At 39.3% G+C, this 57,671-nt stretch carries 43 protein-coding genes (1 of these 43 running past the window's edge); 28 read left to right on the plus strand and 15 right to left on the minus strand.

Going from position 1 to position 57,671, the window contains the following annotated elements; genetic code table 11:
- The first annotated feature begins 80 nt into the window (after positions 1-80).
- Together ACCB35_RS03865 and ACCB35_RS03870 are read left to right on the plus strand one after the other, a co-directional pair.
- Positions 81-350 carry a DUF3949 domain-containing protein gene (locus ACCB35_RS03865; RefSeq protein ID WP_374055816.1) on the plus strand — a complete coding sequence of 90 codons (270 nt, stop codon included), beginning with the start codon at positions 81-83 and terminating at the stop codon, positions 348-350.
- 44 nt (positions 351-394) lie between these two features.
- Positions 395-667: a hypothetical protein gene (locus tag ACCB35_RS03870; protein ID WP_374055817.1), complete on the plus strand. Its 273-nt coding sequence runs from the start codon at positions 395-397 to the stop codon at positions 665-667.
- A 184-nt stretch (positions 668-851) separates the two neighbouring features.
- Here ACCB35_RS03870 and ACCB35_RS03875 read toward each other — a convergent pair whose 3' ends face one another.
- The 3 genes from ACCB35_RS03875 to ACCB35_RS03885 all read right to left on the minus strand — a co-directional run bounded on the left by ACCB35_RS03875 (position 852) and on the right by ACCB35_RS03885 (position 1,814).
- A complete protein-coding gene (locus tag ACCB35_RS03875; RefSeq protein WP_374055818.1) occupies positions 852-1,127 on the minus strand; it encodes an FxLYD domain-containing protein in 276 nt (91 codons plus the stop codon).
- Between the two features lie 190 nt (positions 1,128-1,317).
- Positions 1,318-1,497 (minus strand): hypothetical protein, encoded by a 180-nt coding sequence (locus ACCB35_RS03880; RefSeq protein WP_374055819.1) that lies wholly within the window; start codon positions 1,495-1,497, stop codon positions 1,318-1,320.
- Positions 1,498-1,550: 53 nt separating this feature from the next.
- Complete coding sequence (locus ACCB35_RS03885) at positions 1,551-1,814, minus strand: helix-turn-helix transcriptional regulator (RefSeq protein ID WP_374055820.1); 264 nt, start codon at positions 1,812-1,814, stop codon at positions 1,551-1,553.
- Positions 1,815-2,039: 225 nt separating this feature from the next.
- Here ACCB35_RS03885 and ACCB35_RS03890 point away from each other — a divergent pair, with 225 nt between their 5' ends.
- The 6 genes from ACCB35_RS03890 (at position 2,040) to ACCB35_RS03915 (ending at position 9,605) form a co-directional block, all read left to right on the plus strand.
- Positions 2,040-3,986, plus strand: a complete 1,947-nt coding sequence (locus ACCB35_RS03890; RefSeq protein WP_374055821.1) for a DNA/RNA helicase domain-containing protein — start codon at positions 2,040-2,042, stop codon at positions 3,984-3,986.
- Positions 3,987-4,164: 178 nt separating this feature from the next.
- Entirely contained in the window at positions 4,165-5,715 is a 1,551-nt protein-coding gene (locus ACCB35_RS03895) for a hypothetical protein (RefSeq protein WP_374055822.1), read from the plus strand.
- Positions 5,716-5,737: 22 nt separating this feature from the next.
- Positions 5,738-6,736: a hypothetical protein gene (locus ACCB35_RS03900; RefSeq protein WP_374055823.1), complete on the plus strand. Its 999-nt coding sequence runs from the start codon at positions 5,738-5,740 to the stop codon at positions 6,734-6,736.
- A gap of 95 nt (positions 6,737-6,831) precedes the next feature.
- The gene (locus tag ACCB35_RS03905) at positions 6,832-8,232 is read left to right on the plus strand and encodes a M20/M25/M40 family metallo-hydrolase (RefSeq protein WP_374055824.1); all 1,401 of its coding nucleotides are present in this window, start codon (positions 6,832-6,834) and stop codon (positions 8,230-8,232) included.
- A gap of 113 nt (positions 8,233-8,345) precedes the next feature.
- Positions 8,346-8,669 carry a phosphoribosyl-ATP pyrophosphohydrolase gene (locus tag ACCB35_RS03910; protein WP_374055825.1) on the plus strand — a complete coding sequence of 108 codons (324 nt, stop codon included), beginning with the start codon at positions 8,346-8,348 and terminating at the stop codon, positions 8,667-8,669.
- 66 nt (positions 8,670-8,735) lie between these two features.
- A complete protein-coding gene (locus ACCB35_RS03915) occupies positions 8,736-9,605 on the plus strand; it encodes a phosphorothioated DNA-binding restriction endonuclease (protein WP_374055826.1) in 870 nt (289 codons plus the stop codon).
- Positions 9,606-9,656: 51 nt separating this feature from the next.
- On the opposite strand, the gene ACCB35_RS03920 is transcribed toward ACCB35_RS03915, so the two are convergent.
- From ACCB35_RS03920 to ACCB35_RS03945, 6 genes are all read right to left on the minus strand, one after another.
- Complete coding sequence (locus ACCB35_RS03920; RefSeq protein WP_374055827.1) at positions 9,657-11,483, minus strand: AIPR family protein; 1,827 nt, start codon at positions 11,481-11,483, stop codon at positions 9,657-9,659.
- Positions 11,480-12,505: a PD-(D/E)XK motif protein gene (locus tag ACCB35_RS03925; RefSeq protein WP_374055828.1), complete on the minus strand. Its 1,026-nt coding sequence runs from the start codon at positions 12,503-12,505 to the stop codon at positions 11,480-11,482. The genes ACCB35_RS03920 and ACCB35_RS03925 overlap by 4 nt, the downstream gene beginning before the upstream one ends.
- Positions 12,502-15,150, minus strand: coding sequence for a Z1 domain-containing protein (locus ACCB35_RS03930; protein ID WP_374055829.1), 2,649 nt, complete (start codon positions 15,148-15,150; stop codon positions 12,502-12,504). Before ACCB35_RS03930 ends, ACCB35_RS03925 begins: the two co-directional genes overlap by 4 nt.
- Complete coding sequence (locus ACCB35_RS03935) at positions 15,134-16,606, minus strand: ATP-binding protein (protein ID WP_374055830.1); 1,473 nt, start codon at positions 16,604-16,606, stop codon at positions 15,134-15,136. Before ACCB35_RS03935 ends, ACCB35_RS03930 begins: the two co-directional genes overlap by 17 nt.
- A gap of 125 nt (positions 16,607-16,731) precedes the next feature.
- Positions 16,732-18,438 carry a DNA cytosine methyltransferase gene (locus tag ACCB35_RS03940; RefSeq protein WP_374055831.1) on the minus strand — a complete coding sequence of 569 codons (1,707 nt, stop codon included), beginning with the start codon at positions 18,436-18,438 and terminating at the stop codon, positions 16,732-16,734.
- 119 nt (positions 18,439-18,557) lie between these two features.
- Positions 18,558-18,980, minus strand: a complete 423-nt coding sequence (locus tag ACCB35_RS03945) for a very short patch repair endonuclease (RefSeq protein WP_374055832.1) — start codon at positions 18,978-18,980, stop codon at positions 18,558-18,560.
- 212 nt (positions 18,981-19,192) lie between these two features.
- Here ACCB35_RS03945 and ACCB35_RS03950 point away from each other — a divergent pair, with 212 nt between their 5' ends.
- The 7 genes from ACCB35_RS03950 to ACCB35_RS03980 all read left to right on the plus strand — a co-directional run bounded on the left by ACCB35_RS03950 (position 19,193) and on the right by ACCB35_RS03980 (position 32,984).
- On the plus strand, positions 19,193-20,170 hold the full coding sequence (locus ACCB35_RS03950; protein ID WP_374055833.1) for a hypothetical protein: 978 nt from the start codon (positions 19,193-19,195) through the stop codon (positions 20,168-20,170).
- Positions 20,171-20,176: 6 nt separating this feature from the next.
- Positions 20,177-21,691, plus strand: coding sequence for a hypothetical protein (locus tag ACCB35_RS03955; protein ID WP_374055834.1), 1,515 nt, complete (start codon positions 20,177-20,179; stop codon positions 21,689-21,691).
- Positions 21,692-21,714: 23 nt separating this feature from the next.
- The gene (locus ACCB35_RS03960) at positions 21,715-25,230 is read left to right on the plus strand and encodes a helicase-related protein (protein ID WP_374055835.1); all 3,516 of its coding nucleotides are present in this window, start codon (positions 21,715-21,717) and stop codon (positions 25,228-25,230) included.
- Entirely contained in the window at positions 25,227-27,122 is a 1,896-nt protein-coding gene (gene drmB, locus ACCB35_RS03965) for a DrmB family protein (protein ID WP_374055836.1), read from the plus strand. The genes ACCB35_RS03960 and drmB overlap by 4 nt, the downstream gene beginning before the upstream one ends.
- Before the next feature lie 91 nt (positions 27,123-27,213).
- Positions 27,214-28,674, plus strand: coding sequence for an AAA family ATPase (locus ACCB35_RS03970; RefSeq protein ID WP_374055837.1), 1,461 nt, complete (start codon positions 27,214-27,216; stop codon positions 28,672-28,674).
- Between the two features lie 2 nt (positions 28,675-28,676).
- Entirely contained in the window at positions 28,677-31,145 is a 2,469-nt protein-coding gene (locus tag ACCB35_RS03975) for a DUF2357 domain-containing protein (protein WP_374055838.1), read from the plus strand.
- Between the two features lie 39 nt (positions 31,146-31,184).
- Positions 31,185-32,984, plus strand: a complete 1,800-nt coding sequence (locus ACCB35_RS03980) for a DUF262 domain-containing protein (protein WP_374055839.1) — start codon at positions 31,185-31,187, stop codon at positions 32,982-32,984.
- Positions 32,985-33,091: 107 nt separating this feature from the next.
- On the opposite strand, the gene ACCB35_RS03985 is transcribed toward ACCB35_RS03980, so the two are convergent.
- Entirely contained in the window at positions 33,092-33,883 is a 792-nt protein-coding gene (locus ACCB35_RS03985; RefSeq protein WP_374055840.1) for an IclR family transcriptional regulator, read from the minus strand.
- 155 nt (positions 33,884-34,038) lie between these two features.
- Between ACCB35_RS03985 and ACCB35_RS03990 the strand changes: the two genes are divergently transcribed.
- The 5 genes from ACCB35_RS03990 (at position 34,039) to ACCB35_RS04010 (ending at position 40,583) form a co-directional block, all read left to right on the plus strand.
- Positions 34,039-35,388 (plus strand): lyase family protein, encoded by a 1,350-nt coding sequence (locus ACCB35_RS03990; RefSeq protein WP_374055841.1) that lies wholly within the window; start codon positions 34,039-34,041, stop codon positions 35,386-35,388.
- Positions 35,372-36,895 carry an aldehyde dehydrogenase gene (locus ACCB35_RS03995; RefSeq protein ID WP_374055842.1) on the plus strand — a complete coding sequence of 508 codons (1,524 nt, stop codon included), beginning with the start codon at positions 35,372-35,374 and terminating at the stop codon, positions 36,893-36,895. Before ACCB35_RS03990 ends, ACCB35_RS03995 begins: the two co-directional genes overlap by 17 nt.
- A gap of 31 nt (positions 36,896-36,926) precedes the next feature.
- Positions 36,927-38,081 (plus strand): Zn-dependent alcohol dehydrogenase, encoded by a 1,155-nt coding sequence (locus ACCB35_RS04000; protein ID WP_374056944.1) that lies wholly within the window; start codon positions 36,927-36,929, stop codon positions 38,079-38,081.
- Positions 38,082-38,241: 160 nt separating this feature from the next.
- Positions 38,242-39,789 (plus strand): BCCT family transporter, encoded by a 1,548-nt coding sequence (locus ACCB35_RS04005; protein WP_374055843.1) that lies wholly within the window; start codon positions 38,242-38,244, stop codon positions 39,787-39,789.
- 239 nt (positions 39,790-40,028) lie between these two features.
- Positions 40,029-40,583 (plus strand): hypothetical protein, encoded by a 555-nt coding sequence (locus ACCB35_RS04010; protein WP_374055844.1) that lies wholly within the window; start codon positions 40,029-40,031, stop codon positions 40,581-40,583.
- A 124-nt stretch (positions 40,584-40,707) separates the two neighbouring features.
- Here ACCB35_RS04010 and ACCB35_RS04015 read toward each other — a convergent pair whose 3' ends face one another.
- The gene (locus tag ACCB35_RS04015; RefSeq protein ID WP_374055845.1) at positions 40,708-41,466 is read right to left on the minus strand and encodes a uracil-DNA glycosylase family protein; all 759 of its coding nucleotides are present in this window, start codon (positions 41,464-41,466) and stop codon (positions 40,708-40,710) included.
- A 164-nt stretch (positions 41,467-41,630) separates the two neighbouring features.
- On the opposite strand from ACCB35_RS04015, the gene ACCB35_RS04020 reads away from it, so the two are divergent.
- From ACCB35_RS04020 to ACCB35_RS04045, 6 genes are all read left to right on the plus strand, one after another.
- Positions 41,631-42,857, plus strand: a complete 1,227-nt coding sequence (locus ACCB35_RS04020; protein WP_374055846.1) for a DUF819 domain-containing protein — start codon at positions 41,631-41,633, stop codon at positions 42,855-42,857.
- Positions 42,858-43,453: 596 nt separating this feature from the next.
- Positions 43,454-44,383 (plus strand): alpha/beta hydrolase, encoded by a 930-nt coding sequence (locus tag ACCB35_RS04025; protein WP_374055847.1) that lies wholly within the window; start codon positions 43,454-43,456, stop codon positions 44,381-44,383.
- 137 nt (positions 44,384-44,520) lie between these two features.
- Entirely contained in the window at positions 44,521-46,008 is a 1,488-nt protein-coding gene (locus ACCB35_RS04030) for a phytoene desaturase family protein (RefSeq protein WP_374055848.1), read from the plus strand.
- A gap of 15 nt (positions 46,009-46,023) precedes the next feature.
- Entirely contained in the window at positions 46,024-46,524 is a 501-nt protein-coding gene (locus tag ACCB35_RS04035; RefSeq protein ID WP_374055849.1) for a glycosyl-4,4'-diaponeurosporenoate acyltransferase, read from the plus strand.
- A gap of 40 nt (positions 46,525-46,564) precedes the next feature.
- Positions 46,565-47,671 (plus strand): glycosyltransferase family 2 protein, encoded by a 1,107-nt coding sequence (locus ACCB35_RS04040; protein ID WP_374055850.1) that lies wholly within the window; start codon positions 46,565-46,567, stop codon positions 47,669-47,671.
- Between the two features lie 286 nt (positions 47,672-47,957).
- Positions 47,958-48,689: an Ltp family lipoprotein gene (locus tag ACCB35_RS04045; RefSeq protein WP_374055851.1), complete on the plus strand. Its 732-nt coding sequence runs from the start codon at positions 47,958-47,960 to the stop codon at positions 48,687-48,689.
- A gap of 369 nt (positions 48,690-49,058) precedes the next feature.
- Here the strand turns inward: ACCB35_RS04045 and ACCB35_RS04050 are convergent, their stop codons facing one another.
- The 4 genes from ACCB35_RS04050 to ACCB35_RS04065 form a co-directional block, all read right to left on the minus strand.
- Entirely contained in the window at positions 49,059-49,187 is a 129-nt protein-coding gene (locus ACCB35_RS04050; RefSeq protein ID WP_286163102.1) for a hypothetical protein, read from the minus strand.
- Positions 49,188-49,305: 118 nt separating this feature from the next.
- Positions 49,306-49,491, minus strand: a complete 186-nt coding sequence (locus ACCB35_RS04055; protein ID WP_374055852.1) for a hypothetical protein — start codon at positions 49,489-49,491, stop codon at positions 49,306-49,308.
- 53 nt (positions 49,492-49,544) lie between these two features.
- Positions 49,545-50,345 carry a type II toxin-antitoxin system SpoIISA family toxin gene (locus tag ACCB35_RS04060; protein WP_374055853.1) on the minus strand — a complete coding sequence of 267 codons (801 nt, stop codon included), beginning with the start codon at positions 50,343-50,345 and terminating at the stop codon, positions 49,545-49,547.
- A gap of 481 nt (positions 50,346-50,826) precedes the next feature.
- On the minus strand, positions 50,827-52,371 hold the full coding sequence (locus ACCB35_RS04065) for a metal ABC transporter solute-binding protein, Zn/Mn family (RefSeq protein ID WP_374055854.1): 1,545 nt from the start codon (positions 52,369-52,371) through the stop codon (positions 50,827-50,829).
- Positions 52,372-53,170: 799 nt separating this feature from the next.
- Here ACCB35_RS04065 and ACCB35_RS04070 point away from each other — a divergent pair.
- Both ACCB35_RS04070 and ACCB35_RS04075 read left to right on the plus strand, forming a co-directional pair.
- Positions 53,171-57,232 carry a S8 family serine peptidase gene (locus tag ACCB35_RS04070; protein ID WP_374055855.1) on the plus strand — a complete coding sequence of 1,354 codons (4,062 nt, stop codon included), beginning with the start codon at positions 53,171-53,173 and terminating at the stop codon, positions 57,230-57,232.
- 302 nt (positions 57,233-57,534) lie between these two features.
- A protein-coding gene (locus ACCB35_RS04075; RefSeq protein ID WP_374055856.1) for a hypothetical protein crosses the window boundary here: on the plus strand, positions 57,535-57,671 show its 5' end (the start). 877 nt of this gene lie beyond the right edge of the window; only the first 137 of its 1,014 coding nucleotides appear in the window; it begins with the start codon at positions 57,535-57,537; its stop codon lies beyond the right edge, outside the window.

Below are 57,671 nucleotides of genomic sequence, written 5' to 3' on the forward strand. Positions count from 1 at the left end.
TTAACGAAACTTTCCAATTCAGTTAAACGTATACATATATAAGGAATAAAAACAGTGGTCCACTTGAGGAGGCAGTCAAAATGGAATTGTATATCTTTCTAGCTGTTTTCGGTTTATATGTGTTGATTTCCCTGTTGATCTTACCTATGCAATATCGCTTCTTGATCGCTTTAAAAGCTGAAGAGGAGAAGAACCGTTTAAAAGGGAAGAAACAGGGAGAGATGTATGATGGCATGAACGCAGGAGAGTTAAGCCTTCATGGTAATATGCAGGGGAATCCGTTATTTTTTCTGGCTAATGTTTTTGCTTCTATTTTGTATAGGGTGAGGCATGGTGGGGATTGGAAGTAGGCAAAGGGATTCTTTTTCCCTGGCTTTCTTAAGGAGGTATTTCAGTGAAAGGGAAAATGGGGAAAACAAGCATGGTAGAAAACCTAATAGGTAGTTTGTTATTTTTTTGGGCAGGGTTTCAAGCCTTTTACTTCATAAAATATGGACATGAGACTGAATTCGCCTATTATGTGAATATTGCAGGCCCTGCCCTTCTATGCCTGCTATTATTAACTTTAGCTATCAAAAAAATCACGGATAAAAAGATTATAATGTTTTCCTTATACATAAGCCTTTCTATCGTTGTCGCTTATGTATCTTCTGCCTATTTTTTATAAAAGAAGAAGATTATATATACTACTAGATTGAAAGCACGGAAACGATCCCCATGCTTCTTTTTCTGCAGATTTGGAAGCAGGAGAACCGTCCCTGTGCTTCCCCCATTAAATTGGAGTGGGGGTAGGGAAGTCGCCGCCTAAAGAAAAAAAGACATCCTCCCAAGGAGAATGCCTAATAAATGACTTACTCTGACTCTGCAATATAATAATCTGCTTCCCATTCCATTTTCTCGAAATCTTGAATATCTGTTTCAAATTCGAATAATACTTTTTGGCCGGATTTCCATGTATTTTCATGGTAAGCGAAAGCAGTACCGATTATCACTCCCTCTGCGTCAAAGAAGTTAATATCAATATTAAAGCTCTCTAAGTCAGCTCCAGAAGTATTCTCAAGAGTGGTCGTATAGGTGGTCCAATCATATTCTGTTTTTACTTTGGTGAAATTGATATTGCGGACCATTTCATCAATCTTTTCAGTTATTTTGTTTTCTTTTTTAACTAATTGGGTTAAACGGGGACGGTTCCCACTCTACTTTTGTAAAGAAATCGCATAGGATTTTTGGGCTGTAATGCAGGAGAAGAACTTGATCTGGATGTTAAAGGACTTTAAATAATAAAAGTCGCTAGAAATGAAAAAAGAAAGCTGCAACTTATCCCCGTAAGCCACAGCTTTCTTTTTTAGCCAGCCTAATAACTTCCTTCACATCAGACCCTCTAAATATAGAAGTCTTACAATCATTTTCCGTCAAATAGATTTCCCCATAGGCGTTCTTCTCATCAAACCCAACAATCATAAAATTATAAACCTGCTTATCTTTGAATAAAACCATTTCCATCTTTTTGATTTCAATCACCTCTGCTTAAATAGGAGTATTGAATTTACTTAAGTGGAAGAATCACTGTTTCTATGTTCCCTCACACTCTCCCAGACTTCTTCATTTAAACGATCTACGCTGATTCCCAAAGCCATCGCAATCTTTGATAGGGTATAGGATTCAGGAATTCGTTTACCGCGTTCAATCATACTTATCGTGGTCCGGGCAAGTCCTGCTTTCTCTTCTAGTTCTGCCTGAGTATAGCCCAATTCGTCTCTTCTTAATCGTAATAAAATAGCTAAATATTTGCCGTATAATTCCCGCTCTGTCAATGGTTTAACCCCTTTTACAACCATTATCAAATTGTGAAAAATGGTGTGGAACGGACAGGTCGTCAACTTATTACAATTAATGGATAATTTTTATGATTTATTTTTGCTGCATGTACAGCTTTTTGGAAGTTAAAAATAAAGGACGTAGAATCCCGACCTCCCCTTGCTAAATCCCAAATTTAACTAAATAATAGGAATATACTGTTAGACGAAAGGCTGACGATAATGATCGTATATGAAGCTACTAAACAAGAGTTTCTTGAAGACGTTTTTCATGATGAATTGGTTAATAATATATGCAGTAATTACACGTCGAAGATTGGCAAGATCAATGAGCGGGAGGTTCGCTCTTGGGATAATTCGATGCAGTACATGTTTCGTGTGCTTAGTGATCAAGAGATTCCTGGTGATGCTGGGGTGGCGATTGAGTTTAAGATTCCTCATACGTCGCGCCGGGTGGATTTTCTGATCTCTGGGAGAGATGGGGAGAAGAATTCCATTGTGATAGTGGAGCTGAAGCAGTGGGAGTCTGTTGAGGTGATCAGGGGGAAGGAAGCGATTGTAAAGACAGCGATGAATCGCGGTCTGGTGGAGACGACTCACCCATCCTATCAGGCTTGGTCGTATGCATCTCTCATCAAGGATTACAATGAGAATGCCCAAAACGCCCAGATGGAGCTGTATCCTTGTGCGTATTTACATAATTACTTAAATCAGGGGGAGGGGGATCCCCTGACAGACCCGGTCTATGATTATTATATAGAACAGGCGCCAGTCTTTGTGAAGGGTCAGGCTAAGAAGCTTCGGGGCTTTATTAAGCGTTATATTCAGGTTGGGGATAACAAGGAGAACCTCTATAAAATAGAGAATGGTCGCATCCGTCCATCGAAGTCACTTCAGGATTCGTTGAATCAAATGCTAAAGGGGAACGACGAGTTTGTCATGATTGATGATCAAAAAGTGGTGTATGAGGAAGTCATTCATTTGGCAAAAGAAGCTCTTCGCACAAATACAAAGCAGGTACTGGTCATCCAAGGTGGTCCCGGTACAGGTAAATCGGTTCTCGCAATCAACTTACTGGTCCACCTAACCAACCTAAGCATGGTCTGTCAGTATGTTACGAAGAACGCAGCACCTCGAAACATTTACTCTACCAAACTGAAAAAAGATTTCAAGAAGGGACATATTGATAATTTGTTTAAAGGATCCGGAAGCTACTTCGATGCTCCCAGGGATGAGTTTGATGCGCTAATCGTGGATGAAGCCCACCGACTGAATCTGAAGTCCGGGATGTTTCAACACCTAGGTAAAACTCAAACAAAGGAAATCATTGAAGCATCAAAGCTCTCCATCTTCTTCATTGATGAAAGACTGCGCGTCACGTTAAAGGATCATGGAAGTCTTAAAGAAATTGAACGATTTGCCAAAGAAAACAATGCACCGCTCACGATCATGAATCTCGAATCTCAATTTCGCTGCAGTGGCTCCGATGGTTACTTAGCGTGGCTAGATGATGTTCTACAGATTAGAACAACAGCAAATGCCAATTATATTGGCAGTCAGTATGATTTCAGGGTCTTCAACGATCCGAATGAACTGAGAAACGAAATTGAGAGAAAAAATGCCAACAACAAATCCCGAATGGTTGCAGGCTACTGTTGGAACTGGGACAAAGAGGGGAAGAGCAATACGGACTATCATGACATTGTTCTTGATGAATACGACTTCAAGATGAGCTGGAACCTCGATAATTCAGCCACCTGGGCCATTGATGTCGATTCTGTTAAAGAAGCCGGCTGCATCCATACATGTCAGGGGCTGGAGTTTGAATACGTAGGGGTGATCATAGGGGATGACATGAGATATGAAAATGGGCAGGTCATCACAGATCATACCGAAAGAGCCAAGACCGATTCTTCTCTGAAGGGCATTAAGAAAATGCTGAAGGAAGATCCGGATAGAGCCGAGAAGGCAGCGGATGAGATTATACGGAATACGTACCGGACGTTGATGACTCGTGGGCAGAAGGGGTGTTATGTGTATTGTACGGATCCTGAGCTTGGACAGTATTTTAGGGAGCGGTTTGAGGAGAGTAGTCGGGAGTATGGTGGGAATGAGTTTTTTAGAAGTGGAAGTATGGTTGCTGAGGGGAAAGCGGAATATAGGTACTAGGCTAGAAAAATAATAAGTTGTGGGACCCGTCCCTATAGTTATTCACACCCACTATTTTAAATCTTGGCGTAAGAGAACAAATACGACCCTTCCTCAAGTATTCAAACAAACCAGTGACAATGGTGTCATTGAGAGTTGTTTATACTAATATTATTAATCTATAAGGGGATGGCGCTGTATGTTACAGACAATTATTAAAGAAGTAATGAGAAAAGGAAACATAAGAAATATTGATTCATTAGAAAGGGACATAAACATCGTTCTCACTTATTTTGGATTTGGTAAAGAACCCAACCCAACCTATCAATCTATCGCAGAAGAGTATGGAGTGAGAAGACAAAGAGTAGGACAAATTATATCAACAAGATTTATTGACAAGGTTGCAAGTGGTAACTTGGAAATTCTACAGGATATAGAGAATATTATTAAACAAGAGGAAGCAATACTTATCAAAGAATTACTCCAAACACTCATAAATAAAAACTTTCTAGATAACCAAGTGAATCCCAAAGGGCTTTTAAGTCTACTCCACAAATTCAACCTCTGTAATGAATATAGCCTCTTTAATCTAAACATAGAAAGAGCGTCTGAAAGTGATTTTGTCAGTAAGCAGGAGCTACTTCTTGTTAAAAAGGGACATGAGACAGAGTTAACAACCAAAATAGGTAGCATCAAGACATTTCCAGGTCTTCATGGTTTGGTTAGGTATTCAGAGGTCGTAGCAAGAAATGAATGGCTTCAAGGTGAAAAGGCAGAGTTTTATAAAAAGGTGATAACCTCTTCCAAAAATGTGTGTACAATCAACGATAGCGAGGGGGATATGTGGTACCTATTTGAGGATCGTGCTAATGTCCTGATTAATACGTTAGGTAAAATAAGGAATATAACAAATCAAGTAAAAATAGACATTCTAGCCCAAACCATCCATTCAGAAATAAATAAAAGGACACTTCAAAAGGCTATACCTAGTGTTGAAATGATAAAAAGTTATCTTATTCAATCAAAATTTGTTACGTCAGATGGGGAATATGCTCTTTTAAATGTTGATAAAAGAGAACTCCGAGATATCGAGAAAGAAATTTTAAATTATTTTTCTGAGGAAAAGAAGATATCAGCCACTTTTTCTGAAATAAACGCTTATCTCACAAAGAAGGGATTCAGTGATGCAAGTATCACTCAGAAGGTTTATCATTGTTCCTTTCTTTATGTAGATAAGAGCGGGGGCAGGAGGAATTATAAGTTTATTCTTATTTTAAGGTTTACCCCTGAATATGATAATACTCAAGAAGAAGTCCGGTATAAAAAGTATCGCGACAGATTAAGCCAGTTGATAGGAAGTACGGATACTTCCAGAGAGGTTAAACTAAGGAATGAACAAGCTATCTTACGAGATTGGCTATTTAAAGGGAAAGATGCTACATGTTGTGCTATTTGTGGAAGGTTATTTACGACCGGTTCATTGGTAGCTGCTCATAAGAAAAAAAGAAGTCATTGTACAGATGAAGAAAGAAAGGACCCTAACATCGTGATGCCGGTGTGCTTGTTTGGGTGTGATACTTTATATGAAAGAGGAATTATATCTGTTGAAAGCGGTAGCATAGTGGTTTGCTGGCAAACAGGTTTACAGAGAGCCGAGATAGAATATGTAGAGGGATTGGAGCACAGGAAAGTGGATGAACAGTGGTTAGTAGGGAAAAGCACTCAGTACTTCGATAAAGCAATCACATAAAAAGTAAGGGGATATGGATGAGATGAGGCATAAAAAATTATCTATTGATGAACTCCTAGATAGGGAAGAAATTCTAAGATTAGAAATAGCTTCAGCCGATGACCCATCATACTATGAAATAATCGCGCTATATAAGAATTTGTATAAGCAAATCCGGGTAGATAAGACAGGAGAGTATTTACCGAGTCTGGAAAAAGTGAAAAGGAATCTAATTTTTCATTTAATTGAGTACGGCACATTCTTGAAGACAAGTGAATATAAAAATGAAAAAACGGCAAAAGATAGTTTAGAAGATGCAATTAAAATTGATAAAAGGTTACCCATTGTACATTATAGATTAGGTTTTTTGGCTTATAAAAATAATTTTCTAAAGGCTCTGATCCACTTTCAAGATGCACTCACTTATCAGGAAGAGGTTCAAGATGTTCAATACAAATTAAATAAGCAACAGGTTTATAATTGTCATTTGTTTTTGGCGAATTGTGGACTTTTTATTGCAGAGAAAGCTCAAAAAGGAATAGAAGGATTAAATGAATTTGGAGAAATATCAATTCCTACAAAATATGAAATTTCCCCTTTTTATGAGTTGATTAGAAAAAACGAGAAATATCTTGAAAATCATTCATATGTGAAGATAACTAATGAAGGGTCAACATATTGCAACAGAGACGATTGTGAAGGGGCATTTTACACAGAGAATACAATTATTATTGATTCAAGCGGGAGGAAGGACTCTGTTATCTTTAACGAGAGAGAAAAGAGCCTATCTAAAAAACACGCGGAGATGTTACGAACCTTTTTGTTGAATAGTAATGAGAGCAACCCCTTAACTAAACATACATTTTATGATTCGTTTTTGAATGCGAATGTAAATGGAGACATTCCTACAAATACCTATGTTAAAAATGTACAAAGGTTGAGGGAACACTTGAAAGAAGTCGGAATAGAAGCTGAGGTGCTAATAAATAAAAAATTCAAAAAAAAACGGGATATTACTATAATGAAAAATATCCATTTATGATTTTAAGTCGTACCGATGAACTGTTCTAATTTGATGACAGGTCTGTCATCGCCCCTTTGAGATAATTGGTGTACAAACGAAGGGGAGATGATGAGATGAAAAAAACGTGGAATCAGTTATTTGTCAGACAGGGATGGTTATTGGATGAAGTGGAAGGAAATATCTTTGATTGCAGCCGAGAAACGGAAGCAAATGTTGAGTTTCTTATCAAAAGTTTAAATGCTGCTGGTGTGGACCATACCATCAATAAAGGAAGATTGATACTGTTTAGTGAAGTGGTACTTGAAGAGGAGTGGCTAAAGGCTGTTGATTATAAAGGACGTGGACATGGAGAAGGCCTTTGGTTCCGCCCCGGTATAGAACAGCCGAAAGTAGCTGAGCTTGATACGTATATCAGCGGTATCGTACGACAGCTGAATCGACTCGGCTTTCACACAGAGGGCTCCTGTGACGGCCATGAAAGAAGACCTGCACATGTCATAGTTACAAAGGAAAGGAACCTTGATGAGCTAGTAAGATTGTTATTGGCACTAGGAATCAAAAAAGTTTATTCCAGAGAAAAGAAGAATAGTAACCATATAACACTTCATTTAAAGCGTAACCATCTCCTAGATCTGGCAGAAAAGCTCAGCCTCGTCAAAGCAGATTGGGTAAGTAAGGGAGAAGCATTCATAAGAGAAAAGATGTTTCAGCATCAATTGGAGGAACTTCTCATGATTCCAGGTGCAAGCGGTAATGAAGGGAAGGTCAGAGACTATGTAGTAGAGAAACTAATGCCCCTCGTCGATCATCTCACCATCGACCGAACAGGTAATATTCTGGCTGAGAAGACTTATAAAACCGGGCATGGACCTGTCATCCTATTGAATGCACATTTAGATACGGTATATGAAATTGAGGAAGACCGCGAAATTATTAAAGAGGGGAAGGTCTGGTCCAGCAATAAGGGGATATTAGGGGCTGATGACCGTGCAGGAGTGGCCGTACTCCTTCATATTGCTGAATCCCTGCATCTGTCTACAACCTTTAATGGGAAGGTGAAATTCATCTTCACAGTGGAAGAGGAATGCGGACTGGTGGGAGCAAATGAGGTTGATGATTACTTCATTTGGAAGACGGATGCAGCTATTGTGGTTGATCGCCGTGGAACGGGAGATATCGTTACTTCTTGTGGTGGATATATCCCATTTTGTCATCCCCTATATGGGAGTTTCTTTGAAGATGTGGCAACGAGTGAATGCTTAAACGGCTGGAAGATAACTCCAGGGGGCAGTAGCGATACACGAGTTTGGGCAATGCATGGTATTGAAAGTGTGAATTTATCTGCAGGTTACTTTAATGAACATACCGATGAGAAATGTTTGGATGTGGAGGGCTGTTACAGAACGGCTATACTAATAGAGGGTGTCTTTAAGAGAAACAGGGAAATGAAAGGTGTTTTAAGAGAGATAAATCGAATGAAAAGAGTAAATAAATTTATAGCAGAAGCACTCTGAACTATTCATACAATAGGGGAGAGGGCCACTTTCAAAGTGGCTTTCCTTGCTTGATAATCATCTCTAATACAATTTTTAAGTATAGATAATACAATCAATAGGAGATCACCAACATGCCGGCATACAACAAGTTAGTCAGGGATAATATCCCACAAATCATTGAAAGTAAAGGTAAGAAGTATTCAGCAAAGATCCTTAACGATGAAGACTACATAAAGTATTTAAAAGAAAAAGCTTATGAGGAACTGGATGAGTACTGGGCGTCTGGAACGGATGGAGAAGCAGTGGAAGAGCTTGCTGATCTGTTAGAGGTTATCAGGGCTTTGGCTAAGCAGCATGGATCTTCTATAGAAGAAGTGGAAGCTGTGCGAAAAGATAAGTCTGTGAAGCGTGGCGCATTTCAGGAGAAGGTGTTTTTGATTGAGGTAGAGGATTGATTCAATTGAATGTGTATCCGATCTAATATATAGGAAAAGATAAATCTCTAAGCAAGGTGGAAACTAATGAACAGCTTTGAATTAAAAGATAGAATCAACAATCTGTCCATATGGAAGAAAGGGGATCAGAGAGCCCCTCATAAGCCGTTATTAATTTTATTCGCATTGGGACAGCTTCAAGCGGACAAACCCAGATTCATAAGTTATGAAGTTACAAGGGAGAAGCTGACAGAGCTGCTCATGGAATTTGGCCCTCTCAGGAAATCCTATCATCCTGAAGAACCTTTTGTGCGTTTGAGAAGAGACGGGTTTTGGCTTCTGGATAATGATGCGAATGCAAAGAGTCCAAGTAATCGTCAATTACTTGCCGATGAAGTTGCAGGGGGATTCACCCCGGAAGTTTATCAACTCCTAAAAAATGACCCCAGACTCGTCCAAGAGATTGCCCATATTATATTGGATAGTCATTTTCCAGAAACAATCCAACAGGACATACTGGATGCGGTTGGACTGGATTTTACAATTTATACAAAAAAGAAAAGAGATCCCAAATTCAGGGAGAAGATCCTCAGGTCTTATGGGTACAGCTGTGCGGTATGCGGTTTCAATGTTAGGCTCGCCCACGCTCTTGTCGGAGTTGAAGCAGCCCACATCAAGTGGCATCAAGCCGGTGGACCGGATACCGAAGAAAACGGGATTGCCTTATGTTCGCTGCATCATAAGCTCTTTGACAGGGGAGTGTTCACGTTGACGCATGAGCGTAAGTTGGTTGTGTCTCAGGATGAACATGGGACTCATGGGTTTGAAGAGTGGCTGCTAAGGTTTAATGGGCAGAGGGTTAGGGATCCGATTCAGGCGTACTATCATCCGGATAGTTCATTTTTGCATTGGCATGTTAGGGAAGTGTTTAAGGGACCGCACTACGGAATAAGATAGATAGAAAAAGAAGATAAAGTTAGCATATATAACTTTACCTTCTTTTATATTCTAAACAATGTATTTTAGCTGTTTTTCACATTCACTAACAAACTCTTTCCAGCACTGTTCCCTCTTCGCCCACTGAGTAACATTTTGTTCACCAGCAGAGTTTCTTAGAAACTCTAAAGTTGTTTGTGCAATTTCCTTAATAACGTTATCCCATTTATCTGATAGAGACTGATTGTTCCAAACTTCCTCTAGGTTAATAGAGTCGCCATATAATTTATTTAACATTGCTGTAGAGTAATAGACAACGTTAGCCTTATAGCCCTTTAACCCTAATGTATTCACAACATCCTGAACTTTTCTGTTAATAATAACTCTTGCAATGAGCCTTTTATACATAGTAGAAGTAAATTCCTCTAGGTCTTTAAGTTGATTCTCACTGTTTTTTTCGTATTTCCAGTAAGACTTATTCTGCTCCATAAACTTCTTGAATGCTTCTTCTCCACCTTTACTTGAAACGTGAGGGAAGCCTTCCCAAGACATAAAGTTCTTCGCCAGGTCTACTTTATTTAAAAGTAATTCCTTAGGGAATTCTTTTTTGAATTCAGTTTGTTCTTTTCCTCGTTTTCTACGGTTTAAATCTACCATATATTGACCGCGTGCTCTTTCAAAGTACCATTTGGATTCAGCTTTTCTCTTGTCTTGTGAAGGGATCCAAACAGTTCTTGAGTAATGTTCAAGAGAAGACATGAATTTTGTATTTGCTAGTAAATCTGATTGATTAATTTTATTTTGCGTATTGGCGTATTTAGAAATTTTAGCTACCATTTCTTCTTCAGCTAACATAGAACTGTCGCTGTCAGCTGTATGAAGAATGGTTAATTTTGTTTGGACAAATACTTCACTTAAATCTACACCGTCCCTATATGCTTTATGGATTGAAGCGGTTGTTTGTCCGCCGTTAACTATTTGCCAGCCTTCTAACGTTTCGATATTAAAAACATGGGATCCGTTAGAAGAGGGTGTTAAATTACCAGATCGAGCAACGCTTGAAATTCCGTTGTTGTAGACTATGAATAAGTCTTTCTCGCTTTCATTTTTTAAGGTATCTCTGATACCTTTATTTGTAGCACCTCTCGCTTGTAAAAAGGATCTGACATTCCTTTCAACTAGTTTAGGTCCCCATTTATCATAAGCTTTTGCTAGTAATTCTGCTGAAATAAATCCTATATAACAATCAAAAGTGTCTTGAGTTTCAATTAGACTTTTGGGCTGAGGTACTTTCATTAGTTCAAAAGATTGATTAAATTCATCTTGGAAATTAATGAATATCGTTGATGATTCTTGTTCAGACGAGACTATCTGAAACAATCTATCTATATCCCATATCTCTACATCCACCTGGATGTTTTTTGAAATAGTAAGTTCGATTTGCTTATTGGTTCTATAATATTTATTCGTTAAAACAGTAATGTTTAAATGTTCAATAACACTTTCTTCATTCTTTAGAAGTGAGAGAAGGTCATTAATATCATGAGATGGATCAATAGGAAGAGTATTATATTGAGTAAAAAATCTCTTAGCTTTATTTGCTAATTCTTTTAAGGCTGTCATCGTGATTTCGTCGGGCTGATCCATAAATTCATCAAAATCAATAATATATAAGTTCAATTCTTTTTCATCTTCTTCATATGAGTATGCATCTACTTGTACATTGAGATTGGGTCTGTAGAATTCAACATAAATAGGAGAAGAAGGGAAATCCATATATTTTACGTACTCTTCTAGAAAGGCTTCAAACGGTGACATTTTTAATGTTTCAGTTTGTAAATCTTTCATGAAATCGTTATAAAAAGATTGAAGCTCATGCTTTATTTTCAAATTACTCACCGTCCTGCTATTTTAAATATTGTTTCTGATCCAATTTTTGAAGACTCACAATGAGTTAAATCAATTGAGTATGAAATATGAGATATTCCATTGGATAATGAATCTGCCGGTATCCTTGGAAACTGTGAGTCTACTTCATAAGTTTCTTCTTTTAAAACATTCATATAAAGATCAGTATATTCATCGTCATCAAAACCGGAACTTCTTAAAAGGTCGTCAAATTTAAGTGAGAGTTGAAGGGAGAACCTTCGAAAATGCTCCCTAAGTTCATCTGCTAAGTCTTGAAGGGTAAGCCCTATGCTGCGGCTGACTTCTAAATAGCAAACATATAAATATATTTTTGGAACTGCCTCAGTGATATTTAATTGTTTTTCGTTTGATATACGAATCTTCTTATTAATCTGGTCTTTAACAGTCTTAATTTCAACACCGTGTTTATTAGTTGTAAAGTCTACTCTCTCACTTAGAGGACCGCCCCAGCCTTTAAGTAGAAGAGGGGGTGTCTCTGGATTAGTTTCAATCCATCTTTTCATAAACCAAAGTTCTCCAAATAAACCCCTTTGCTGATCTTCATTTAACTTTTTAAACCCGCCGCGTTTAAAAAAACTTTTCCATTTCTCCAGAACTTTAAAGATAACGGTAAAAAGAGGTTCATCTGCTTCTTGGGTTACGATATGATCAAACAAATTTTGCATGATAGTTTCAAATAAATCCCCAGTTTCTGAATCAGCTTGAATAAATTCAATGAAGTAACGGTCTTTCAAGGGACCAAATGAATCATGATGCTCCATTTTTATATTCAAACCATGCCATTTTGGTAAAGCTTTCATTTGATCGTCTTCCCATGGACCGTCTGGTATTTCTATGAAAAAGTATCGGTTCTCTGATGCATGATCGATACCGCAGAAAGCAATTATGTCATCTTGAAATAAAGGTACCATCGGGACTAGCTCTGATTTATCATCACTTTTTATTATTTGGGAAAAAATGTTCTTAAATGTATCTATAACTTCAGCATTCATTGAAGTTCACTCTTTTCATAAATGGTTTTATTTTTTAAATATACTTGATCGCTTATCTTATGGTCTGTAGAAGGAAAAGCAACAGCAAATGCTATAGGCACTAAGTGATCGTTGAATCCTACACTTTGAACATTTTTAAACACATTAGCATGAGGATTTAACGGATAAATAAATAGTTTAGGCTTAGAAATACTGCCGCTTTTTTTCTTTTCGTCAAAGTATTTTTGCTTAGCAGCTACAATGGCTTTCACATCCACCCGGTCATTAGGTATTTTGTCTGCACTTGCGCCACGTGTGACGGTATATGAGAGTGAAAGCGGGCCGAGACTTACTTTTTGATTGTCAACCTCTTTGGTTGGGATACCCTCTACGATAACGACTTTCCATGATTTTAAATCATTGTATTCTTCAGAATTTAATAGTTTGATGTACTCAATAATACTTTCAGAGGAAGATTTTGTTGAGCCATCATATGTCTTATAGTTTCTTAAAAACTCAATGACATCATTTACTTCGACATCAGAAGCCACATGATATTTTGTTTTTGTTTTTTTCTCTTCAACTTCTTGTATTTTTATTTTGGGATAAACTCTATTTATTAGTTCGACTGTCGTATTCATATTATTTATAAAGGAGGATTTTTCCTTTGATAATAATCTTGTCTGATGAAGTTGGCCACTATAATTCTGATAAGCTGCTCTTACATTCTTCATTTTTAAGTTACTTGTTAACATCATTTTAGGGTGTGCTAACATTCTAACTGCATAATCGCTGGGAGATAATTTTTTGTTCTTCATCTTGTCAAATTCTTCTCTTAGTTGATGCATCGCAATGGCTAAATGTTCAAAATTAGATGCAATATCATCAGAAGTGTAAATTCTGCACAGATCCAAGTATAATTTTCTATATCCAAACCAGCGTCCCATTTGCATCAGAGTATCGTACATTAATGTGTTGCGGTAATAGTAACTGATAGATAGACCTTCTAGAGTGAGACCTCTGGATAATTTGTCACCGCCTACTGCGATAACATTCAATCCTTCTTCTTTGTACTTGTGATATTCTAATGCATCCTCGCTGTCCCCATTTAATTCCATCACATTAATTTTTGATGCTGTTTTTTTCATCACTTGAAAGACATCTTCCCACTCAAAAGTATCGTATTTCGTACCCGTCGCTTGATTCCATTTTTTTGTTTTTTGTACAAATTCATTATGATAAAGATTTTTTATCTGTTGTACATCTGAACTAGATGTGTCATACCTAACATTATTTACGATGTTTTCAAATTCTTCTTTTACTACCTCTTTAAGAGACTTTTGGACAAGCGTAAATCTCGAAGTATGTATCAGCATTGAATTATGTTCGTTTTCATCCCCTCGCAAGTTCCTGACTGAAACGGCAATTAGAAATGAGAGTAGCGCTTCCTTTAATTTTGGAGGAACACTATCCACTTTATAATGTTCGTCCTTCTTCTTTATACTCTTAAATAAATTCTCATCGTCTTCTCCAATATCAATAATTAAAGAGGGTCTTTTATCGTCTGCATTTTCAGCAGCATTAAAGAACTCATCAGGACCGCAGTAAGCATCAGGTTTTGGAAGTCCAACTAAAAAATCTTTAGGATATAAATCCTGTCCTTCAGCTTGGGTTTCATTGTGCGCGCCGATTAACAGGTTGGCAAAAGGGGTTGCAGTATAACCTACATAAGCCTTTTGATTAAACAACATAAGGGTTTCTCGAATCAATCGATTAATCGTTTTAGGATCTTCCCCTTTTTTCTTATCACTGGTATCGATCGAAGCTTGATCCGCCTCATCATCGATAATAATTACTGGGATATTAGAATCACCAGCCTGTTTAATTAAATTAGTGAGGAGTTTTATTAAGTGTTCTAGTACATCTTTATTCTTTTTGACGACTAAAAGAGTTCTGCTTCCGCTTAAATTATATGAAAGATTTAATGGTATTCCCGTAATATCTTCATTTACAGTAGTGAGGGACTGAATAAAATGCAACTTATCATTTTTGACGATTGATCCGACTCCCTTATTGGATTGTCCAATAACTTCATCTTCCAATCTGAGCTGTGTCTGTGCTCTTAAATCGTTATGAATACCTGATAGAACGATTGCAATTTTATATCCTTCATCAAAAGCCTTATTTAAAAGACCCGTAAAGTTCGCTGTTTTTCCTGATTGGACATATCCAAGGACTAAACCACGGACGTCGAATGGATCAGTTGCTTTTGGATTGCCCAAGGACTTTAAAACTTCATCCGTAGTTTCATCTATAACATCAATTACATTTTGTTCCCAATTTTTTTTTTGCACCAAAAATTGTTGATACCTTTGCCAGAAAAATCTATTACCTTTTCCAGGTGTGTACCAACCTTTAGGATCCTTTATTCTGAGTACAAGAGGGGAGGATGTATAAACTATACCTCCGTCTCCAAATTTTTTTTGAAGTTCAAGTTTCCAGTTTTCAAGAATACGCTTTTCAACCCCTGATGAGAAAATTGTATCCATAATTGTACAGGTTTTTTCATATAATTCTTGTTTAGGGGATTTCGCATCAAGTGATTTTAATAAGTTATATTGAGCTTTAAATTTATTAAAATACTCTTCTTTAAGTTGATTTAACATGATTTCGCTCCTCTAATACAGACTTAATGGTAAAACGGTTAAATCGTTCCATAGAAGGTGTCATTAAGATAATATTAATCAATTCATTAGCATCGTTTGAGTCTACCAGCTGTTCATACATACCTGCCAGTTGTATAATTAGTTCTTTATCGCTGTCAGTAATTGGCTGCATAAGTTCTTCTTCGACTTTAGGTACGATGACAATATTCGCGGGAGAACCAAGTTCAACTAGTTTTAGAAACATTTTTAAATCTTTAAGATTTTCATCAGAAGTATTCTTCATTATCTTTTGAAGTAGGGGGTGAGAACGATTCAGCTTGAAAGCCGTACCATTCTCTATATTCTCTTGCTGCCAAGTATTTACATTACTGCGGATTGTAGTGTCACCTGAATTACTTTGAGTTCTAAAATAGAATACTTGTTTAGAAATTTCCCGCGCTTCTTTTGCAATTGCTTTTAATTGATTCTTGATGAAATCCGGGGGATTTACTGTTGATTTTTTTATGTCTACCTGCCATATTTCATCTGATTTATTTGTAATATCAATTCTTACTCTTGCCAATTGTGAAGCTTGATCTTTTGGAAATAGGTCGAGCCAGTTTCCGAAGTGAAGCAGTCTATTTTCTCTATAAATATAGAATCCCTGATGGTCATTCCAGCCTTTTACCCCTCCGGCATTTTTGTATTCCGTTTGATTTAAATAAGAGGCATGCGGCAGTATATATGTACTTACATTAATTAATCCCGATGTATCCTTAAGTACTCTTGGTCTTAATGGATTAGTAAAGTCGTGAGTGGTTAAAAAAGGATCCCAAGCTTCAACTGAGTTACCATTAATCCTCATGCTTATTTCTCCAGAAAGTATGCTGTGAAAGACGAAAGAAGTATGTTTGTATATTCTATCAATTTTTCTATTAAAACTGTCCGGCAGTATGGGGGCTTCTCCAGCCCTCATAAACCTGTCAAGTTTGTCTATAAAGACTATTGTGCCTGATGTATTATCTATATCAGACATAAGGCTTTTTACTTCTTCAGGTATGCTGGTGAATAATTCCCAGTTATTCGTCTCTGATACGTGGTCTAAGTCCCAGCACCTTTCAACTAAGGATTCACCTTGTTTGCTAATCACACTTAGCCGTTTCCCTAATGAAAAAGCAGCAGTTTTAAGCCCCATTCCAAATCTGCCTAACTCTTTGTTTTTCCGTTGGTGGCGGGGGTCTTTAGAGCCAATTGACATGGCAATTTGTATCTCTTCCAAGTTCATGCCTGTTCCATTATCTTTAATCTCTATATAACCATTTCCATAGTTATAATCAAAATTCATATCTATTAGTGACGCTTTAGCGTCTATTGAATTATCTACAATATCAGCAATAGCTGTTCTAGCATTATAACCTAATGCCCGTAAGGCATTTATTACGGGACCAGCTGAGGGTTGAGTTAAAATTGTTTGCATATCTATCTCCTTACAAAAATAACTTATTTTATTCAACACATTCCGACTATGTACTTATATTGCTATTGTAGTATAAATTGCTATATTTTGTTATGTTAAATTACGGAATAAAAAAAGACAGGCTCCTATTTGGAGCTGTCTATTTCTTGAATTTCATCTAAATATTCAACTAGCTTTTCTGCTATAGCCTTTGCCAATAAGGGGGGAACAGCATTACCTACTTGTTGATATTGTTCATCCTTTCTTCCATGAAACTCGAATGAATCCTTAAATGACTGAAGACGGGCTGCTTCCCTTATACTCAGAGCTCTTGCTTTTGTTGGATGCTGCCACATAGATTTACGGACATTCACCACAGTAGGGGAAGGTTCATCATAATTGAGTCTTAAGTACACGGTATTTTGTGTTCTTGATGCATCTCCGTAACTAGACTTTAATTCTTCTGATAAGCTGTGAAAGTTCTTTCCATTTGTTTTTCGGATCTCTTCGAATCTTTTTTTTATAAGTGGGGAGCTATTCGTATTAACATGATTAAACAAGAAATTTTCAGTAATACCTTTTCTAAAGTAATCCTTAACTAGTGAAGATGCTTCCGGTAAGTCAATATAGATGTTCTTATTATAATTATCGAATTCCTGCTGAGGTTCAATATTTTCTAAATCATTAATTGCATCTTTTACAGTAAATAGGTTATTGGAAGTTTGCTTAGGAAGTTTTACTTCAGTAATTTTGTTTCTAACACCCATCATGATAAATCTCTTTCTTCTCTGGGGAACACCGTAAAGAGATGCATCTAGTACTTCTGAATCCAGTCTATATCCTAGGTGTTTAAATACTTTCTTTAAATAAGTTACAACATTATATGAATATACTACTGCCTCAACTTTTATATCTCCATTACTCTCAGATTTAGTTTCGAGTTTAATACATTTAATTTTTTCGTCTTTTAATTCTTTGCATCGTGTTAAGAATCGATTATATTCATTAAATGTAGATAGATGAGTTGTTAATGGTTCAGATGTTATTGACCCCATTAATATATTATCTAACAATATTTTTAAGTTATTAACAGTGTTTTCGATAAAAATATCTTGAGAGTTATAATTTTCTAACACAGCCAATATTCTCTCGACCTCAAGTTTTTCTTGATTGCTTTTGAGTGTAATACTTCTATACTTCTGAAATCTACGCTGTAACGTTCGTAACCTTGTAAGTAAATCTTTATCGGCTATGATAGGTGAAGGGACTTCTTTTAATGAATCGTAGGCAGTAACTAGATTCTTAGACAAAGTACTTGTAACAATTAAATCTATACGGTCTTCTGAATATATTACATCATCTCCTGAAATTTTTTGGAGATGGTCTAATGAACTATAATCAACTGTTTGTGAGTTATCTTCAGTCACAAAAAATTTATGGGTTTTTGATTTCATTGTTTTTACATTTTCCATAACAAAACCAATAGGCTTAATTTCATCAATAGCCCTTACAAATTCTTTTACCAATTGGTTATTCCCTGAAATCAAATAATTTTTTTGCCGATTCGCATTGGAAAATCCTTGGCAAGGAGGTCCGCCTACAATTACAGTTTGCAACGGATTTAAATTTAAAGTAGAACTTATGAATTTAAAGTCCATCTTAGTTATGTCACTTTCTCCATTTTCTTCTGCCTTAAGAATAAGATCACTTCTATGATTATGTTCAAAAGTTTTACGGGCAGCTTCATTTATTTCAACAGCGCCAACTACTTCAAACCTCTTAGTTTGTTCGAATCCGTTACTAAGTCCCCCTGCGCCTGCAAAGAGATCAATCAATTTATATGATTCTTTCATGGTATACACTTCCTGTAACTTCATATTTATAAGCAGCATAGCTTACTTTTTTTATTAAAGCAACTATTAATTTTATACTTAACATTATGATGGTGTCTACCTGTTACTTCTGGGAATAATCACGGATAGGGATTTTTAGCATCTTCAATAAAATTAAGGATTCTTTCAATCGTGAGGTCAAAATTCTCTTTAAGTTCGTGCTCCCATATTCTTAGTATTCTCCATCCTTTTTTTAGGTAAAACTCACTCACCTCTAAGTCTCTTTCTTGATTCCTATATAATTTATTTATCCAATACTTTTGATTGGATTTCGGCATATTCCCATGAAGAGGACATACATGCCAAAAACATGAGTCTATAAAAATAACCAGTTTATACTTTTTTATTGCAATATCAGGTTTGCCAGGCAGTGTTTTCACATTTTTCCTAAATCGGGCCCCATGTTTCCATAGTTCACGTGTGACTTTATCTTCCAACTTGGATTGTGATTTTATTGCCTGCATATTTTTTCTTCGCTGATCTTTTGTTAGATTATCGGTCATTCATTCTCACCCATTTTTATTATTTATATCTTACATCTTAAATTTTCCCCATATATAAGAATTAGAAACGATATAAATCAAAAGGAGAGAAGATAGATAGGAATGTAATATTTGTAAGACAAATGTAATTTTAAGAGAAAAATTGTAAAAATATATGATAAAATCAGAAGGAGTATTTTAAATATTCATTTAAAGGAAGTTGTGGAATTACTATGTCGATAAAAAATTTACAAGTGATTAGTAAAAGGGGTTATCAACCGCTGCCGGATTGGATAAATTTTGGATTTGAAATTGGCGCATACTTAAGTGAAAATGCTTTAAAACGTAAGGAACCTCTAAATATTATACTTTCCATACCATATGACGATTTTTTTTCTTTATTTATTGCAGTAGGAATAGCAGACAAAACATTTTCTAAAAATAAACAGCTTAGATCGATAAGAAAAACCATTTTAAACTTAATACCTGGCAGTAGAATTATTTATAAAGATGATATTTCTTCCAGGAAGGCTTCCGTTATTTCTATAGAAGAAAGTCCTGTCTTCGAAAATGAAATGATATTAAAAATTAAAGATGGGAAAATTGAAAGAGGAATTCCTGAGAAACAATGGATTGACAGAGTCATTATTTTAGATGAAGAATTTGATGAAATAAAGAGAACGAGAAAAGTAAGTGAGAATCAAAATATAGGTTTAAACAATAATGAATTTCTAAAAAAACTTTATACATCACGTCAATTGTATAAAGTGGGATTTTATCCTGGAGATAAATTTTATATAGTTGGTAATAATAACAATTTATTTTCATTAATGAATGAGAAGGTTTTTTTCTATGAAAAAGTAATAGGGCGAATTAGTGATTTTCTTTATTTAGATAATAAAAACAGTTTCACTAATGGGAAATTAATTTCTTCACAATTAAAGAAGAATGAACATGAAATAATGGAAGAAGTACCTGTCATTTATTCTAACTTAAATAGTTACATGAAACAGGTAAAAAACTTTAATAAGAACCCAAAAATAATTGTTGCAAGTAGAACTGACAATGAAAGCCGTTTGCATGAGGTAAAGGAAGATATTAAAAGAGAATTATTGGATGGGAAGAAAATAGTTACAACAGAACTTATTGAGTACCTAGAACAAACGGAGGTCAATATACCTGCCGGTATAGAGGTTCTTGCTTGGAGGTGAACGTTGATGAAACTTGATAATTTATTAGTTTTATATAGTTTAGAAAAGTCGAATGTATTATTTAAACATGTTAATAGCGGGGAGATGTTACAGTTTTCGAACTATGTTGGTGAATTTAAGTTAGAAATTCAGAAGAAATATGATAACGATGAATCATTAATAGAAGTTTTAAATTTTCTAAATAAGATATTCTTTAAATTGGCAAGCAGCTTACAACCGTATAATCAGGTTATTGATGAGGATATGGAAAAAGCAATTATCTCAAAGCTTATGCTTACTAAGAAAAGCTACCCGGAATTATTTAGTAAGACACTCATAAAGGCGGCAAAATCAATTAAAGATTTAAAAGAAAGTGATAATAATTTGTTTGATAATTTATGCCGCTACATAAATAAAAGAGCTGAAGTTGGATTAAAGGTTGCTATAGTTACTAAAAGAGCAATATCTCACCAGGAAAAACACTTAGTAAGCAGCAGTCTAAAGTCCTTCCTGAAAGTAAGTTATTTTACTGAAAACAGCTTCAGAAAAGATTTTGAACTATTCGATGAAATAATATATGTAGGCAATCCGTTATACTTTGGGGATTATGTAAAATCTACTTTTAAGGGAAAAACCATAACCTTTGTATCTTATGATATTTTCACAAATTCATTTCAGCCTCAAAATGTTTTTGAAGATATAGATAAAGAAGGTACACACAGTACTATTTACAAAAACGTTACCATCGGGGAGACCCTGCAAAAGAAAAGTATAATTGAATTTAATCAAGGTGAAGTGTTAAGTACATCAGTAAACAAGTTTCTTAATGAACAGAAAAATGAGGTTAATTCTCAGGAAGCGGTAGAAGCCTGTTTAGTTCAGTTGGAGAACGACCGTTTTTTATTTGCTCCAAGAGAATCAAAGATAAGGGTTTTTAATCCTAACGATAAAACTAATTTGATAAAGCAAATAAAATTTAGGGATGTAGAAGAAGACGAATATATCGTTATCAGAAATGAAAGAGATACAAAGTTAATCGCAGAAGTTGCCGATCAGGATGTATTGAAAAAGAGTGCCGAGAAATACCGTCTTTTACAGAAGGATTGGAAAAATAAACTGCGTTCAAATGTAAAAAGAAAAGGTCTTAAGAAAGTAAGCGATATACTATATAACAAATATAATATTAAGACTGCCTCTTCTGCTTCAGTAAGATCATGGTGTAATGAAGAATCAATTTGTCCTACTGAACTTACTAAGATACTTAAAGCAATCAAATATGACGAAAATAAAATAAAAGAAACTTATGAAACTATGAAGAAAATACAAAACGCACATATAAAGGCAGGAAGGATAATATCACAAAAATTAATGAGCGAATTATCACAGGATATCTACAAAGAATTACAGGAAAAAGGCTTTTATACATTTAAATCTAAAGAATTTGATGGTGCTTCTTTCAATATAGAGAGAATAGTATCAATTGATCGCACAAGACACTTTATCGCGCAATATAACCTAATGAAGCCTATGAGTTTTGATTAAATTTAGGGGAAGGAGTGTAATTTATGACTATTACTTTAGAAGAATCATTGAACAATCGTCAAAAAGTCAAGAACAACGTTAAAGAAGAAATGATAGGTCCCTCTCAAATCAGAGACCATTATCGTAAATTTAATCCAATTGGAACAACCGTATTAGAATCTAAGGAAGATTTATATATTCCTTACTTTTGGGAAGTAGGGGGCATTAAAGAAGAGATACTGCAAAGAGAGATGCCAACCCAAAGATATGTAACTGGACACTTATTTCCACTGGGGACGAGTGGGAGTGAGGAAGCTGCCCTTGAAACTCCAATAGGGGAAGACCCTAGTGACGCTCCTGATAGTGAAAAAATCGAGAAATTATTTGATCAAGAGTCTGGTATGGAGACGACTGAGGATGATGGGGAAGTTGAACTTCTTCCTCAAAGAAATGATTTTATGCCTTCCACTATGGGATTAACATTCTGTATTAATAAAGAAGTGCCCAATTTAAAAGTACGCATATCCGGAGGGAATTATACACCACACAATGTAAGAGTCAGTGGAAATAGTAGTCCATACAAATGGTGGTTAAGAGAATCCGTAGAAGGGTTATGGGAATTATCAATTGAAGAACTTTTAAAAAGCAAGCAACTTGAAAAACATGTTGATATGAATAATAAGAAAGGTGAAAAGTTAAGCCAATATAATATAAATTTTCAGGCTAGGCTGCGGGACGTGAAGGGGAAATATATAATCACCATCAGTGTGACTAATCGCTCTGCACCTCAAAAGTTCAAAAGCCAACAATTAATCCTATTTCAAGCTGTTATGGATATTTTCACACCAGAAAATCACACTTTCTCAGTTTATCCAAAGCCTTATGAAATGAAACAAACTATTGGTGACGAGGAGGCATCTTCTGAACTTCTTTACCGAAATGAGGGAGTTTATGCATTTGGTCATGGATGTGCTGCTGATTGGGAACAGCACTCTAAAAATATCAAAAAACTTTCAACTACTTTCATGCCTGAGTATGAGGCACTAAGTATGACACCAAATGTGTATGTTGAACACGAGGGGAAAAAAGTAGAATTAGAAATTAGAATGAGTGATTTGGCGGGTATATCCAGTGATGATTCTCCCGATTCTATTCTACGCCCGCTTATTAATGGATATAAGGATTGGATAAAGAAAAAAAGAACAGAAGTTGCAGATATTCCAGATCCATTAAGGCCAGTGGCTGGTAAACATCTAAAATTATGTGATGAAAGTCTAATGAGAATGGAAAAGGGTCTTGAGCTGCTTAAAGATCCACAAGTACTTCAGGCTTTCCGCTTAGCAAATAAAGCAATTTTATTACAACAAATTAATGGAATTGAAAGACGCTTTAGCCGAATAGAAGAAAATCATTTACATTTTAATAAAACCTATAAAGAAAGTGTAAATGATGAATCTACTTTAAAAATGAAAACGAATACATGGAGAGCTTTTCAAATAGCATTTATATTAATGTCAATTGAGTCATTGGTTAATGAAAATTCTGAGTCAAGAGAAGTAGTTGATTTAATTTGGTTTCCAACCGGTGGGGGAAAGACGGAAGCTTATTTAGGTGTCGCTGCCTTTCAAATGGTATTAAGGCGTCTTAAAAATCCGTTGGACGCAGGTGTTGATGTTATGATGAGATATACGTTAAGACTGTTAACTGCTGACCAATTTCAGCGCTCCTCAAGACTGGTTTGTGCTTTGGAATATCTACGAAGAAGAGAAAAAGAAAGGCTGGGAGAAATCCCCTTCTCTATTGGAATATGGGTTGGGTCAAATACCACCCCAAATAACAATAAAAATGCAAAAGCAGTTTTAAGCAAACTTCAAAAAAATGAAAAAAATGCACAACAGTTTATTGTGAATAGCTGTTCGTGGTGCGGGGCTGCTTTAGGATATTATGAACAAAATGGAAGTAAAAAGAAGCATTATGCTGGTTATAAAATAAGCAGCGATAAACTTGTTGTTCACTGTCCTGATAAAGAATGTGAATTTCATGAAGAACTACCTATTTATATCGTAGATGAAACTATTTACGATCGGAGACCAACATTCTTAATTGGTACAGTAGATAAGTTTGTCCAACTAGTGTGGCAGCCGCAAGCACGGTCTCTCTTTGGGATTGAAAAGAATGGGGAACGGCGTGTGAATCCTCCATCATTAATAATTCAAGATGAACTGCATCTAATTTCAGGTCCTTTAGGTACATTAACAGGATTATTTGAAAGCCTAGTAGAGGAATTATGCTTAAAAGAAGTTGACGGCAAGGTCGTAAAACCAAAAATCATTGCAGCTACTGCTACAATTAAACAATTTGAGGAACAAGCACGTGCTTTATTCGGTAGAAAAAATGCAAGGTTATTTCCAAGTCCAGGGCTGGAAAGTGAGGACTCTTTTTTTGCAACACCTGCATTAGATGAAGAAGGAAAGCCCATGCCTGGACGAAAATACGTTGGCGTATATTCCACCACGGTCAGAATTATGATGGCACAGGTTATGGCATTTTCTTCAATACTTCAATCTGCCACTGAGATAAAGGAAAATGAAAGGGATCCATATTGGACCTTACTGACTTTTTATAACACCTTGCGGGAACTTGGCGGCGGACTAACTTTAACACAGACGGATATTCCTCAATATTCAAAGTCTATGTCTATGAGAAAGGGTCTCCAAAAAGATATTCGATATATTAATAATGTACTTGAATTGACCTCTAGAAAACAAAGTCATGAAATTTCAAAAACAATCGATGATTTAAAATCAGCTTACAACCCAAACTCAAAAGAGAGAAATACAACGATTGATTTATGTTTAGCATCTAACATTATTGAAGTTGGAGTGGATATTGATCGTCTATCTGTTATGGCAATTGTGGGCCAGCCAAAAATGACTGCCCAATATATACAAGTGAGCGGTCGGGTTGGACGCCGCTGGTGGGAAAGGCCAGGGCTGATATTTACTCTGTATTCAAACACAAAATCTAGAGATAAATCGCATTTTGAACACTTTAGAGAATATCATCAGAAACTTTATGCACAAGTTGAACCAACAAGCGTGACCCCTTTTTCTGATTCATGTTTAGATAGAGGACTTCATGCAGTAGTAATTGGATTTTTACGTCAGGCATTAAGTGAGGATATCGCTAGAACTCCCGAGTGGAAAGAAATTCAAAGGTATTTAAGTACAAGGGTAGTACCATTTTATAATCGATTGATTGAAAGGGCGTTACTTGTTGATCCAGAACAGGTAGAGGAACTGAAAAGCAGGTTCCGTGTAATTTTAAAAAGACTTGAAACAGGAGAGTATACCTCCTGGAGAGTTGATTCGCAGGTTAATGGGTACATGTATTCAGCCGGCACTTCAGTACCTCAAGCATTAAAAGCTAATGCTGAATCAATGATAAATTCAATGAGGAATGTAGATTCAGAATGCAGGGGACTAATTGCATCGATTTATCATTCAAATGCAGATGATGATAATGAAGGTGAAAATAGTTGGGAGGCGCTATTTACATGAGAGACTTGCCATTAAGAAGAGGGCAGCTTGTTACAACCTTTGGACCTGGTGCACTTGTGATAAGTCCTGAAGGAGAATCAGCAATGATTGGTGCACTGGATAAATGGTATTATGACAAAAATGAAAACCGAATTGAAGCTTTCGGTGAGTTTGAAATCCAAGAACCTCGTCTTAGATCTTTATTAAAGGTGAACAAGTTATTGATGCCCCCTGATTTTAGACCAAGTTATCAATATAAAAATGCTGGAAGTATGATTACCCAAACCAATACGGATCTTTATATCCCTATGCTGCGTTTTCCTACTTGGCATTATTGTCCGAAGTGTAAAACTCTGCATCAATCAGCGATGTCTTCGAGGACCAGCTGGCTAGATTGCAAAGAATGTAAGAAACAAATGAAAATGATTCAAGTCCCGTTTGTAATGGTATGCAGTGAAGGACATATATCAGATTTTCCATGGATTGAATGGGTCCATGGAGATGAAAATACCTCTTGTAATGGAAGGATGAGAATTCTGTCTACTGGCGGTGCAACCCTGGATTCCCTCAAAGTTAAATGCACCTGCAATGCAGAACGGTCTCTAAAAGGAATAATGTCGAGAAAGACTTATTCAGACGACGATGAAAATGTAAGTGAATTAAGTAGGAGTCTTAATAAATTTGAAAGAAAGTTGTACCAATGTCCTGGTAATAAGCCATGGTATGGGTCTGATAAAGATAAAGAAGTTTGCACCTCATACCCGGTTGCTGTCTTGAAAAATTCGATTAATGTATTCTATCCTAATACAATTAGTGCAATACACTTGCCTGGAGAGAATCTTGAGGTAGAGAAGCTTATTGATATTTTTGAAAAAAATGGGATTACTTCGTCTTTGTTAGAAATCACGGATAATTTAGATACTAAAATAAATATGGCAATACAGCTATGTCCCCCAGAAATTAAAGAATTCACTCATTCCGATATGGAGCTTGCTATTTTGTATATAGAAGGTAAGTTGGATGACGAACAAAACCCTGAAGGAGTAAACATCAGTAATCCTGAAAAAGAGTTAAGAATTAAAGAATACGAAAAGCTGTTACAAGAAATTGATACAAAAAATTTGAAAGTTAAAAATGAATGGGTCTCTGAAAAAATTCATAGTGATGAACAAGTACAATCTTACTTCAGTTTATTAAATAGAATTACAAAATTAAAAGAAACAATTGTTTTAACCGGATTTAGCAGGCTTACAATAAAAGAGGAAGTGTCAGCAAAGAACAAACTCTTAAAAGGTAAACAATTATTATTTAAAGAGCCTCTTTCAAATGATAATAACTGGTTACCTGCTTACAAGGTCTTTGGTGAGGGGATTTTCTTCACATTGAATTCTGAAAAAATAAAGATATGGGAGCAGAGAGAAGATGTTAAACCTTACTTCAACAGACTTCTTACGCGTGTAGAAAAAAGAGGGACGATTGTTGATGAGAGTATAATAAGCCCAAGGAACGTTCTCCTTCATACGCTTTCACATCTAATCATTGATGAATTAGCCTTAACATGCGGCTATAACTCTGCTTCGATTAAAGAAAGGTTGTATCTTAGTGAAGAACATAACGGAATTTTAATTTATACTTCTTCAGGCGATATTGATGGTACATTTGGCGGGTTAGTAAGAATGGGCAGAAAAGAAAATTTCTTTCCTGTCGTTGAAAAAGCTTTAGATAAGGCTCGCTGGTGTAGCTCGGACCCTGTATGTTCTGAAATTGGAAGATCTTCAGGGCAAGGAGTGAATAATTTAAATGGTGCAGCCTGTCATAGCTGCTCTTATCTTCCTGAAACATCATGTGAGTTTGGAAATCTTTTCTTAGATAGGACTTTGCTAATTGATCCTAAGATTGGTTTTTTTAATTAGGCAGTGGCGGTTTCTCTTCACCTGATTATGGTGGTAGAGAGCCGTTTTGTCATTTAAATATGAAATATTTTAAGACGGGAGAAATTAAGGAATGAAAGAAGACGTTATATTAATAAAACTAACAGTATCCTATAAAGAAGATATTACTCCAGATGAATTATATGAAGTAACAAGTGTTAGCTGGAAAATAGGAGAAGATAGATTAAAAGAAGGCTTCAAGTATTACTGTGCTGTATACAAAAATGAAATTAAAGAAGTTTATAAATTTTTAAGTTATGAAAAAGACCCTCATCCAGAAAAAGCAGGAAGGTTTATCTTGAAAGGTCGTCCTGCAGACGAAGAAATACGTTCAAAGTTAATCGGGATGGATGTATCAAAGATTCATAAAGGTTCTGGGAATCCTATTAAATATACTACATTAGAAAAATTATTAATAGAAGAAAAATTAATAGATAATTCTAGTGATCTTAAGATTTTACACCATATTCACAACTATATCTTATCTAAAGGTTATCACTATACTTTGGAGCAAATAACAAACTTTTACCTTTCCTTGAAGACTAAACCCTTCGTTATTCTATCAGGCATTTCAGGAACCGGTAAAACAAAGATCGTCCAACTATTCAGTGAAAGTCTTGGAGCCACCGCAGATAACGGACAATTCTCTTTAATCCCAGTCCGCCCTGATTGGAGTGATGGATCTGATCTTATTGGCTACCGTGACATTAAAGGCGAATTCCGAGCAGGGCCATTCACAAAGGTATTAATGGAGGCTAATAAACCCGAAAACAGGGATAAGCCTTATTTTGTATTGTTAGATGAGATGAATCTAGCTAGAGTAGAGTACTACTTTAGTGATCTATTAAGTGTGATGGAAAGCCGTGACAATAAGGATGGAGAGTTGGTTTCTGATCCCGTGGTTGAGGAGACGGAAGTTGGACGATTACTGATGAGAGACAATCTATTTATCATTGGGACGGTTAATATGGATGAAACTACTCATCCATTCAGTCCGAAGGTTTTAGACCGTGCCAATACGATTGAATACAATGAGGTGGTTCTGGATCACTTTGGTTTCTTGAGTAAAGAGTCTGATGCTGAACCATTGTCTGTATCGAATAAGCAGGTGGCTGGCCGGTTTCTGAATATAAAGGATGCTTTCTTTGATCATGAGGATCTTGTGAGAAAGGTCACTGGGCTTCTTGTTGAAGTAAATACAATATTGGAACCAATAAAGGCTCATTTCGGGTACCGGGTAAGGGATGAAGTATGTTTCTACATGATTTATAACAATGAAGGACAGCTGATGAAGTTTGATGACGCTTTTGATTATCAGCTGGCTCAAAAGGTTCTCCCAAGATTAACAGGGAACGACCAGAAAACAGAAGTCGCATTGAAAAAGCTATTCCTGTTCTGTACAAGTCATGAGTGGGATGAGATGAATGCAACCTCGATCGTGAAAGAAGCTCGTTTTTCAAAATCTGCTGAAAAGCTATCGAATATGATTCCGAAAATCATCAAAGATGGTTTCGCTTCCTTCTGGGGTAGTTAAGGATGAATGGATCGGAAACGAAAGAGCTGTTGTACATTGAGACAGAGGATTTTTCTCTTTATATCAAAGGAATGCCATGTAATGCAAGGTTCGAGAGTCTATCACAGTATCGGATGCATTCTGCTCTTGAGAAGGAAGCGATGACGTTTACCTATAGCGGTGAGAGCGTTCAATCGGTTGAATTATACGATGTAGAAACGGATTCTCTTGAAGAAGTGCAGGGTCAGCCCTTTTCTCCTATTTTCTTTGAGAATGGAGTGTATCAAATTGTGATTTCTCCAAAGACAGATAAAAGCCTGTCTTTTTATCATGAGCATCCAAGTTTAAGGAATGCGGTTGAACCAGTAGGTAGAGGAAGTCATCCGATACTTATGGGGAATTTGCAGTTTATGAATGAAGTGGGATATACAAGCTTTTCGATTAAGCATAATGAAAAGACTTTACTTGATGTGAAGCTTGAGATTTTCCCGACGAAATTAAGTTATAAAAATGATTATCGTAAGCTTCTAGAGGAAGTTAATGATGAAGTGTATAATCTTGCTTTTCATTTTATAAAGAAGACGTTTCTAGGAGCTTCTAATCATTTATCGGAAAATCCTTCTTTGACGGAGTTTTATCGACTAATAGAGTTCTATTTTAAGAGCTTTATCAAGTCTATTCAACGGATTGAGGAACAGCCTCATCACCAGCTGTTGACGGAGCATCAGATGGTGAGAGGGGAACGGATTAAGAGGTTGGATAGTAAGGGGAGGAAGCATTTACGAAGCAATCCTCAGTTGTTTATGGAAGCCGACAATGGACTGGTGCTACACGATAAGCCTGTTTTTCCTGTGAAGGGTTTAAATGCTCGGAAAACGATTACCTATGATACGTTAGAGAACCGATTTGTGAAGTGGAGGATGGAGCGGCTTACTCATAAGCTAACGGATCTTTCGGCTAAGATTAGCAGTCAATCAGGTAGGTATGAGCGGAAGGTAGATGAAGAGTTGCTTCTCAAAGTCAAAAGGATGCAAGGTATCCTGAAGGCTTATTTGAATAAACCCTTTTGGAAAAGGATTAGTAGTGTGGATCGAACGGTCACAAGCATGGTGATCCAGAGGAAGATTGGTTATAGGGATGCGTATAAAATCTATCTTGTCTTGACCAGAGGGTTAATGCTTGAAGGTGAGCTTTTCAAAATGTCGGTGAAGGATGTCGCGACGCTTTATGAGTATTGGACGTACTTGAAGATGGGGCAGATTTTGCGAGCGAAGTATGTGCCTGAATATCAGGATGTTGTGGCGATTCGTCATGGCGCATTATTCGTCGATCTGGATCAAACATCTAATGCGAAGCAGGTGTTTACCCATCCTCAGACTGGGGAGCAGATTGTCCTTTCTTTTCAAAAGAGAGAAGGGAAGGTACCTACGGTTATGCAGAAGCCTGATATTATGCTTGAGGTGGAGAAGAAGTATTCTCATAATCGCTATCATTATGTGTTCGATGCGAAGTATCGGATTGATTTCGGTTTCGGAACTGATCAAGCAGAAAAGGTAGGGCCGTTGGAAGAGGATATTAATACGATGCACCGATATCGAGATGCATTGGTGAAGAAGCATCATGAGAGAGATAGCTATGAACGGTATTCATTTGGTGCGTATGTATTGTTTCCTTGGAATGAAGAGCAGGCTTACTTAGAGCATCCTTTTTATAAGAGTATTGATGAGGTGAATATTGGTGGACTGCCATTTTTGCCGAATTCGACTGTGCTGGTGGAGACATTATTGGAACGATTGGTGGAGAGTAATCCTGAGGATCTGCAGGAGGAAGGCGTGCTGCCTACTGGTGCTTGGATGCATTGGGAGTCTTCTTTGGATGAGAAGGTACTTGTTGTTTCTGTTAATGATACAAGGGTATACCATGAGTATAAGAGGCAAGGATATGTTGAGTTGAATTCAACTGGTCTAAAAAAAGGTTGGCAAGGTACCGAGTTTATCGCATTATACGTTACATTTGAAGTGAGTAATGAGACAGGTGTTGCAAATGGCATTCAGTTTTTTGGAAGGGTACAGGATATTTTGCTTCGACAAGATATAGTGAGGTTTGAAGTACAGAGTTGGCAGGTTTTGAAAAAGGAGATTCGGCCGGTTGGCTATGGCATTCAATCTCATATGATGACCACTTTATCATTACTCAACCAATCAGAAGAGCTACCTGAGTTATTTATAAAATCTCCAGAAGAAATTAAGTTGTGGCGAATGTTGAGAAGGCTGACTACCAACGTGCACACAAATTTAGATGATAGAACGATTGAGCGAGCTAGAAAAGTTCAGGCTTATCAGATAGGGCATGTTGAGGTACTTCTGGATTCAGACAGTGAACAAATTGACATTATCCAAAACGATGAAGTGCTAAATACTGTACCTTTAGGAATCTTGCAAAAACAGCCGGCACAGGCCTTTAAGATCATAAAAGAGTCTGTATTTGTGTGAGTTCAAGATACTACTAATTTGATATAAAGGGTGTATGTTGTGACGACTAAATATGTAGTAAACAACGGATCTATAGATTCGGTTTTAGCGTGGATTAAGGATGGAGATATTGCAATACCTGAAATACAGAGACCTTTTGTATGGGTTTCAAGTAAAGTTAGAGATCTTATGGACTCACTATATAAAGGGTACCCAGTTGGATATATCATTACTTGGAGAAATCCAGACACAAAGCTTAAAGATGGAAGTCAGTCCCATGGAAAGAAAATATTAATAGATGGCCAACAGCGGATTACAGCAATGACTGCTGCGTTGCTTGGACAAGAAGTTATAGGCTCAGATTATAAGAAGAGAAGAATTAGAATTGCCTTTAACCCTAAAGAGGAAAAATTTGAAGTGGCGAATCCAGCCATTGAAAAAGATTCTGAATGGATAAATGATATTTCAAGCTTTTTTAAAGTAGGCTTCGACTTATTTGGTTTTGTGCAGAAATATTGTCAAGATAATGAGATTGTTGATCAAAGTGGCATCGGGCAAATTGTAAATAGATTGGTAAATATTCGATTTAGTAACCTAGGAATCATTGAACTTTCACACGAACTTGATATTGAGACGGTTACGGAAATTTTCATTCGAATTAATTCTCAAGGAGTAGTACTAAGTCAAGCCGACTTTGCGATGTCGAAAATTGCCGTAAACGAAAACTATAATGGCATTCAAATACGGAAGGCGATTGATTATTTTTGTCATCTAGCAAAAAATCCAGCAGATTACTCCCAAATTGAAGCTAATGATAGAGAGTTTGCAGATACAGAATATTTCAGGAAAATAAAGTGGATCAAAGACCACACCGAATCTTTATATGTCCCTGATTATTCAGACCTTTTACGTGTCGCTTTTACGTCTAAGTTTAATCGAGGGAAGCTCTCAAATCTAGTAAGCTTGTTGTCTGGAAGAGATTTTGAAACTAGAGAATATAAAGAATACATTGCAGAAGAGTCTTTTAAGACATTAGAGGAAGGCGTACTTTCTTTTGTTAATGAAACGAATTTCAAAAGATATCTTATGATTGTTAAATCTGCAGGAATTATTAGCAAAAGTCTTATCCGATCTCAAAACACGTTAAACTTTGGATACATCCTTTATTTATTATTGAAAGACAAAAATGTAGATCAAGCTATCATTAATAAAAATGTAAGAAAATGGCTTGTGTTATCCATGTTAACAGGAAGATATTCTGGTTCACCGGAATCCATGTTTGAATTTGATATCAGAAGATTTAACAATGCAACGAATGTAGAGGACTATGTTAATAACGTTGAAGAAGGCGAACTTTCAGATGCGTTCTGGAACAATATCCTGGTTACGAGATTAAATACCTCTGTCGCAAGTAGCCCATTCTTTAACCTGTACCTTATGGCTCAAATTAAATCGGGAGATAAAGGCTTCTTATCAAAAGAGGTAGAAGTTAGACATCTTATTGAGGAAAGAGGAGATATCCATCACATCTTCCCCAAAAAGTATTTACAGAAGAATGGTTATATAAATAGAGGTCAATATAACCAAATTGCTAACTACGCTTATACGCAACAAGAGATTAATATTACGATTAAGGATCAAGCTCCAAAAACTTATATGGCGAATGTGAAAAATCAGTTTAATTCAACAGATTCTAAGTATGGAGAGATAAAAGATTTAAATGTTTTATTAAGTAATTTAGAAGAAAATAGTATTCCTTCAACTATCTTGAATATGGATTATAATGATTATGATGATTTTTTATCAACTAGAAGAAAATTAATGGCTCAGAAAATTAGGGAGTTTTATTTTTCTTTATAAAATCTTTACTCCTTATTTTAGATTTAGTATTAAACTGGATTTTTTTACCTTTAAATGTATAGAAAAGAAGCTGCCAGAAAATGTTCTGGCAGCTTCTTTTAGTCAATTTACTTTCTCAGATTCTTTTCAATCTCCTTAGCGGTCAACTTCACAAGTGGAGCCAACTCCAAAATCCTTTCTTTATCAAATCTGAAGTTTGGACCAGATACACTAATGAAACCGATCACCTGATTGGGCTTACCTAAGATAGGTGCGGAAATGCCATTTTCATTTTCCTCGGATTCTCCAAATGATGTTCCGAATCCTCTTTCCCTCATGATCTTGATTTCCTCTTTTAGTTGATGTGGTTCTGTCATGGTATGAGCAGTTAATCTCTCCAAGGGCCGTTGTAAGAAAATATCCACTTCTTTGTCCGGGAGGTAGCTTAATAGTAGCTTCCCATTTGACGTGCAGTGCAGTGGGAGAACGGTGTCGACGAAATTGACGATTCTGATGCTATGTGGTGAATCAATTTGGTCGATGGTTAAAACACCCAGGTGTTTAGGGACGCTTAGGAGAACGGTTTCATTTGTTTCCTCCCTTAAGCGTTCTAAGCTGGGGCGGGCTCGGCGTATCAGGGGATCGTACTTCGTTTCGCCTGAAGCAAGTCGGCTGAAAGAATAACCGATCTGATATTCCTTAGTGATAGGATTCCTTTCGATAAAATCATGGCTTTCTAATGTGACTAGGAGACGCCACACGGTTGTTCGATTCATATTTGTTCTTTCCACTAAATCATTAATCATAACGGGGTCTTCACTTTCAGCAATGATTTCGAGTAAACTGATTGCCCTATCGACTGCCTGTACGGTATTCTCTTGGTTTTTGGATGAATGTTGATTAAGGTCATTGTTTTTCATGTACATCATTATAGCTCAGTTAGAAGTAGCGTTGAAGTTAAAAGTTATTTTTAAAATAAAAAATAGTTTGACAATTTAATGAACGACAACTTATAATCAACTCATAAGTTCACTTAATGAACATTATGTTCATAATATGAACAAAGAGGTGTGAGATGACAAGTGTAAGAGTTGAATCGGATATTTTCGGAGAATTGGAAATTCCCAGAGAAGCACTCTTTGGGGTCAATACTCAGAGAACCGTACAGAATCTATCGTTTTCAGGGCGAACTTTAAGTCAGTATCCGGAATATATTCAAACCCTCAGTCTTGTTAAAAAGGCAGCCGCCAAAGCAAATGTAGAAGGAGGCATCCTTTCGGAACAAGTGTATAACTCAATATCCTTTGCTTGTACTGAAATTTCATCCGGCATTCATAATGGGCATTTTCCAGTAGATATGCTGCATGGTGGAGGCGGGATTGGTGTAAACATGAACGTCAATGAGGTCATTGCGAATGTAGCGAACGAATACCTTGGGGGTGAAAGAGGCACGTATTCCCCCGTACATCCTGTCGAGCATGTGAATGCATCCCAGTCCACTTCAGATGTGTGTCATACAGCAATCCGAATGGCCATCCTAGTAAGCTATCAGTCTTTAAAGAGACAAATCGAGTCACTCATTGAAGCAATCGAGGATAAGGTTGTAGAGTTTCAAGAAGTTACAACCATATCAAGGACTTGTCTCCAAGATGGAATGCGAATCAAGGTGGGGGAATCGCTCAGCGGATATGCTGCGGGATTTAAGCGGTGCGGTATAGGGATAGCAGACTCGATGAATGCACTTTATCAGGTGAACCTAGGAGGAACGGTCATCGGCTCAGGAACAGGTGCTCCAGTGACTTACCGTGATGTAGTGGTGGAGAGACTTTGTGATATTTCGGGATTGCCTCTGAAGTTAAGAGATAACCTGTTTGATGCAGCGAAAAACATAGACGACTTGGCCCGGGTTTCTGGAGAACTGCGAATATTTGCTTCAAGCTTGATCAAGATGGCTAAGGATTTCCGGCTACTATCCTCAGGTCCAAAGGCGGGATTTGCTGAATTCCAGCTGCCGGCTACACAGGCAGGTTCTTCGTTTTTTCCAGGTAAGGTAAATCCGGTCTTACCTGAAACCTTGATCCAATGCGGATTTCAAGTCATTGCCTGTGATCGGGCGGTGCAAGCAACATTAGAACATGGAGAACTTGATCTAAATGTATTTGAAGGAGCTGCAGGAGCAAATATCCTGGAAGCCATGAAAATGCTTGAGTGTACGCTCAAGCATTTCACCAGTGGATGTATAAGGGGATTGGAAGTGAATCGGCAGAGGTGTGAGGAGTTGTCTAACTCTATCATTCCCCTAACCGTCGATTTAAAAGAAGCCCATGGATATCAATTTGTTTCAAGGTTACTAAAAGAGGAAGGCCCAGAAGGAGTAAAGAACTATTCAGAAATTGGAGGAGATACAAGTGGCACCAATCAGTGAAAAGGCATTATTTGAAGGAATTGATCAACCCAAATTAACGTGGGCAAAAGAATGGTTAGAGACGACGAAGAAGCTTTATGTAAATGGCCAATGGGTATCAAGCGCAAGCGATGCAGTCATTGAATCGATTAACCCTGCAAATGGCCAAGTGGTTGGCAGTTTTGAAAGCGCCACCAAAGAGGATGTGGATAAAGCAGTAGTAGCAGCACGTGAAGCTTTTGATGGAGCGTGGAGTCAGGTGACAAAAAAAGAGCGTGCTAAAATGCTTCGTAAAATCAGTGTCCTCATTGAGGAACATCAAGCAGAGCTGGCTACATTAGAGTCACTTGATAATGGAAAGCTTTATACAGAATCTTATCAGGATGATGTACAGGAAGCCTCTGATATCTTCGAGTATTATGCAGGCTGGACGGATAAGCATTATGGAGAAAATAATCCTGTTGAAGGAAATTTCCTGAGCTACACAACAAGAGACCCGATTGGGGTATGCGGACAGATTGTACCGTTTAACTTTCCTATCTGTATGGCAGCATGGAAGCTTGCACCGGCATTGGCAATGGGAAATACAGTCGTGTTAAAACCGTCAAACCAAACCTCTTTCTCTGCGATCCGCCTTTTCGAAATCATTGACGAAGCAGGGGTTCTTCCTAAAGGAGTACTGAACCTGATTCTGGGAGAAGGGGCAATCGGTTCTTATATCAGCCGCCATATGGACATAGACAAAATTTCCTTCACCGGCAGTACAGGAGTCGGTAAAAAGCTCGTACGCGATTCAGCTGATTCAAACCTGAAGCCGGTTACCCTTGAACTTGGAGGCAAGTCTCCTAATATCATCTTCAGTGATGCACCAAATTTGGATGCAGCAATTGAACGATCTTTTTACGGATTATTTACACACAAAGGTGAGAAGTGTTCAGCTCCGACTCGTTTATTCGTGCAAAAGGACATTTATGATAGGGTAGTCAGCCAAATCTCTAACTATGCCAAGAGCTACACTTGCGGAGATCCTTTCGATCCACAAAGCAATCAAGGTCCCCAAGTATCGAAATCCCATATGGAATCGATTCTTGGATATATTGAAAGCGGAATAAAAGAAGGGGCCAGGTTGGTTGCTGGGGGAGAACGTGATACGACGGGACAGAATGAGCTTGGATACTTTGTTCGTCCGACAATCTTTGCAGATGTTGACAACAAAATGACGATAGCACAGGAAGAAATTTTCGGGCCTGTACTGTGTATAATCCCGTTTGAAACCGAGGAAGAGGTTGTAAAGCTTGCCAATGATACGCCTTATGGACTGGCAGCAGGACTTTGGACAAACGATATTTCACGGGCCCACCGTGTAGCGAACAAACTGGATGCCGGCATGGTTTTTATTAATAAATATGGATGTTATGATTTTGCAAGTCCGTTCGGAGGGTGGAAACAAAGTGGATGGGGGAAAGAATACGCCATTCATTCTCTTCAGTCTTATACAAAAACAAAGGCCATTTGGGTTGCGTATTAACAATCAGAAACGTGAGGGATGAAAAGTGAAAATGAAGGCGGCAGTAATGGTAGGGTACAACAAGCCTCTAGAAATCCAGGATGTAGAATTGGCAGAACCAAAAGCAAACGAAGTGCTCGTGAAGATGAGTGCGACAGGAGTTTGTCACAGTGATTTAAATGCATTAAATGATGAAAGTACTCCGATCCCGACGATCCTTGGTCACGAGGGAGCTGGAATAGTAGCTGCTATAGGGCCGAATGTAACAAAGGTAAAGGTAGGGGATAAAGTTGCACTCAGCTGGGTGCCTTATTGTGGGACATGTGAGTTTTGTATAACTGGGGCAGTACAGCTTTGTGAATCGGCTTTCGGTCCAATGTTTAACGGAACTCTACTGGACGGCACCAGTCGACTGAGCAAGGATGGTCAACTTATCTACCATAATTCTCTGCTATCCACATTTGCCGAATATACGGTTGTACCAGAATTATCTTGTGTGAAACTTCCAGATGAAATGCCGCTTGCTCAAGCTTCACTAATTGGGTGTGGTGTGGCGACTGGGTTTGGAGCGGCAGTGAATGCTGCAAAGGTTACGCCAGGCTCAACTGTTGCTGTGTTCGGTATCGGCGGTGTGGGAATCAACGCCATTCAAGGAGCCCGGATCTCAGGGGCTTCTAAAATCATAGCTTGTGATGTGAAAGAATCCAATCTTGAAATCGCAAAGAAATTTGGTGCAACCCATACGATTAACGTTTCAAAAGAAGACGCCGAAACAGCCTTAAAAGATCTGACAGGGGGTTATGGAGTCCACTTTGCCATTGACTGCTCAGGTCACACCCGTGCAACTGAAGATGCATGGAGAGGAATGAGAAAAGGCGGCACTCTTGTAGTGGTGGGGGCATTTAATCCTGCGCTGGCTTTAAACATTCCGGCTGGAGGATTTCACCGGGTAGGAAAAGTGATTAAAGGAAGTTTTTACGGGGATACGCAGCCATATCGGGATTTTCCTAGAATCGCCCAGTTATATCTTGATGGCCAATTCATGCTCGATGAATTAGTTCTTGACCGTATTCAACTAGACAATATCAATTCAGCGTTTGATTCCTTCCACGATTGTAACTGCGTAAACGTTGGCCGCTCTGTCATAGAATTCAAATCGGTATTTGAAGAAAAGCCAGACGACGATAAAATCCTGATCGTATCTTAAGTGAACGTCAGCCAGACCCTTAAAAAGGGCTGGCTGACTAATGATACTAGCAAAAAATAGATGAATAGAAGGATGAGAAGAAAAAATAGTACCTATTCATTTTGGTAGTGGTTATTTATACTAAAATGTAAACGTTACCATCAATCCGGGGGGATCATGAATGAAAAATATTAGACATGCTGTCTTTTGGCCGCCGTTTCTATTGCTGATTGGGGCTGCTGTTCTTAGTTTTGTTAGTAAGGATGCGTTTATCAGTACAACGACAAACGCAAATAATTGGGTTATTGCCAACCTTGGCTGGTTATTCAGTATCACCGGGTTGCTTATGGTGGTTGCTTGTATTGGGGTCTACTTTTCACCTCTAGGAAATGTAAGGATCGGTGGTGCAGATGCCAAACCGATGTTAGGTTACTTCAATTGGTTTGCCATCACGCTGACGACCACAATAGCAACACTTACTTTTTGGGGATTGGTAGAACCGGTTTATCATGTTTCTGCTCCACCAGAGTCTCTTGGAATTGAACCAAATAGTCCGGCAGCTGCTGTATTTTCCATGTCAACATTGTTCTTGCATTGGACGATCACTCCTTATGCCATTTACTGTGTTCCTGCAGTGGTATTCGCTTTTGCGTATTATAATATGCGTCAGCCCTATAGCTTAAGCTCCACTCTGGCACCACTTCTTGGTGACAAGCTGAAAGGAAGAACAGGCACGGTAATAGATGCCGTATCTCTATACACTCTTGCATTAGGGATGGCAGCGTCAATGGGAACAAGCATCATGAATCTCTCCGGGGGTCTCAATCATATTTTTGGAGTGAAAAGTTCTCCGTTCCTATGGGCAATGGTAGCACTTGTTGTTACCGCAACATTCGTAATATCTGCTTCTACTGGATTAATGAAAGGTATCAGGATCCTTTCTGATATTAATATGAAAGCATTTATTGCCATCATCATCTTCGTATTCATAGTCGGTCCTACGGCTTATATTGTGAACCTGGGTACAGAATCGTTCGGTCACTACTTAACACACTTTTTCGAGAAAAGCTTATTCACCGGCGCATCAGCAGGAGATCCATGGCCTCAATGGTGGACTACGTTCTACTGGGCAAGCTGGTTTGCCTGGGCTCTTATCATCGCATTATTCTTAGGAAGAATTGCATATGGGTATAAGGTGAAAACGGTCATTCTCGTAAACTTTGTGCTTCCTGCAGCATTCGGTGCAATCTGGATGAGTGTTTTCGGAGGGACTGCCATCAATATGCAAATGACGGGACTCGGCCTTTCAGAAATCATCACAACAAACGGACCAGAATCCGTCTTATACGCTGTATTTTCAGAACTTCCGTTAGCGAAGTTCATCATCCCTTTCTTTGTCTTTATTGTCTTTATCACATTTGTAACAGCATGCGATTCCAACATTGCGGCCATGAGTGGTATCAGCTCAAGTGGAATATCCCCGGAAAGTCCAGAACCTGGAATCATGATCAAGGTTGTTTGGGGTGTAGTTGTCAGTATAATCTCTTGGACAATGATCAGCTTTGCTAATTTAGACGGAGTGAAAATGTTGAATAACCTGGGGGGAGTACCTGCACTATTTTTAGAAATGTTCGTTTTTGCGGCATTGATCAAAATTGCGAGAAATCCTCAGAAGTATGATAAAACGATTCAAGAGAGTAAATCTTCAACATTGAATAAGGTGGGATAAGCCATAAAAAATCATTCAGAAAAGATTCTGGATGATTTTTTTGTTTGTTTTCAATAGGTTACCAAGGGTGAAGCATAGAAACGACTCTGTTGCTTCCGTCCTGATCTAAAAGAAAGCAAAGACCGTCCAAACCCTAATGGTAGGCTCTCAAGTTATTAAATTATGATAATAAAAGACTTGAAAATCTAATTGCTCTAAGCCCATCTCTCACATATAATATTTCGGGGAGGGAAATGCTTATGAAAAAAATACTATTTATTTTGACTGTTGCTCTACTATTCTTAGCTGCTTGTAATTCGGAGGAACCAGTGAACAAAGAATCACAAACCGCAGAGGAACCCGTTGAAGAGAAAGTTCAAGAAGAGGATTCATCAACTGAAGAACCAGTAGAAGAACCAGTAGAAGAACCCGAGGAAGCAGCAGCTGATGAAACGGTAACAGAAGAGGCGACTCAAGAAGTAGAATCAACTGAACCTCTTACCGAGGAAGAAGTGAAAGAAATCATTGATTACTACTCAATTGGGGAAGGCGATGTATTATCCAATGTTTCTGTTGAGAATGGAGAAATCAAAGCCACGATTGATTTAGCACCAAATGACATGTTCTCGGGTAAGGATATGGCCGTTACAAGATATAGTCAATTATCCGATGAATTATTGAATCATGAAGGCTGGGATATCCTAACGATTACATATTCAAATATCGGTACAGTTAGTATGAACCGTATGGAGAAAGAAACAAATGATTTTGGGGATTACTTTCCAACTATGACGATTGAAGAAAGATTAAGATGATGTAGTGAAGCATTCTGTTATAGGATGCTTTTTTTTATATGTAGAAAATTTTTTTCACAAGCATCAGTTGCATAACTCATTGATCCTCCAAATCATGCAACAGATGCTTGTTATTCACCCGCCCCTAAGTTAGCTGAACCTTATTAAAATACGCATCCATTTTCTCCACCATCTCCTGTTTATTCTCAGCAAACTGCCTATGCCGATGCCCATTTCCTCCAGAAGGATGAGGGAAGCCGTTTAAAATGGACTTAGAATCAATAAGACCTTCTTCTGAAAGATAAGTCAGGGCTTTAGAAACGTTCACACCTAAAGGAACGATCAGTGGGTTATTCAGATGCTCCATTTCTTTTGGGAACGATTGAAGTATGAGTTCTCGGAGGACATCTGTCTTCACTATGTTCGGTGTGGAACCACTATAGTTCTTACCATTATAGAAAACAGGATAAGGAAGAACAGAAGTGGTTTGAACTAAATGGCTGGATGATTCAAAAAGCTCACTTGTTGATGTAATCCCTATGTAATTGGGAAGATTAAGTTCATCCAACATGTTGATGAGGTTCTTTCTCATCGGACCTTCAAAGCTCGAGTTCTTTTTGACTTCGTGTAAGACTTCCTCGTCTGTAAGGTTCTCATCTTTTAAGTTCCATACTGTTTCAAATGACTTTTTCATTTGATGAAGGCCTGGGGTAATTCCGACGATGACTACTTTCGCCTGTTCGTTTAGGTGTTCAAAAGGAGCATAGTAGATTTCAAGTTTCTTTTTTGAATCTTTTTCTAATAGGAATGTTTCATTCATAAGAGATTCATTTAATGTCGGTGCAGATAATGAGTGGATTTTATTTTTATATTGATTGAACTTTGAGTAGGCCGCTATAGACAATGTATTTCCTCCTAATGATTCATCTGTTATTAGTATACACGATTTGGAAAATGTAGGGGGTGGGATTGATAAGCTGCCTCCCCTATCGATAATATTTTGAATTTTCCACCTAATATAGGTACTATATTGATAGTGAGGAAAAACTGTAAAAAGGAGGAAACGTTTTGGAGCAGACGTTAATTAAAGCCGATGATTACGTGACGTTGTGGGGAATCATTGTCGTTTGGGCTTCGGTGAGCATTATTTTAGAACAGCGCTACAATTGGGCGGCAAAGATTTCTGGTGCCATTATTGCGCTGATCGGGGCTATTATTCTATCAAATACGGGAGTTATTCCTACTGCGTCACCGGTTTATGATGCTGTCTGGACATTTATCATTCCGCTCGCGATTCCGCTGCTGCTTTTTCATGTGAACTTTAAAAAGATCTGGCAGGAAAGCGGACGTTTGTTGATTCTTTTCTTGATCAGCTCCGTCGGTACGGTTGCAGGGGTGATCATCGGTTTCTTTTTGTTAAAGGATCATATACCAGTCCTTGATAAGATTGGCGCCATGCTCAGTGCATCTTATGTTGGCGGTGGGGTCAATTTTGCAGCCATGGCAGCAAAGTTCGAAGCACCTGGGGAAATGGTTTCTTCCGCCGTGGTCGCAGACAATTTAATGATGGCGATTTATTTCATCGTTCTGATGATGATTCCGGCCATGAGCTTTTTCAGAAGACGCTTTAACGCACCACATGTGGAAAAAGTGGAGGGCGGAAGGATCAGGGAAGAGGGGAAGACACTCGCGGAAAGCTTTTGGGAGCGAAAGGATATCTCTCTAAAGGATATTGCGCTGTCTGTAGGGACTGCCTTCCTGCTCGTGATGGTTTCATTTAAAATCGCCGAATTTCTGGACGGGGTGATTCCTTCCGGTGACGAGACGTCTTTCTTTCTCAATTTGCTGAATGGATTGTTCGGAGACAAGTACTTAATGTTGACGACATTGACATTCCTGGCACTTGCCCTGTTTCCGAAGTATTTTGAATCGATTAATGGAAGCCAGGAAATCGGGACGTTCCTCATATACTTGTTCTTTGTGGTGATTGGTATTCCGGCATCGATCCCACTCATTGTTCAAAATGCTCCGCTGCTGCTCGTATTTGTGTTCATTATTGTGGTAGTGAATCTGGCTGTATCACTTACTGCCGGAAAGCTTTTAAAGTATGACCTTGAAGAAATCCTTCTGGCGAGCAATGCCAATGTCGGAGGACCGACAACGGCTGCTGCGATGGCCATTGCGAAAGGGTGGAAGGATTTGATTGGACCGATACTTGTTGTGGGGACGTTGGGTTATATTATTGGGAATTATATTGGGACGACGCTTGGATTGTGGTTTTCTGGTTTAATGTAAATGGCTCTTGCCCGCAGTTCTTTGCGGGCTTTTGTCATTCTTATGACCGCAAAAGATCGGTTTTGATCCCCTTAGGTTAACAGAACAGATCAAGGAGATCTTGAAGGGAGATACACAATCCATTTTCTCCTTCCCCTGTGGGACAAAGTTATGCAAACAAAGACTATTAAAGTAAGCGGACGGGTATAGGAAACCAAGAGCCGCGTGTCTCTCGTTTTACCTATACAGAGATTATATTCCTGAAGAGGATGGGACAGTCGTGTATCCGGGGCTGGATGGATAGTATGGAGTGGGTACGATGCACACTTCACCTTTTACTTCTTATGAACCACATTCTGAGTTCACAGTATCTATCAGAAAATGAGGTAAGAACCATCCTCGGTTCATCTATAAAGAAGGGGTATCCTACTTTTTCGTGGAATACTAGATAGTAGATGGCCTAATGATCCTTATCTATGAATATCAAAATCTCTACATACTTCCTGAAATGTCGGCCGTACATACTTTTTCAGGAATGAAAGACGGATACCCCTCATTCCCGGAGCAGCACGCCTTAAAAAATGTCAGCTACTATACTACCAAAGGAGGTAATGTTCATGTTCCGTGTCATGATGGCAAAGTTACTGCGCCTCTTTCCTGATCAATCCACCAAAACACCTATGATCCCCCGGCAGAATGTACGAATGAAAAAAGATGTGTTAGTTGAAACCTCTGTCGGGCCCACTTATGTTTCTTTCTATTATCCTTTGGCAGCAAAACAGAAAAAGCTCCCTCTCTATATCAACTTCCATGGCGGGGCGTTCATCATGAATGATAAGGAGATGGATGATCCCTATTGCCGTTACCTGGCGAATCAGGCCGAATGTGTTGTTCTGAATGTGGAATATGGCAAAGCACCCGAGTATCCTTTTCCGAAAGCCATTGAACAGGGTTATGACATCATTCAATGGGTGAAGGGAAGAGCGGAGGAATTGGGCATTGAGAGAGAAAAGGTCATGGTTGGCGGACAAAGCTCAGGCGGAAATATTGCGGCAGCCCTTTGCCTCTATCTTGAAGAGAAGGGGGACGAGCAGCCCCTGCTTCAAGTGCTATCGTGCCCTATGCTGGATTTTGTCACCTCTCATGCTGAGAAGCCGGAACCAGACAAGTGGCGTTCCCGTTTTCCTAAAGCAGCCCATTTTATCCATATGTGTTACGTCCCGGGGAAGGGACAAGCGGGGCATCTTCTCGCTTCCCCTGTCCGAGCCGAGGTTAGCGGCCGATTAGCCGCAGCCCTGATTCTCATAGCCGAGTCCGATGCATTCAGGCCGGAAGCCGAATGTTATGCGGAGAAATTGAAAGCAGCAGGGGTGAACGTTCAAGAGGCGATATTCAGGGGCTGTGCCCATGCGTTTACCCATCTGGGACCGAAAGGAAGAGCAGAAGAGGCATGGCAATTGATCGCAGGCAAAATCAAAGCTGTGGCTGAAGCCCCTCCATTGAACCATGACCCAAACACATTCAACGTTTTTTCTTATAGGCAGTGAGGGTATAAAACAAGTGTGGAGGATACAGACTTGATGTATTGGAAAAAGCACTGGCACAAGGCCAGGCAGATGTTGAATGTGTTTAGATAACCATACATACTCCAAACAAGATTTCCGAACAGGAGGAACGGTGACCATTGAAAAATAAAACGGTACTTATCATTGGAGGCGGACTCGGCGGGGTGTCGGCTGCCATAACACTCGCACAGGCGGGATACGATGTCTCCTTATATGAAAAAAACGATCACATTGGAGGAAAGTTGAACAGGCTCGAGCAAGACGGCTTTGGTTTTGATCTCGGCCCGTCCATTTTGACGATGCCCCAGATCTTTGAGAAATTGTTTGCGGCCAGCGGGAAATCGATGAAGGATTATGTCCAGATTGAAAGGCTGGATCATCAATGGCGTTCCTTCTTCCCCGATGGAAATGTCATAGACTTGTATGAAGATATGAACGACATGCGGGAGAAAAATGCCTCTCTCAGTGAAAAGGACATTCGTGAATATCAGCGTCTGCTGGAGCATTCGAAGACCCATTACGATATGACGGATAAAACCTTATTTAAAGGTGCGGATACGGCCAGAGGAATCGTCAAGCAGGCGGGACTGTTCAGTGTCTTGAAGAACATTGACCTGATGTCCACGGTGCATAAATCCCTCGATAAGCGGATCAGTCATGAGCAGTTTCGCGATATGCTCTCTTATTTTATCAAGTATGTGGGTTCGTCCCCTTACGATGCGCCGGCCGTGATGAATATGATGATCTACATGCAGCATGAGCAGGGAGCATGGTACGTTCCCGGCGGTTTGCACAAGCTCGCGGATGCTCTTGTGAAGCTGGCGGAAGAAGTGGGGGTGACCTTTCACCTCGGAAGGCAGATCGTCAAACTAGACAAGAAGGATGGCGACATCACAGGAGCCGTTTTGGAAGACGGGACACGGGTGACGGCCGATCATTATGTGTCCAATATGGAAGTCATACCAGTGTACGAGCGGTTACTGGAGGAAGACGGCGATTATATTCATAAATTAAAAAAGAAATTCGAACCGGCGAGTTCCGGCCTTGTCATGCACCTCGGTGTGAAGAAGAGTTATCCGCAGCTCCGTCATCACAATTTCTTTTTTGCCGAAAATATGAAAGAGCAAATGGAATCGATTTTCCACCGCCATGAACTGCCGGAAGACCCGGTCATTTATCTCGTCAATGTCAATAAGACCGATCCGACACAGGCCCCTCCAGGACATGAAAACATCAAAGTGCTTCCTCACATTCCGTTTATCCGGGATGAGAATCCGTATACTCAAGCCGACTATGAACAATTCGCAGAACGGGTCCTGATCAAGCTGGAGAAGATGGGCCTCGATGGCTTGCGTGAGAACATTGTCACGAGGGACATGTGGACACCGGAAGATATCAGGCGTACGTATGGCTCCGACCGAGGTGCGATTTATGGGACCGTGTCAGACAGTAAGAAGAATAAAGGGTTGAAGCATCCGAAACAGAGTGAAAGGTACGACAACCTCTATTTTGTTGGGGGGACGGTGAACCCCGGAGGTGGAATGCCGATGGTTACCTTAAGCGGCCAGCTTGTCGGAGAGAAAATTATGGAGAGGGATTCTGGATAAAAAAGGGGTGATGTCATGATCGTCTCACTTCCTGACCATTGGATCATCCTCATTGATGTGATTGCCTGGACGTTCTTTCATCTCGCCATTTCGGCCGTTTGTTTGAAACTGCCGTTGACGTGGTTTATGAAAGACCATTTCTGGTTCCGGACGTTCCCTTTTGAACAGTCCGGGGCATTGTGGCAGCGTATATTCCGTGTGAAAGCGTGGAAGGGATTAATTCTGGATGGCACGATTTTTTTCAAAAAGGGATACAGTAAAAAGGGGCTGCATGGAACGAAGTCGAGGGACTTGATGGTGTTTGCCGCAGAAGCGAAACGTGCGGAACTAACCCATTGGCTCTCCATTCTTCCTGCTCCACTGTTCTTCATATGGAATCCTGTATGGGCAGGATGGGGGATGGTCCTGTATGCCCTTGTTTTCAACCTTCCGATTATTGTGGTTCAGCGGTACAATCGGGGGCGGATATCGGCGATTACGTCAGGTGTTGGAAAGAAAAGACTACATAAAAGTTGAACGGGGATTGGCGCTATTCTAGAAGAAGGAGGGAGATGGCATGACCGCTTCAGAAGTAATCAATCTCATCTTGGGTGTCCTGGGGGTGATCATTGGCATGATCATGTTTTGGTCCTTGCCGGTTCCAGGTTTCATCTCAAGAAGTACGGCCGGTTTGCCGTTTCTGTCCATCATTATCCCTGCCAGGAATGAAGAAGGCAGGATTTCCCCGTTATTAAAGTCGTTGCAGGAGCAGCGATTCAGGGGATTTGAGGTTCTGTTGGTGGATGATGATTCATCTGATCGAACTGTTGAGGTCGCAGAAAACTACGGTGTCACGATCCTGCAGAATAAAGGGGCGGGGAAGTCGTCTGCCTGCTGGCGCGGTGCCAAGGAGGCAAAGGGGACCTGGTTGCTCTTCCTGGATGCCGATACCCGATTCACCAGTGTGGATGGATTACGTAATCTTATTCATTATTACCAGGGAAAGGGAGCAAGGGGTATTCTCGCCTTGCAGCCCTATCACACAGTGGAGCGTGTGTATGAGCATCTCTCCATTGTCTTTAACATCATCGTGGTGGTAGGGATGAATCTATTCACCGTCTGGGGATCTCGGTTCAAAGCCGCCGGATCGTTCGGTCCATGCATTCTATGTAATCGCGACGATTACTTTTTATCCGGAGGGCATGAAAAGATCGAGGGGGCCATCATGGATGATCTGGCACTGGGAGAGGCCTTTTTGGATCAGAACCTTCCCGTTCGCTGCCTGGGCGGCAGGGGGATCATTTCCTTCCGCATGTATCCGGAAGGGGTGGGAAGCCTGATCGAAGGCTGGTGCAAGAGTTTTGCCGTTGGTTCCAAGTCCACTCATCCCGCTGTCATGTTGTTGGTCATCCTCTGGATTACTGGAAGTTTGACCAGCGCGTCTTCATTGATCTCTTCGATGATAGAGGGAAGTACTGCCGCTCTGATCGTCTATGGGGTATTGTATATCCTCTATGCCGTTCAAACGGCATGGTTTGCCCGCAGGGTCGGGAATTTCAGATGGGGGTATTTCCCTATATATCCGCTTTTCTTTTTATTCTTCGCCGTGATTTTCCTTTATTCTTTTGTCCGGGTGAATGTGTTTCATTCTGTGAAATGGAAGGGGCGGAAGATAAAGGTGTGAAGGGCTTTGGAAGCAAGGGGCCGGTTTTGCTTCGGTTCGAATAAAAAGGAAGCATGGGAACCGTCCCGTCCCCATGCTTCCTGTGGTTTTCTGGTTTAATGTGAACTGAGAGAGAATTTTCTGAAGTGAAAGTAAAACGCAGCATTCGATCCCGGATGCTGTGTTTTTTTTGAGACCAAGGAAGCCAAGTCGAAGTTACCCCCTGTCCCCTTGGTTCCCTGCATGTTTGATAAGTAAGGAAAATATACTACCTATGTAAGCTTACTATATGAAGGGGGTACAGATAGTGGGGGAATCACCAAAAAAGAAAAAACCGTTCTATAGAAAGTGGTGGGTCTGGGTCATTGTTATCCTGATTGTGGCAGCAGCTTTTGGTGGGAATGATACTGAGACGGTTGATACGAAGGAAAAGGAAGTCAAGTCAGAAGCTACCGAACCCGTGGCGGTTGAGCCAAAAGAGTCAGAAGAGAAAAAAGAGGAAACTAAAAAAGAGGAGCCTAAAACCGAAGAGCCAAAAACAGAGGAACCCAAAAAAGAAGAAGCAAAAGTGGAAGATGATGTTCCCGCAGAACATACATCCGCTTTGATGAAAGCGGAAACATACGCAGAGATCATGAATATGTCCAAAGCAGCGATTCACAACCAATTAGTTTCAGAGTATGGTGAAAAGTTTTCCGAGGAAGCGGCTGCGTATGCCATGGAAAACCTTGAATATGATTGGAAGGATAATGCTTTGAAAAAGGCGGAATCTTACTCTGATACGATGTACATGTCGAAGCAAGGCATCTATGATCAACTTGTTTCAGAGAACGGTGAACAGTTCACTGCGGAAGAAGCACTATATGCGATTGATACAATGAAAGCCGATTTTAAGAAGAACGCCTTGGAAAAAGCAAAAAGTTATCAAGACTCCATGGCCATGTCACCAGAAGCGATACGAGACCAATTGGTTTCTGAATACGGCGAACAGTTCACTCAAGAGGAAGCGGATTACGCTATTCAACATTTAACTGAATAAAATCTTAAACATAAGTTAGTGTTTGACCCTTAACATAGTAAAACGTTACCGTTCAAAGGGGAGACACTATTTTTTTACAAAAAGAGAAACATAAACTTATAAAAGGAAAAAGACATCGTGGAACATTCAGGAAGCTCTTTTTCCTTTTTCTTCATACTGTACTTCGGAGGTTTTCTCTAAGTAATCCCTAAGATCAGCTGCATTTTACTGACAACTCCAAAACCGAACCCGTAAGTATGCTTAGGGGCTTTTTATTTTGGACATAGCAGTCACGGCCATATATACATAAAAAAAAGCGAGCTCCATGCTTGCTTTTTTATGTTTCATATTCTTTTTAGAATGATTCCATCCTGCTGTCTATCCACTACCTTACCCAAACATCCCTTTAATTGACTTAATGACTTTCAGTGCTTCTTTATTCTTTTTATCTATTTTGGTTTCGCCTTTGAGATGCGTGACTTTTTTGGGGGTTGGCTTCTTATTAGGATTCTTGTCCATGTTTTTTCCCTCCTGTCAGGGTTTCATTACTATCCATCTTATTCAGGAGTGGGAAGAAGTATACAACCAATTAAAAAAGCAGGATGCATGATTATGCTTCCTGCGCGTCTTGTGACTTCTATTGATTGTTGATAAATTGCAGCACCTTTTTATTCAACTGCTGGACATTCCGAGACATTTTGCTCGTTGATTTCTCAGATAGATGGGTCACTCTGGAAGCAGTGGCTGACACTTTCACCCGCCGGCCGTTTACCGTGATCACTTTGCCATTTCTTGATTCTTTTTCTTTAAATTGCCCGATCATGTTAAACCCTCCCTTTATGAAGTGGTCTTTCTATCATTATACCACGGTTCGTTTTAAAGCGAATAGAAGAGATAGATTAAATTGGTGATGTGGATCGCATCTACCTCTAACACATCACCCATTTCCTTTTTTAAGACGATAATGAACTGGTCTGTATTCATAAATACCGGTACAAGCATGCTTTCGTCATCAACAAGGGACACGACAGCTGATTGTGCCAGGCTTTCTACATCTTCTTCTTCACTGTTTAAGTCAAAATTATTAATGGTCTTGATTTGTTCTACTGTCATCCTGATTCCTTCTGTTAAGCGGTAGGCTTCGACAAGCACTTGGATCTCATCAGCAGCCAATCCTCCTATCACGGCCGGATCTACATCCTCTGCTGAAAACTCTATATCCCGGACCCGGTGAATCTGCACGTTGAATCCGAACTTCTCGGCATACATATCCAGATAGTTTTTCAACTCTTGTTCCGTGTAACTTCTTGAGGAAAAGAGAAGCTCATTGTTTTTCTGGATCATTTCAGAGACTGCTTCAACCCGGTAGACCATAGCTTTATGGATCTTGTCATTGGTCTTGATGATATCTTCCACATAATCGGTGTATTGAAACTCGGCACTCCAAATTTTCATAATGCTCGGAGTAAGAAGAATGGCTAAATCCATAAAAATCACGATTGCAGTCAAGGTCAAGATAAACTCCCAATTAGACAATTGGAGTTCATCCATCAACAAACCGATGGATATCGCTCCTATAAACAATGTATACAGGGTTTTCCGCAGTGTCCGCAGAGACAAATGATATTCTAATGGTTGAAAAATGAAAAAAACCGCGATGTAAATTTTAAACGCCATATCTACCCTCCATTGCTTATATCGTTTCCTGTCTCACAATCTATTATTCTAATTTTCAGTAAACTATCTGTCTATTTTATCTTACCGGAAAATAGGTTGATGATTCCATTTATTTTCCTTGGGTAGTCTGAATCAGCTACGGTCGATGCACCAGAAAAGCAGGTACCGCGTTTTTTTTTCTGAAAATAGACCGGAGTACATGTCCCTGTGGGTTCTCAAGACGGCGAATGAAGTGGAAGTGAAGATCGCGAATCACTAAATTAAAATCATTGATAAAGAAGGGAGCCACTATTTATTCAAGAGGCTTCCTTTAATATTGACTCACCCTTGTGCATTTCAACATTTCATTAATGGTAAGGACCAGTATCAATGTATACACTATTTTAAATGTACGAAAATCACTTCTCTCTACAAAAATATCCGGTGCCCTAATGGGTCACCGGATATAATCCTATCAGATATTTTTCTCAAGGAGGTTAAATCAATGCATCATCATTTCATCAGCGATTTCCTCACCGCTCAAGTCAGAAGGGAAATAGGTTGGCCAGTTCACGACTTCCTCAAGCAGCGCTTCCCGGTCATCTCCCCAATACAAGTGATAGTGGTGTGAATCGGTTGGGGCAATGCTGTGATCACTAAACTGGATGTAGGTTGGCATCTTTCCTTCCGCCTCGTCAGTAAGCTTGAAGATATAGCGCACTCCACGGTTCCCCTTCTCATAGGTTAGAATTTCATATCCGTCATAGGTATAGTGTCCAGACGATTTTTTCCCATTTTCAAAGAAGGTGAACGTATCCCCATCAATCTTGATGCGCTCGACGCCCGTTTTGTATCCGATGGTATAGTACTCTTTATACTCTTCCGCCGTCTTATCGCCGTCTTCTGCTTTGTGAGCAAATACTTCATCGAGGGTCCCATCCAGTAAATAAGGGTAAACGGATTGCCAGTCACCTTCCCAGTCAGATAGCTCACGATCTTTCACTTGCTCATCTTCAAAGTACCCATCATAAATTTTCTGGGCTTCTTCATCTAATTCATGGCTATGATCATGGTCGTGCTCTTCCGGTTCTATGGCAGGTGCCTGTTCCAATGCTGTCTGCAGCTGTTTCAGGTTACGTCTCATCAGGGTAAAATAGTCTTCATCCTTTTCAATATCTTCCTCTGTGAGTACAGACAGGTTATGGAGTCTGAGTGTTTCTGCACCTATTTCATCCCTTACGACTCCAGCGATTTTCGTTGTGATGTTCTGCTCAAAAAAGATATGCTTTAATCCATATTCTTTAGCTGTCTCAACAATGGTCTGGAGTTCTTTCTGAGACGGTTCATGTGTCGGGCTGAGTCCCGAAACAGCAATCTGGTGTACACCATACGCCTCTTCCCAATAGCCATAAGCGGCGTGAGAGACGATAAAGTGATTGCCTGATGTTGCTTCCAGTTCAGTGGAGAACTCCTGATCAAGAGCTTCAAGGTCAGCCTTGAGTGTTTCAAAGTTTTCATTGAATAGTGTCTCTTGTTCAGGTTTCAATTCTACTAATACGTTCTTAATGTTCTCTGCCATTTCAATGGAGCGGATTGGATCCAGCCATACGTGAGGATCAAGGTCTCCGTGGTCATGATCTTCTTCATGATCGTGGTCATCGGCTCCTTCATTCATCTCAATCCCTTCAGATGCTTCAACGACTTTCACATCTTCAGCCTCTACAGCCTCGGTAATTTTGTCCGCATACGCCTCCATCCCTGCACCATTCATAATAAATGCATCTGCTTCGGCAATGGCCAATACATCTTTAGAAGTGGGCTCATATGTATGTGAGTCCGATCCGGGAGGTAAAAGGGATTCAACTTTCGCTTCTTCTCCAGCAATCCTTTCTGCAAAAAACTGCAGGGGATACACCGTAGTGAAAATGTTCACCGGATCCGTTGAAGACGCCTCCTGTCCCTCACTATTAGTCTCATTATCTTCTCCGCATGCAGCAAGGGAGAGGACCATTACTATACTAAATAAAGCCATCCATTTTTTCTTCATATGTATCCTCCTTATGATTTCATAGAATAATATATCGTAACAATTACGATTTGTAAATAGGAATTGTTACGATTTATGGTTGGGTGGTTGCCAAGGGGACAGGTACCTTGGAAACGCAGTAATCTTACAAAAGAGGAGGGATAGCATGTTGATTATGAAACATGTGAAGGAGGAATGTCAGATAGAGAGTTTGCAAGTGGATGAGGTGGTGACGGGGTTGAGTAGTGTATTGGATTGAATTTTACATATGATAGTTCTAAATCTTCTTTCTTATGGTAACCCTAGCTAGTGATGACCCCAATCATAATGTAGCTCTGATTTCTTTTCAAATTAATCTACGGTGTTATGATGTTGGGGTTATTTTTTGTTTAGGGTAGTGGTGTCAGACCCCAGCACCCTAAAGGCTTACACGTATTGGTTTGGTTATCCGACCGTATTGTGCGTTATTTGTTCAAATCACATATAGCCTCCTATCTCAAGAATTAGACAAACCCCAAAATAAAATAGAAAAGTAGAAGATATTCCTTGTTGGGAAAGTAAAATGACTGTATAGGTCCTGGTTTTTTTATCCTATAAATTCACTTGAAATGGAGTTTCTGGAAGGGACGAACCTGGGCCAATACTAGAGTATATCAGACGAATCAGCCTGAATTACGTGGCTGATTATCCATCCATCTTCCGTTTTCTTATCTTTGAAATAAGGTCTATATACCTATAGTGATTTCCCAATAGGTTACAGGCGTGACCAATGCTATATTCAAAGTGTTAGAAAATTAAGACAAAGGGGATGGATAAGCAAATGAAGCGAAAGAAAAAAATGTTAGTGTATGCATTGGGTACAGGCCTGTTGCTCGGTTCGGGGAATATCCCTGCAATTAATGTCCTTGCAGAAAAACCAACTTCAATAGAATCCGTACTTGCCAACATGTCTCCACAGCAGCTGGAAAACTATAAGCAGCTCCAGTCAGTAGAAAAACAAGGTCTTTATTTAGATCGAACGGTTAACCTTAAAAGTGACAGCTCGGTGAAAGTCATCGTACAGCTTGACCACCACCCTGAAAAAGTCGCTCAGTTGAAAGCGAAACTGGAAGGTAAAACACTTGACGCTCGTGAAGCAAAGGCGCGTGTAGAAAAGGATCAAAAAGACTTCAAAAACGAATTGGCTAAAATGTTCGGGGATAAAAGCAAGAATGGTTACAACGTAGGCCAATCTTATAAAAACGCCATGAACGGTGTTTCCCTGGAACTTCCTGCTAATAGAATTGAAGATTTAATGAAACTTGATGTGGTAAGAGCGGTCTACAGCAACGTCGAAGTTCAAATTGATCCACCCGTTCCATCCGAGGCTCCTTCTAACGGACCAGCGAAAGATTATATGATGGAAAGCCTTCCTTACTTAGGAGTCGATAAGCTACATAATGAAGGGTTTACCGGCAAAGGAATTAAAGTGGGGGTTCTTGATACAGGTATCGACTATAACCATCCTGACTTGGATGAAGTCTATAAAGGCGGTTATGACTTCGTGGACAACGATAATGATCCGATGGAAGCAACGTATCAGGAGTGGCAAGAGTCCGGTTTACCGGAATTCTCGAATGGTAATTCCTATTATACTGAACATGGGACTCATGTTGCCGGTACGGTTGCCGGTGAAGGCGATAATGAAAGTGAATATAGTATAAAAGGGGTTGCGCCTGAAGCAGATCTTTATGGCTACCGTGTCCTCGGACCTTATGGAAGAGGGTCGAGTGAAGGGGTCATTGCAGGGATTGATCGTGCCGTTGCCGACGGAATGGATGTCATCAACCTTTCTCTTGGTGCCGGTGTGAATGATCCCCTGTATCCGACTTCTGTAGCGGTGAACAATGCTGTCCTCAGCGGTGTGACGGCTGTCGTTTCTGCTGGTAATGCGGGAAGTGAATCCTTTACATTAGGCTCACCTGGAACCGCTGCACTTGCCTTAACGGTAGGCGCAAGTGATGTCCCGATTGATATTGCGACATTCAAAGGTCAATATGGGGCAGAAAGCGTCAATCTTCAGCTGATGGCCAGAAACTATAGTGATAATCTCGCAGATTTAGAAGGTAGTAGTATGCAGCTTGTGGATGTTGGGCTTGCTGCCAGTAACAATGATTTTACCGGTAAGCCGGTAGCCGGGAATATCGCATTAATCAGCCGTGGTGACATTTCGTTTGTTGATAAGATTAAAGCGGCAGCAGCGCGTGGGGCTAAAGTCGTCATGATTTACAACAATAACGGTGAAGAAGGACACATCCCTCATTTCCTTGGAGAGGGAGTCGATTTTATTCCTACATTCTCCCTGACAAAGGCAGAGGGAGAAGCGTTGAAGGCAAGCATCCAGGAAGGTGAAACCTTTACCTTCAGCGATAGGCAGGCCATCACAACAGAGGGTGACCGCCTTGCCGATTTCAGTTCAAGGGGCCCATCCAGAATGAATTATGATATCAAACCTGAAATTGTTGCCCCTGGTGTGGGAGTACTATCAACGGTTCCTTCCTATATCAACGATAAAGAAAACGGGACGTATGATTACGCCTATGCAAGGTTATCGGGAACTTCGATGGCATCCCCTCATGTAGCCGGGATGGCGGCACTATTATTACAATCCAATAAAGAACTGGAACCGGCTGATGTGAAATCCATATTCATGAACACAGCGGATCCTATGAACGGCGATTACAGTGTCTATGAAGTTGGCGCCGGCAGGGTGGATCCTTATGAAGCCATTCATTCAGATATGAACTTTCAGGTCATTGATGAGACAACCACCCTCATGAATGGAGAAGAAATGAACATTGATGAGAAGACCGGGGGTATGAGCTTCGGATTTCAATATATTGAAAAATCACTAAGAGATCAGCGTACGATTTTGATTGAGAATTCCGGTGAAGAAACGAAAACATTTAATGGTAGTGTGGAGTTTACCAATCTGTCCCATGACGCTTCCAAAAACGGAATCCATCTATCTTTTGATGAAAAAATTAAGGTGAAGGCCGGGAAGAAAACAAAAACGAACGTATTCTTAAATATCCCTAAAACAGCTGAAGAGGGTTACTATGAAGGGTATATCCGCTATGTGAATGAGGAAAATCCATCTGAAGAATATCAAATCCCATTTGGTATCCGAATTTCCGAAGAAGGATTTGAATCAGTCAGAGCTTTCAACTTCTCGACTAAAGAGAATAATCAATTCGGAGCTATATTCAATTATACACCAATGGATTTCACATTGAAGTCACCTATGGAACAGATCAGCGTCGTGTTGGTCGACGGGAAGACGAATAACGAAATGGGACTGGTCGGAGTCATGGATGCTTCAGGAATCAATGAGGGACAGAGGATCATCATTAACTCTGCCTTTGCAGGTTACTATTACCCGTATGAAGATAACCGTATTTCAGTCAACCCTGCATTGGCACCGGAAGGTCACTACAAGCTAAGATTAGTGGGGATCAATAGTGAAGGGAAAACGTTCACGAAAGAAACGGATACATTCATTGATAATACAGCCCCGGAGTTTTCAAGTACATTGCCGACCGGCGTGTATGAGTATAAGGAAGGACAAGAGACGGTTCCATTCTCCATGTCCCTCTTTGATAAGACCATTGAAGATATGAAGAAAGCGGGACTGGAAGCATCCCAATCCAATAATTACATTGTCTATCATTATGGATCACCATATCCATCGGGGGCATTATTTACGGATGGCGAAGGGAACCTTTCGGATGAAATCTTGATGAACCCGATCCTCAGCAGGTATCCTGTTGGGTTCTTCGCACACGATTCCGCAGGAAACTTCGCGCAGGGTGGACCCATTGTCAATAGCTTTGTAAAAGAAGGTATACAGTACGCCACTGCTTCCATGAATAAAAAAGAAATCACGGCTGGCGATAAGCTGACGATGACACTCTCGTCTCATAATGTGAAGCAACTGAAAGAGGGATCTTTCTCAGTAGATTACGACAGCAATCAACTTGAGTTGACGGACGTGAAGATCCACCCGGATTTCCTTGAGTATGGTGATGCTGAGGTTACGTATGAGGACAAGGAAAAAACCAGTTCGAAAAGACATCTTGATGTTCATCTGAATGTGGAGAATCCGGAAGTGGAAGTAAATGGAGACATTCCAATGGCAGAAGTTACGTTTGAAGCGAAGGATGCTAAATTTTACAGAATGAACTATGTAACGGCGCCGACCTTTTCAAGCAAGTATACAGACGTAAATGGTCAAACGACTAATTTAAAGGGATATTTTGAAGGACAATATCCGGAACTGCTGCGCAGCTATTCAGAGATAAGAGGGGACATTAAGGCCCAAGGATTCTTTGGTATCGACGGAGTATATGACAATAGTATAGATTATTCAAATGCTCCCGTTTCCATCAAGGTGACCGATTGGGAAGGCAATGTACATGACGGGGAAATGGTCCGTAACAATGACTTCATAGCAAAGCTCCCAGTGACCGATAAGCCTTTCCAGATTGAAGTGAATATCCCTGGACATTTTCCGGTCAAATCCACTTTCAATATTTATGATCAACGTGAAGATAAGGTTGTCGGCACATGGCATGGCTTGCCTCTGCGCACGCAGGATGCCGGGGACATCAACCAGGACAGTGTCATTGATATCATGGATGCGATCGAGTTGAAAAACAGCTGGGGAACAGATGACCAACATTCGGACCTGAATTTCGACGGAATCGTTGATGCGAAGGACTTCGAATTAGTTGAATACAACTTCCTTGAAGCAGATCCTGGCGTGGATTCAGCCCCCAAACCAGTGGAGAAATATAAAGGAAAGTCTTTGGATGATATTAAAAATGAATTAGGTATTGAATAAAAAGATAATCGAGACAAAGGCAGGCGTTGCCTTTGTCTCATAACTATTATTGAGGTTTCGCGATTTTACTTTGCTGATTCTAACTATCCCTGCGTGATTTACTCGTGATAGTATCTGTTCAAGAAGAAAGTGCCGAAACTCCTGAAAATCAAAGGAATTTAAATTTTAACAATATTCGAAATTTACTATTTACATTTATCTGAATATTCGATAGTATTCAATGTATACAAAAGCTAATTGTTTTATGAATTTTTGAATGCGCATTCAAAAACATATTTCTTGTAATAAAGTGGGAGGTAACCATGAGTAATTATCAAGAAGAGAAAAGAGTTGTAAGACGTTACTTCGATGAGCTCGAGAGATCTACACCAGAAAACGTACAAAGTGTCTTAAAGGAATTTACAGGTGAACATTATAGTTGGCAGGGAGTGTATCCCTT

It is taken from the genome of Rossellomorea sp. FM04394 (genome assembly GCF_041889765.1).
Lineage (GTDB): Bacteria > Bacillota > Bacilli > Bacillales > Bacillaceae_B > Rossellomorea > Rossellomorea aquimaris_B.

Coding starts and splice junctions, on each gene's coding strand:
- ACCB35_RS04025 (WP_374055847.1), top strand. CDS start 43,454: ATGTTCCGTGTCATGATGGCAAAGTTACTGCGCCTCTTTCCTGATCAA.
- ACCB35_RS03970 (WP_374055837.1), top strand. CDS start 27,214: ATGAAAGAAGACGTTATATTAATAAAACTAACAGTATCCTATAAAGAA.
- ACCB35_RS03875 (WP_374055818.1), bottom strand. CDS start 1,127: ATGGTCCGCAATATCAATTTCACCAAAGTAAAAACAGAATATGATTGG.
- ACCB35_RS03930 (WP_374055829.1), bottom strand. CDS start 15,150: ATGTTAAATCAACTTAAAGAAGAGTATTTTAATAAATTTAAAGCTCAA.
- ACCB35_RS03890 (WP_374055821.1), top strand. CDS start 2,040: ATGATCGTATATGAAGCTACTAAACAAGAGTTTCTTGAAGACGTTTTT.
- ACCB35_RS03895 (WP_374055822.1), top strand. CDS start 4,165: ATGTTACAGACAATTATTAAAGAAGTAATGAGAAAAGGAAACATAAGA.
- ACCB35_RS04000 (WP_374056944.1), top strand. CDS start 36,927: ATGAAGGCGGCAGTAATGGTAGGGTACAACAAGCCTCTAGAAATCCAG.
- ACCB35_RS03960 (WP_374055835.1), top strand. CDS start 21,715: ATGACTATTACTTTAGAAGAATCATTGAACAATCGTCAAAAAGTCAAG.
- ACCB35_RS04035 (WP_374055849.1), top strand. CDS start 46,024: ATGATCGTCTCACTTCCTGACCATTGGATCATCCTCATTGATGTGATT.
- ACCB35_RS03990 (WP_374055841.1), top strand. CDS start 34,039: ATGACAAGTGTAAGAGTTGAATCGGATATTTTCGGAGAATTGGAAATT.
- ACCB35_RS03975 (WP_374055838.1), top strand. CDS start 28,677: ATGAATGGATCGGAAACGAAAGAGCTGTTGTACATTGAGACAGAGGAT.
- ACCB35_RS03925 (WP_374055828.1), bottom strand. CDS start 12,505: ATGAATGCTGAAGTTATAGATACATTTAAGAACATTTTTTCCCAAATA.
- ACCB35_RS03865 (WP_374055816.1), top strand. CDS start 81: ATGGAATTGTATATCTTTCTAGCTGTTTTCGGTTTATATGTGTTGATT.
- ACCB35_RS04005 (WP_374055843.1), top strand. CDS start 38,242: ATGAAAAATATTAGACATGCTGTCTTTTGGCCGCCGTTTCTATTGCTG.
- ACCB35_RS04010 (WP_374055844.1), top strand. CDS start 40,029: ATGAAAAAAATACTATTTATTTTGACTGTTGCTCTACTATTCTTAGCT.
- drmB (WP_374055836.1), top strand. CDS start 25,227: ATGAGAGACTTGCCATTAAGAAGAGGGCAGCTTGTTACAACCTTTGGA.
- ACCB35_RS04070 (WP_374055855.1), top strand. CDS start 53,171: ATGAAGCGAAAGAAAAAAATGTTAGTGTATGCATTGGGTACAGGCCTG.
- ACCB35_RS03985 (WP_374055840.1), bottom strand. CDS start 33,883: ATGAAAAACAATGACCTTAATCAACATTCATCCAAAAACCAAGAGAAT.
- ACCB35_RS03905 (WP_374055824.1), top strand. CDS start 6,832: ATGAAAAAAACGTGGAATCAGTTATTTGTCAGACAGGGATGGTTATTG.
- ACCB35_RS03900 (WP_374055823.1), top strand. CDS start 5,738: ATGAGGCATAAAAAATTATCTATTGATGAACTCCTAGATAGGGAAGAA.
- ACCB35_RS04055 (WP_374055852.1), bottom strand. CDS start 49,491: ATGATCGGGCAATTTAAAGAAAAAGAATCAAGAAATGGCAAAGTGATC.
- ACCB35_RS03935 (WP_374055830.1), bottom strand. CDS start 16,606: ATGCAAACAATTTTAACTCAACCCTCAGCTGGTCCCGTAATAAATGCC.
- ACCB35_RS03940 (WP_374055831.1), bottom strand. CDS start 18,438: ATGAAAGAATCATATAAATTGATTGATCTCTTTGCAGGCGCAGGGGGA.
- ACCB35_RS03945 (WP_374055832.1), bottom strand. CDS start 18,980: ATGACCGATAATCTAACAAAAGATCAGCGAAGAAAAAATATGCAGGCA.
- ACCB35_RS03910 (WP_374055825.1), top strand. CDS start 8,346: ATGCCGGCATACAACAAGTTAGTCAGGGATAATATCCCACAAATCATT.
- ACCB35_RS03955 (WP_374055834.1), top strand. CDS start 20,177: ATGAAACTTGATAATTTATTAGTTTTATATAGTTTAGAAAAGTCGAAT.
- ACCB35_RS03915 (WP_374055826.1), top strand. CDS start 8,736: ATGAACAGCTTTGAATTAAAAGATAGAATCAACAATCTGTCCATATGG.
- ACCB35_RS04060 (WP_374055853.1), bottom strand. CDS start 50,345: ATGGCGTTTAAAATTTACATCGCGGTTTTTTTCATTTTTCAACCATTA.
- ACCB35_RS04050 (WP_286163102.1), bottom strand. CDS start 49,187: ATGGACAAGAATCCTAATAAGAAGCCAACCCCCAAAAAAGTCACGCAT.
- ACCB35_RS04040 (WP_374055850.1), top strand. CDS start 46,565: ATGACCGCTTCAGAAGTAATCAATCTCATCTTGGGTGTCCTGGGGGTG.
- ACCB35_RS03950 (WP_374055833.1), top strand. CDS start 19,193: ATGTCGATAAAAAATTTACAAGTGATTAGTAAAAGGGGTTATCAACCG.
- ACCB35_RS03880 (WP_374055819.1), bottom strand. CDS start 1,497: ATGGTTTTATTCAAAGATAAGCAGGTTTATAATTTTATGATTGTTGGG.
- ACCB35_RS04065 (WP_374055854.1), bottom strand. CDS start 52,371: ATGAAGAAAAAATGGATGGCTTTATTTAGTATAGTAATGGTCCTCTCC.